Source organism: Neptunomonas antarctica (assembly GCF_001305295.1).
GTDB classification, from domain to species: Bacteria; Pseudomonadota; Gammaproteobacteria; order Pseudomonadales; family Balneatricaceae; genus Neptunomonas; species Neptunomonas antarctica.
Genome location: NZ_LJSI01000021.1, coordinates 1 through 57,671 on the forward strand (window position 1 = coordinate 1; position 57,671 = coordinate 57,671).

General features: G+C 45.3%; 57 protein-coding genes, 1 pseudogene and 1 riboswitch (1 of these 59 running past the window's edge). Of the genes and pseudogenes, 46 read left to right on the top strand and 12 right to left on the bottom strand.

The features are described from left to right. Positions 1-82: 82 nt before the first annotated feature. The 21 genes and pseudogenes from Nant_RS02470 (at position 83) to Nant_RS02565 (ending at position 17,152) form a co-directional block, all read left to right on the top strand. The gene (locus Nant_RS02470) at positions 83-418 is read left to right on the top strand and encodes a hypothetical protein (protein ID WP_054340069.1); all 336 of its coding nucleotides are present in this window, start codon (positions 83-85) and stop codon (positions 416-418) included. A gap of 125 nt (positions 419-543) precedes the next feature. Continuing rightward, the gene (locus Nant_RS20930; RefSeq protein ID WP_076496020.1) at positions 544-897 is read left to right on the top strand and encodes a MerR family transcriptional regulator; all 354 of its coding nucleotides are present in this window, start codon (positions 544-546) and stop codon (positions 895-897) included. 60 nt (positions 898-957) lie between these two features. After that, positions 958-1,764, top strand: coding sequence for an SDR family NAD(P)-dependent oxidoreductase (locus tag Nant_RS02480; RefSeq protein ID WP_054340070.1), 807 nt, complete (start codon positions 958-960; stop codon positions 1,762-1,764). A 129-nt stretch (positions 1,765-1,893) separates the two neighbouring features. Next, on the top strand, positions 1,894-2,367 hold the full coding sequence (locus Nant_RS02485; protein WP_054340071.1) for a GNAT family N-acetyltransferase: 474 nt from the start codon (positions 1,894-1,896) through the stop codon (positions 2,365-2,367). 121 nt (positions 2,368-2,488) lie between these two features. Continuing rightward, a complete protein-coding gene (locus Nant_RS02490) occupies positions 2,489-3,145 on the top strand; it encodes a DUF5625 family protein (RefSeq protein WP_054340072.1) in 657 nt (218 codons plus the stop codon). A 130-nt stretch (positions 3,146-3,275) separates the two neighbouring features. Next, positions 3,276-4,220, top strand: a complete 945-nt coding sequence (locus Nant_RS02495; protein ID WP_054340073.1) for a hypothetical protein — start codon at positions 3,276-3,278, stop codon at positions 4,218-4,220. Between the two features lie 96 nt (positions 4,221-4,316). Beyond that, a complete protein-coding gene (locus Nant_RS02500) occupies positions 4,317-4,775 on the top strand; it encodes a hypothetical protein (RefSeq protein WP_054340074.1) in 459 nt (152 codons plus the stop codon). Between the two features lie 82 nt (positions 4,776-4,857). Beyond that, complete coding sequence (locus tag Nant_RS02505) at positions 4,858-5,187, top strand: hypothetical protein (RefSeq protein ID WP_054340075.1); 330 nt, start codon at positions 4,858-4,860, stop codon at positions 5,185-5,187. Positions 5,188-5,230: 43 nt separating this feature from the next. Next, positions 5,231-5,641, top strand: a complete 411-nt coding sequence (locus tag Nant_RS02510; RefSeq protein WP_054340076.1) for a lysozyme inhibitor LprI family protein — start codon at positions 5,231-5,233, stop codon at positions 5,639-5,641. Positions 5,642-5,778: 137 nt separating this feature from the next. Continuing rightward, positions 5,779-6,246, top strand: a complete 468-nt coding sequence (locus Nant_RS02515) for an OsmC family protein (RefSeq protein WP_054340077.1) — start codon at positions 5,779-5,781, stop codon at positions 6,244-6,246. Between the two features lie 789 nt (positions 6,247-7,035). After that, on the top strand, positions 7,036-7,434 hold the full coding sequence (locus Nant_RS02520; RefSeq protein ID WP_054340078.1) for an ACT domain-containing protein: 399 nt from the start codon (positions 7,036-7,038) through the stop codon (positions 7,432-7,434). A 37-nt stretch (positions 7,435-7,471) separates the two neighbouring features. Further along, positions 7,472-7,597 (top strand): annotated as a pseudogene (locus tag Nant_RS21655) (cupin); the annotation flags it as partial. 189 nt (positions 7,598-7,786) lie between these two features. After that, a complete protein-coding gene (locus Nant_RS02525; RefSeq protein WP_054340079.1) occupies positions 7,787-9,052 on the top strand; it encodes an NAD(P)/FAD-dependent oxidoreductase in 1,266 nt (421 codons plus the stop codon). 34 nt (positions 9,053-9,086) lie between these two features. Further along, the gene (locus Nant_RS02530; RefSeq protein WP_054340080.1) at positions 9,087-9,602 is read left to right on the top strand and encodes a lipocalin family protein; all 516 of its coding nucleotides are present in this window, start codon (positions 9,087-9,089) and stop codon (positions 9,600-9,602) included. A gap of 90 nt (positions 9,603-9,692) precedes the next feature. Next, positions 9,693-10,190, top strand: coding sequence for a peptide-methionine (S)-S-oxide reductase MsrA (msrA, locus tag Nant_RS02535; RefSeq protein WP_054340081.1), 498 nt, complete (start codon positions 9,693-9,695; stop codon positions 10,188-10,190). Positions 10,191-10,293: 103 nt separating this feature from the next. Further along, complete coding sequence (locus Nant_RS02540) at positions 10,294-11,313, top strand: HlyD family secretion protein (RefSeq protein ID WP_082400033.1); 1,020 nt, start codon at positions 10,294-10,296, stop codon at positions 11,311-11,313. Continuing rightward, positions 11,310-12,233, top strand: coding sequence for an ABC transporter ATP-binding protein (locus Nant_RS02545; RefSeq protein ID WP_054340082.1), 924 nt, complete (start codon positions 11,310-11,312; stop codon positions 12,231-12,233). Before Nant_RS02540 ends, Nant_RS02545 begins: the two co-directional genes overlap by 4 nt. Beyond that, positions 12,223-13,344, top strand: a complete 1,122-nt coding sequence (locus tag Nant_RS02550) for an ABC transporter permease (protein WP_054340083.1) — start codon at positions 12,223-12,225, stop codon at positions 13,342-13,344. Before Nant_RS02545 ends, Nant_RS02550 begins: the two co-directional genes overlap by 11 nt. Before the next feature lie 121 nt (positions 13,345-13,465). Next, positions 13,466-14,449 carry an acrylyl-CoA reductase (NADPH) gene (gene acuI / locus Nant_RS02555; RefSeq protein WP_054340084.1) on the top strand — a complete coding sequence of 328 codons (984 nt, stop codon included), beginning with the start codon at positions 13,466-13,468 and terminating at the stop codon, positions 14,447-14,449. Between the two features lie 202 nt (positions 14,450-14,651). Further along, positions 14,652-15,518, top strand: a complete 867-nt coding sequence (locus tag Nant_RS02560) for a cobalamin-binding protein (RefSeq protein WP_162224918.1) — start codon at positions 14,652-14,654, stop codon at positions 15,516-15,518. Positions 15,519-15,637: 119 nt separating this feature from the next. After that, the gene (locus tag Nant_RS02565; RefSeq protein WP_054340086.1) at positions 15,638-17,152 is read left to right on the top strand and encodes an HDOD domain-containing protein; all 1,515 of its coding nucleotides are present in this window, start codon (positions 15,638-15,640) and stop codon (positions 17,150-17,152) included. 19 nt (positions 17,153-17,171) lie between these two features. Here Nant_RS02565 and Nant_RS02570 read toward each other — a convergent pair whose 3' ends face one another. From Nant_RS02570 to Nant_RS02590, 5 genes are all read right to left on the bottom strand, one after another. Next, positions 17,172-17,729, bottom strand: coding sequence for a cob(I)yrinic acid a,c-diamide adenosyltransferase (locus tag Nant_RS02570; RefSeq protein WP_054340087.1), 558 nt, complete (start codon positions 17,727-17,729; stop codon positions 17,172-17,174). Between the two features lie 54 nt (positions 17,730-17,783). After that, positions 17,784-19,703, bottom strand: coding sequence for a TonB-dependent receptor family protein (locus Nant_RS02575; protein WP_054340088.1), 1,920 nt, complete (start codon positions 19,701-19,703; stop codon positions 17,784-17,786). A 33-nt stretch (positions 19,704-19,736) separates the two neighbouring features. Continuing rightward, positions 19,737-19,900: riboswitch (cobalamin riboswitch) on the bottom strand. A gap of 90 nt (positions 19,901-19,990) precedes the next feature. Next, entirely contained in the window at positions 19,991-20,218 is a 228-nt protein-coding gene (locus Nant_RS02580) for a hypothetical protein (protein ID WP_054340089.1), read from the bottom strand. 20 nt (positions 20,219-20,238) lie between these two features. After that, positions 20,239-21,135 carry a polyphosphate kinase 2 gene (gene ppk2, locus Nant_RS02585; RefSeq protein WP_076496022.1) on the bottom strand — a complete coding sequence of 299 codons (897 nt, stop codon included), beginning with the start codon at positions 21,133-21,135 and terminating at the stop codon, positions 20,239-20,241. Positions 21,136-21,364: 229 nt separating this feature from the next. After that, positions 21,365-22,279 carry a ketopantoate reductase family protein gene (locus Nant_RS02590; protein ID WP_054340090.1) on the bottom strand — a complete coding sequence of 305 codons (915 nt, stop codon included), beginning with the start codon at positions 22,277-22,279 and terminating at the stop codon, positions 21,365-21,367. A gap of 137 nt (positions 22,280-22,416) precedes the next feature. On the opposite strand from Nant_RS02590, the gene Nant_RS02595 reads away from it, so the two are divergent. Beyond that, positions 22,417-22,899 carry a YajQ family cyclic di-GMP-binding protein gene (locus Nant_RS02595; RefSeq protein WP_054340091.1) on the top strand — a complete coding sequence of 161 codons (483 nt, stop codon included), beginning with the start codon at positions 22,417-22,419 and terminating at the stop codon, positions 22,897-22,899. Positions 22,900-23,390: 491 nt separating this feature from the next. Here the strand turns inward: Nant_RS02595 and Nant_RS02600 are convergent, their stop codons facing one another. The 3 genes from Nant_RS02600 to Nant_RS02610 form a co-directional block, all read right to left on the bottom strand. Further along, positions 23,391-23,612, bottom strand: coding sequence for a hypothetical protein (locus Nant_RS02600; RefSeq protein ID WP_054340092.1), 222 nt, complete (start codon positions 23,610-23,612; stop codon positions 23,391-23,393). A gap of 102 nt (positions 23,613-23,714) precedes the next feature. Next, positions 23,715-25,100, bottom strand: coding sequence for an AmpG family muropeptide MFS transporter (locus Nant_RS02605; RefSeq protein WP_054340093.1), 1,386 nt, complete (start codon positions 25,098-25,100; stop codon positions 23,715-23,717). Positions 25,101-25,210: 110 nt separating this feature from the next. Then, positions 25,211-25,972: an SDR family oxidoreductase gene (locus tag Nant_RS02610; RefSeq protein WP_054340094.1), complete on the bottom strand. Its 762-nt coding sequence runs from the start codon at positions 25,970-25,972 to the stop codon at positions 25,211-25,213. 344 nt (positions 25,973-26,316) lie between these two features. On the opposite strand from Nant_RS02610, the gene Nant_RS02615 reads away from it, so the two are divergent. From Nant_RS02615 to Nant_RS02710, 20 genes are all read left to right on the top strand, one after another. Next, a complete protein-coding gene (locus Nant_RS02615) occupies positions 26,317-26,811 on the top strand; it encodes an FxsA family protein (RefSeq protein ID WP_054340095.1) in 495 nt (164 codons plus the stop codon). Positions 26,812-26,961: 150 nt separating this feature from the next. Further along, the gene (locus Nant_RS02620; protein ID WP_054340096.1) at positions 26,962-27,255 is read left to right on the top strand and encodes a co-chaperone GroES; all 294 of its coding nucleotides are present in this window, start codon (positions 26,962-26,964) and stop codon (positions 27,253-27,255) included. A 66-nt stretch (positions 27,256-27,321) separates the two neighbouring features. Beyond that, positions 27,322-28,965, top strand: coding sequence for a chaperonin GroEL (gene groL, locus Nant_RS02625; protein WP_054340097.1), 1,644 nt, complete (start codon positions 27,322-27,324; stop codon positions 28,963-28,965). Positions 28,966-29,698: 733 nt separating this feature from the next. Then, positions 29,699-32,011, top strand: coding sequence for a PAS domain-containing sensor histidine kinase (locus Nant_RS02630; RefSeq protein ID WP_054340098.1), 2,313 nt, complete (start codon positions 29,699-29,701; stop codon positions 32,009-32,011). Between the two features lie 306 nt (positions 32,012-32,317). Continuing rightward, the gene (locus Nant_RS02635; protein ID WP_054340099.1) at positions 32,318-32,683 is read left to right on the top strand and encodes a response regulator; all 366 of its coding nucleotides are present in this window, start codon (positions 32,318-32,320) and stop codon (positions 32,681-32,683) included. Beyond that, the gene (locus Nant_RS02640; RefSeq protein WP_054340100.1) at positions 32,683-34,737 is read left to right on the top strand and encodes a putative bifunctional diguanylate cyclase/phosphodiesterase; all 2,055 of its coding nucleotides are present in this window, start codon (positions 32,683-32,685) and stop codon (positions 34,735-34,737) included. Before Nant_RS02635 ends, Nant_RS02640 begins: the two co-directional genes overlap by 1 nt. A gap of 129 nt (positions 34,738-34,866) precedes the next feature. After that, positions 34,867-36,420, top strand: coding sequence for an ABC transporter substrate-binding protein (locus Nant_RS02645; protein ID WP_054340101.1), 1,554 nt, complete (start codon positions 34,867-34,869; stop codon positions 36,418-36,420). A 156-nt stretch (positions 36,421-36,576) separates the two neighbouring features. Continuing rightward, the gene (locus Nant_RS02650; protein WP_054340102.1) at positions 36,577-37,554 is read left to right on the top strand and encodes an ABC transporter permease; all 978 of its coding nucleotides are present in this window, start codon (positions 36,577-36,579) and stop codon (positions 37,552-37,554) included. Further along, positions 37,554-38,504: an ABC transporter permease gene (locus Nant_RS02655; RefSeq protein WP_143773536.1), complete on the top strand. Its 951-nt coding sequence runs from the start codon at positions 37,554-37,556 to the stop codon at positions 38,502-38,504. The genes Nant_RS02650 and Nant_RS02655 overlap by 1 nt, the downstream gene beginning before the upstream one ends. 3 nt (positions 38,505-38,507) lie before the next feature. Further along, positions 38,508-39,500 (top strand): ABC transporter ATP-binding protein, encoded by a 993-nt coding sequence (locus Nant_RS02660; RefSeq protein ID WP_054340103.1) that lies wholly within the window; start codon positions 38,508-38,510, stop codon positions 39,498-39,500. 2 nt (positions 39,501-39,502) lie between these two features. Next, a complete protein-coding gene (locus Nant_RS02665) occupies positions 39,503-40,522 on the top strand; it encodes an ABC transporter ATP-binding protein (protein WP_054340332.1) in 1,020 nt (339 codons plus the stop codon). Positions 40,523-40,638: 116 nt separating this feature from the next. Next, positions 40,639-41,766 (top strand): M14 family metallopeptidase, encoded by a 1,128-nt coding sequence (locus tag Nant_RS02670; protein WP_054340104.1) that lies wholly within the window; start codon positions 40,639-40,641, stop codon positions 41,764-41,766. Positions 41,767-41,841: 75 nt separating this feature from the next. Beyond that, entirely contained in the window at positions 41,842-42,789 is a 948-nt protein-coding gene (locus Nant_RS02675) for a LysR family transcriptional regulator (RefSeq protein WP_054340105.1), read from the top strand. Positions 42,790-42,791: 2 nt separating this feature from the next. Further along, entirely contained in the window at positions 42,792-44,132 is a 1,341-nt protein-coding gene (gene pepQ, locus Nant_RS02680; protein WP_054340106.1) for a Xaa-Pro dipeptidase, read from the top strand. 83 nt (positions 44,133-44,215) lie between these two features. Next, the gene (locus Nant_RS02685) at positions 44,216-45,199 is read left to right on the top strand and encodes a GumC domain-containing protein (protein WP_054340107.1); all 984 of its coding nucleotides are present in this window, start codon (positions 44,216-44,218) and stop codon (positions 45,197-45,199) included. Between the two features lie 26 nt (positions 45,200-45,225). Further along, entirely contained in the window at positions 45,226-45,837 is a 612-nt protein-coding gene (locus Nant_RS02690; protein ID WP_054340108.1) for a glutathione S-transferase family protein, read from the top strand. Positions 45,838-45,920: 83 nt separating this feature from the next. Continuing rightward, positions 45,921-46,481, top strand: coding sequence for an RNA 2',3'-cyclic phosphodiesterase (gene thpR, locus Nant_RS02695; RefSeq protein ID WP_054340109.1), 561 nt, complete (start codon positions 45,921-45,923; stop codon positions 46,479-46,481). 54 nt (positions 46,482-46,535) lie between these two features. Beyond that, complete coding sequence (gene trhP / locus Nant_RS02700) at positions 46,536-47,903, top strand: prephenate-dependent tRNA uridine(34) hydroxylase TrhP (RefSeq protein ID WP_054340110.1); 1,368 nt, start codon at positions 46,536-46,538, stop codon at positions 47,901-47,903. A 45-nt stretch (positions 47,904-47,948) separates the two neighbouring features. Then, entirely contained in the window at positions 47,949-48,815 is an 867-nt protein-coding gene (locus Nant_RS02705) for a prenyltransferase (protein WP_054340111.1), read from the top strand. A 188-nt stretch (positions 48,816-49,003) separates the two neighbouring features. Continuing rightward, a complete protein-coding gene (locus tag Nant_RS02710; protein WP_054340112.1) occupies positions 49,004-49,915 on the top strand; it encodes a CHAD domain-containing protein in 912 nt (303 codons plus the stop codon). Positions 49,916-49,958: 43 nt separating this feature from the next. Here Nant_RS02710 and Nant_RS02715 read toward each other — a convergent pair whose 3' ends face one another. Continuing rightward, positions 49,959-50,564: a TetR/AcrR family transcriptional regulator gene (locus Nant_RS02715; RefSeq protein ID WP_054340113.1), complete on the bottom strand. Its 606-nt coding sequence runs from the start codon at positions 50,562-50,564 to the stop codon at positions 49,959-49,961. Between the two features lie 123 nt (positions 50,565-50,687). Here Nant_RS02715 and Nant_RS02720 point away from each other — a divergent pair, with 123 nt between their 5' ends. The 3 genes from Nant_RS02720 (at position 50,688) to Nant_RS02730 (ending at position 54,309) form a co-directional block, all read left to right on the top strand. Next, a complete protein-coding gene (locus tag Nant_RS02720; RefSeq protein ID WP_054340114.1) occupies positions 50,688-51,530 on the top strand; it encodes a crotonase/enoyl-CoA hydratase family protein in 843 nt (280 codons plus the stop codon). 58 nt (positions 51,531-51,588) lie between these two features. Then, entirely contained in the window at positions 51,589-53,613 is a 2,025-nt protein-coding gene (locus Nant_RS02725; RefSeq protein WP_054340115.1) for an NADPH-dependent 2,4-dienoyl-CoA reductase, read from the top strand. Between the two features lie 84 nt (positions 53,614-53,697). Further along, positions 53,698-54,309, top strand: a complete 612-nt coding sequence (locus tag Nant_RS02730; RefSeq protein ID WP_054340116.1) for a LysE family translocator — start codon at positions 53,698-53,700, stop codon at positions 54,307-54,309. A 129-nt stretch (positions 54,310-54,438) separates the two neighbouring features. Here the strand turns inward: Nant_RS02730 and Nant_RS02735 are convergent, their stop codons facing one another. The 3 genes from Nant_RS02735 to Nant_RS02745 form a co-directional block, all read right to left on the bottom strand. Next, positions 54,439-55,125, bottom strand: coding sequence for a pseudouridine synthase (locus tag Nant_RS02735; protein WP_054340117.1), 687 nt, complete (start codon positions 55,123-55,125; stop codon positions 54,439-54,441). 66 nt (positions 55,126-55,191) lie between these two features. After that, positions 55,192-56,931 carry an ABC transporter transmembrane domain-containing protein gene (locus tag Nant_RS02740; RefSeq protein ID WP_082400061.1) on the bottom strand — a complete coding sequence of 580 codons (1,740 nt, stop codon included), beginning with the start codon at positions 56,929-56,931 and terminating at the stop codon, positions 55,192-55,194. 37 nt (positions 56,932-56,968) lie between these two features. Beyond that, positions 56,969-57,451: an Lrp/AsnC family transcriptional regulator gene (locus Nant_RS02745; protein WP_143773537.1), complete on the bottom strand. Its 483-nt coding sequence runs from the start codon at positions 57,449-57,451 to the stop codon at positions 56,969-56,971. A gap of 201 nt (positions 57,452-57,652) precedes the next feature. Here Nant_RS02745 and megL point away from each other — a divergent pair, with 201 nt between their 5' ends. Continuing rightward, positions 57,653-57,671, top strand: the beginning of a protein-coding gene (gene megL / locus Nant_RS02750; RefSeq protein WP_238377054.1) for a methionine gamma-lyase. It continues 1,181 nt past the right edge of the window; 19 of the gene's 1,200 nt are visible here — the first part of the coding sequence; the start codon lies at positions 57,653-57,655; its stop codon lies off the right edge, out of view.

Sequence of the window (57,671 nt, forward strand, 5' to 3'; positions counted from 1 at the left end):
CCGGACGCCTAAACGCGCCGGCCAAAAATAGGCCGCCACATTTAGTCGCTACTGTTGGCGACGTTATGTGTAAAGAGGAAGCATGGAGTCAATAATCGTAATTCTATTCTTAGCGTCTTTGGTCGGTATGGGCTTTTTCCTGATCAAATATTTGCACGTACTCGCTGCAATAGTCGATTGCTCTAATGCGTCAGGTGTCGAAATATTTGGTGCCCATTATAAAAATGTATACCACCTCATGGCAGACGTTCGCTTTCTAAATACACTTTGGGTTAAAGGTTGTCATGAGCAGGTAGCTGATTCTCAGCTATCCACTTTAGTTGCCAAAGCACATCGCATGTTGAGGGCAGGAGTTCTTATAGGGCTACTCATCTTCTTTGTCCCATTAATAAATGCGGTGGTGAAAATTGGAGCGTAAAACACACAGCAAAGCGTTCAACTTCGGCCAGCAAGCTGGCCTGGACTTCCAAACCGCTGCGCGGTTTTCCAGCCCGTTAACGCGGCGTTAGGCGATCATCTATTCCATCACGCATGAGGGTTACTATGTTAATAGGTCGTGTTTCTGAACTGACGGGAGCAACTCGTAAAGCTATTAGGCACTATGAGTCAATTGGTTTGATAACGCCTCCAGACAGAAAAGGTAGCTATCGTATTTATAACGACCATGATGTAATCGTCATAAGTATGATTTGTCGTGCCAAAACTCTTGGGTTTAGTCTCTTTGAAATCAAAGATATAGTGTCTAAAAAAACGAAGGAAAAGAAACTTCCTATTGATTTGGTTTATCGACTAATAGATAAAAAAATATCAGATCTAAAACAAGAAGCTGAGGATCTTTTACTCAAAATGGAAAATTTGAAGGAATTTAAAGTGGATTTAGTTAAAGAATTCACTTGACCTTCCCCCAAAGGGGAAGGAATACAGTTAGTTTTTAATTAGCTGACTGGATGATTTATAATGAAAAAACTGAATTTTGAAAACACAACCATGTTAATAACAGGCGCATCTTCTGGTATTGGGAAAGAGTTTGCGAAACAACTTGCTAGTAAAGGGGCTAATTTAATCCTAACAGCTAGAACGCATAGCGACCTAATAAATTTAGCGGAAGAGCTAGAGTCTGAACATACGAATATTTGGGTTAAAACTATTCCTGCCGATCTAAGTGAATTAAATGGTTCTAGAAAATTATTTGAAAAAATAAATGATTTAGGCCTGTCGGTTGATTATTTGATCAATAATGCGGGTTTTGGAAAGTTTTGTGAGTTTTCTGGTGAGAGCTTTGAAACTTATCATGAAATGTTGATGTTAAATATTAATGCATTAGTAGAACTTACTCATTTATGTTTACCTACAATGATAAATAAAAATAGTGGTGGAGTTATTAACGTAGCTTCTATTGGTTCTTTTCAACCTCTACCATACCAAACTGTTTATGGTGCATCTAAAGCTTTTGTATTAAGCTTTTCAGAGGCTCTTACAGGGGAGTTATTAGATACAAATATTCGCGTCATGGCCTTGTGTCCTGGAACTACAGAGTCTCGTTTTATGGAAAATGCTAATGCTGATACAACCAATATGAACTTAGCTCCTGCAAGCAAGGTAGTCAGCTCCGCACTCACGGCTTACACAAAAAATAGAATGTATACAGTATCGGGAACAATTAATTACCTAGTCTCTTTAATACCCCGATTAGTTTCACGTAAAATGACAGTCAAAATAGTTGCGAACATGTTTAAGGATAATGTATTAGGAAAATCAGCTTAGTTTTAAGAATCGCCTAACAACAAGTTGCTCAAACGGACAAAAAACAGTTGGCTTTTACTCGCTCCACGCTTATTTTAGCCAATAATTTTTCGCCGCTTAGCAAGGCATTAGAAATAATCGAGAGGATGCATGGAAATCAAATTTAGGGAAGCTACCGTTCAGGATTCTGAAGTAATTGGATCTTTAGTTGTAGAGCTTACAACTGAAATCTGTGAACTAACAAACACAAAGCATTTCGATATTGATCTCAATGGCACTATTCAACGCTGTAATGAACTAATTAGTGATGGACACTATGCTGCAATTATTGGGGTCTATGAAGGCAACCCAGTTGCAGTCGTTACGATGACAGAAACATATGCATTATATGCTGGTGGTAAAATCGGTTTAATCCAAGAGTTTTATGTTTCGCCTGAATTCAGGGCTTCTGGTGTAGGTTCAATGTTAGTTGAGCAAGTCGAAGGCTATGGTAAAAAACATAATTGGTCGTGTATTGAATTATGTACTCCGCCATTACCTGAATTTGAGCGTACGTTAAATTTTTACCAAAAAAATGGTTTAAATCCTGTAGGTGGTCGAAAAATGAGACAAGCATTGTCGTAAATCATTGCTAACAAGCAAATCAACAAGGACTCGTAACAGTTGGCTACGTTTCGCTTCGCTACACAATTTTAGCCAACCATTACTTAGCCCGTTATTTGGGCGTTAAGTGCTAAGGAGAGTCATGAATAATCGGTCAGCTATAATCACTATAATATTGCTTTCAGTTCATGCATTTTTTACTCATTTATTTACTGAGCACTTTTCACAAGCACCGTTAAAAGAAACTATTAATTTGAGTCAACCTGTTAATTCGATGTTTGATGTGGATATACCTATGGAGCAAACTTATCAGATCAAACTGCTATTTGACCGCGAAGAACAAGACTTTGAATATTTGAAAGGCGTATTGGGTAATATGACCAACAGTGATGAAAATGGCATACCGTTAGACGTTGCTTGGTCATTACATAAAGAAGATACTTTGGTAAAATCTACTAGTTTAGTAGCCTTAAATTCTTGTGGTTGGTCTCAGGCTCAAGTCTATCGTTGCCTTGGAAAAATAAAAGTACCCCCAGGAAAATACCGATTCTCAATTAGCATAAATCATCCAAATATTGAGTTTGCTAAATTTAGAAGCTACATCTCTATAAATTACAATTTTAAAAGCGGGGATACGTGGCATACCGGATACATGTTCTGGGGCATGCTATTTAATCTATTTATAGCACCCTTCGTTGGCGGTACTATTCTTCTAGCTTTGATAATTCGGTATATTAGGCACTTAACAAGCGGATCAACGGGAAGCTGCGCAGCGTCGCTCCCGTTAGCCGAGCGTTAGATTTCAAGTGAGTATGTACATTCATTATAGTAAAAACTACCAATAGTGTTTCTTTGGAAACGTGATGTAGACGTAAACTAGTCAAACAATAATGTTCCTTCATTTTAATTATTTTATTAAAGGACAAAGTATGAAAAAATATTCACTCATCTTTGGTGCCGTTTTTTTAACAACATCGGCTATGGCAGAACAACCAACTTTCACCATGGGCCCTGCAACTCAAACACATGCTGGCTTGATTGATTGTGGTGGAAAATCTCGCCCTAGTGCTGTTGGAGAAATAAAATCAGAAGATGGAAAAGTGTGGATTGTACCTGCAGAAAATAACTATGAAACAACTCCTAAAGCAGAAGATCTGTTTAACCAATGTGGTGGCAAGGTGTTAAAATCACTCGCTGAATTGGACCTAAATGATGTGCCAGTTATTAATGCGGGAGGTACAGAGGAATTTACGGCTTATATATTTCCTGATAATTACTTTGAGCTATACATAAACGGAATCCTAATTGCTGTCGATCCCGTTGTTTTCACGCCATTTAATTCTAATGTTGTGCGTTTTAAAGCTGATCGTCCGTTAACTATCGCTATAAAGATGGTGGACTGGGAAGAAACGCTTGGGTTAGGAATGGAAGACAATCGTGGTACTAAATTTCATGCTGGCGATGGCGGCTTAGTTGCCCATTTTCAAGACGCAAAAGGCCAGACTGTAGCTATTACAGACAATAGTTGGAAAGCTCAAACTTTTTATACTTCTCCCATCGTTAATAGAGATTGTTTGGTAATAAATAACTCTGTGCGCGATAGCTCAGCTTGTAACAAACAGAAAGTAACTGATGCAGATAAAACGTCAGCAGCCCATTGGACAGTTGCTGGAGACTGGATGAAACCTGACTTTGATGACAGTGCATGGCCTGCCGCTGCAACTTTTACTAATGATACCGTTGGAGTGAGAAACAAAAAATCATTCATGAATTTCTTAGATGTATTTGACACAAAAGGTGCTGATGCTGAATTTATTTGGTCGTCTAATCTGGTATTGGATAATTTAGTTTTACTGCGAAAAACCATTAAATAAGTCTAACAAGGTGCTGCATCGGAAAAACTACTCGCTCGCGCTCGTTTTTTCCGCTGAGCAAAGCGTTAGCGATCTGCATGGAAGCAAAGTACTGATATGATATTCAAACTCGATAGACAATTTCTAAGGCGCACCAAACTGAAAATAGTCGCCATCGGCATAGCCTTTATTGCAGCTGGGGCAACTTTCGCATATGCCATGGCCCTTGAAGAAGATTGGAAGTTTTTGCTAGGTATTTTCTTCGTCTATTTAGGCTTTAAGAAGATCAAAGAACTCAAATGCTGGGATGCCAACAACAGTAAAATCTCCCTAGAAATCAACCCTGACATCATATCAGTATCAGACTTCAATGAAGCTCGTTCTTTGAAGGTCGAAAGCATTACAAAAGCTGTTCTTCAGCCTATCCACGGCAAGATCAAATCTATTATCATACATAGCTCTGGTGGCGGCGAAACTAAGCTGGAAGGCTTTGAAGCTATGGACAAAGTAGCCGGTCAGCTTAAGGCAATACTTGGTGAGTCTAATGTCAAAACCGCAAAGCTATTTCATCGCTAACAAAGCAATTAACTATCGCTCGTGCCTCGCTGGGAATTCCGTCTACTGCGCAGCCGTCATTGCGGCGTTAGGTATATGATAGATGTTTGAACGCACAACAATAAAGGCGCTTTTGGTAATCGCTGTAGCATATGCGGGGATTTGGCTTCCCTATGTCGTTTGGCGAAACAATTTGCCAGCCTATCTGACCGCACCGTATGCTGTTTTGGGGCTCGCCCAGGCCATACCAGTTTACATCTTGAACGGTATAGGAATTCCCGGATTGCTCCAGAATAATGGTCACTGTGGATGGGGGTGGTGTGGCCCAACGGTTTTTGGTTACGTTGTGCTTGTGATTTTTTGGGTAGTGGTCGCATGGCTGATTGCTTGGTTCATTTCAAACCTAACAAGTGCAGGCAAGGGACGCTCCTGACGTCGTGCCCCTGCTGCAAGCGTTATTTACTAATTGGATTCCAATGAATAAATTTATCTTCCTAATTATAAGTATCTACTCAACTTTCGCCATGAGTGATGACTTTGATTGTAATAAGGCAATAACGACTATTGATATTAATTACTGTGCTGGAGTTGACTTAAGAAACTCAGAGCTTGAAATGGCGACGTATTTAACTAAAAGTAAAGAACACAATAGTTATGATTCTGAATTGATTAAATCGATTGATATAGCCCAAAAATCATGGTCATTATATGCTGAGGCACATTGCGACTCAATTTATACTATGTGGCGAGAAGGGACAATTAGAGGTGTGATGCATTTAAGCTGTAAAACTAAAATCACAAAGCTGCGAACACACGAAATTTGGGAAAATTTTCTTACTTACATGGATAGTACGCCACCCGTTTTGCCCGAACCAGAGTTATATTAGTGGCTGAACAGCCATACAAGGCAATTAACCGGAAAATTTACAGTGGGCTGTTTTTTGTGCCTCAAACATTTTAGCCCGCTATATTTTTCCGCTTATGGCGGCGTTAGGCGATTTCGTCATAATTATGGAGTTATATAATGTCAGAGTATTTTGCAAAAATTAATTGGGCGAGATCCAGTGATGAAAATTATATTGATAATAAATACAGTAGAGGGCATGAATGGATTTTTGATGGTGGTGCAACGGTTCAAGCGTCATCTTCGCCACACGTTGTTCCTTTGCCTTATTCTGTTGAGGAAAATGTTGATCCAGAAGAGGCCTTTGTAGCGTCACTCTCTAGTTGTCACATGTTATTCTTTTTATCAGTTGCCGCGAAAAGAAGATACGTTGTAGATTCATATGTCGACGATGCTGTAGGTATCATGGAAAAAGATAGCGATGGCAATATTTCAATGACTAAAGTTACACTTAGGCCTCATGTTCAGTTTTCCGGTGATAAAAAACCGACGATGGAACAACTTGAAAAAATGCATCATCAATCACATGCGCAATGTTTTATTGCTAATTCAGTGAAAACTAAAATTGTCACGGAAATTATTGCCTAACAAACCATTCAAGCAGGGCTTTTAACCGTTGGCTAGGTTTCGCTTTGCTTCACATTTTAGCGAACAATTATAATCCTCTTAATAGCGCATTATGTGTAAATCGGCATTGGTGAAAAAATAAAATGAATGTTGAAGTAAAGAATAAATATGAGTCATACCCTGAGCCTGCAAGAGATAAGCTTGCCCATATCAAAAAAACTACCAATGAAATAGCTGAAGTCGTGTATTTCAATGTCGCTGCGTTATCATAAAATAAAGCACTTGCCGCTACTAGCTGCATAATAGTAGCAACAGGTATCAAAGTTATAAAAAATCGTTCCGGCCCAACAAACGGCCTCTACTGGACCCGCTACCGCACGCCTTTTATAGTGAATCCTAGGGGACACATATGGTCCGCCCCGTGTTGCCAGACAAATTTTCAGGTGATTAGAAAAAGGTTGCTTCCCTACATTCGGCCTTGGGGTGAAGTTATTAAAACCTCTGACCCTGATGGAATTCGCACAGATCTGTCTCATCAGGTCTTCGGCTTCTAATGAGCCCGAGACCCCAACAGGCTTGCTGATATGCAGTTTTTACCTTTTTTCCGTCACTTGAACGTTATCTACGAAAATCCTAGGGTCTTGCATTGTGCAGCTGTGGATATGTTGTGTTATTTTTGATCCGGTTTATATGTTTAAAGGCTATTAGCTTAGGGGTTAATTCCCATGGGACATTATAGGGGTTCTCGATAATAATAATTATGAGGAAGTTTTTCTCAGAAACAGACTGTTAGTTATTAAGGAGGTTATTGTGGCAGGTGAGATAGATTTAATTAAGTTGCTGGCTTCAATGGAGCCCATACTTCTAGATGAAGAATATGTTTTTTGTACAATTCGCGGTGCGCAATATGGTGATTATACTGAAATTTCACCCCTAGCTTCATATCTTGAATCTGAAGGTTTAACGCTTTTGGTAACAAAAGATAATGCAGAAAAAGCTAATCTGAAATATGAGGGCGTATTTAAAGGCATAACATTAACGGTTCATTCTAGTCTTGAGGCTGTTGGTTTAACGGCTGCCGTTGCAAATAAGCTAGCAGAAAAAGGTATCAGCGCTAACGTGATAGCGGCTTACTACCACGATCATATATTTGTACAAGCCGAAAAAGCCGACATGGCTATAGAGGCTTTAAATGAGTTTGATTGCTAAGCAGACTGTTATACGCTCTTCATAATGTGGAAGTGTCGTGGAAATAATTAGAAGTAAAGATTTCAAATCTGAACGCGCTTGGGGTGCCAAAAACGTCGCAAATATGAAAGGTATCACGACGCGTTTGCATTGGACAGATCAGTCTTATAAGTGGCACGGCAATCCCCTCAAGCATGAATAGGCACGCTATTTTTACTCGCACTTTCATCCAGCCAGTACATATTGGCTGTGAAATTTTCGTCGATATAAAACGGGTTATTGATCGTCCTTGATACTGGTTGTTTAAAAAAGTATTGTCGATCCTCAATCACTAACGTCTGTTGTGTAATACCGAGTGAGTTGGAGATAAATAATGAATCGCAATACTTCCGAAGTGGGGCAAGATTCTCACGATGTAGTGATTATCGGCGCGGGGTTTGTTGGCGTCGCTACCGCTCTCTGGCTACAGCGGCAAGGGCATAAGGTAACCTTGGTTGATCAGGATCCCTTTACGGAGGGCGCCTACTATGGCAATGCATGTACTATTGCAACGTATGCGAATATCCCAATAGGAACGCCTGGGATTATTAAACAGGTCCCGGGTCTGCTTTTCAACCCGCAGAGCCCATTGTCTATCCGTTGGTCGTATCTCCCCAGATTATCTCCTTGGTTATGCAAATTTTTACTCGCCAGCACGCCCAATAAAGTTGAGGATATTGCCAGGCAATTAGGGATACTGTTATCCGAGGTTAATGGCGCTTTCGAACCTATATTTAAGGAGTCTGATGCACATGAACTCTTAGATATTAACGGGGCTATGTATCTTTATGGTAGCCAGCAAAGCTTTACTAACGCCCGGACTGATATTGAACTGAGGCGGCGTAATGGGATTCCTGTTCAGGAACTGAGTCAGGGTGATATTTCTGATTTAGAGCCGAATCTTAATCCGATTTACCATCGAGGCCTGCTTTTTAATGATGCCTACCACGTTCGTAACCCTTTGCTATTACTTAAGAAAATGGGGGATGCCGTGAGAAAAAAAGGAGGGCGGATTGTAACGGGTAAGGTGCTTCACATTAAACGCGTAAGTGCTACTGAATTAAGTGTCGACACGGATAACGGAAATATTCAGGGCAACAAGGTAGTGGTCGCGGCGGGTGCCTGGTCAAAACAGTTTGCCTCGCAAATTGGCGATAGCGTACCTCTGGATACAGAGCAGGGTTATCACGTTATGTACAACGGTGCGCAGGAGCTACTGAGCCGGCCGGTTGGCTGGGATGATGTCGGTTTTTATATGACACCCATGGACACGGCGCTGCGGGCTGCAGGGACGGTGGAGCTGGGAGGGCTTAATAATCCATCTAATCCCAAAAGAGTTAAGCTTATCGCTGATACCGTTAAGACACTGTTACCTCAGTTAAATGACTATGATTCGCAGTGGACAGGCTACCGACCTTCGATGCCGGATTCAATGCCAGTGATAGGGCCGTCGGCAAAAGACAAGGATGTGTTTTATGCCTTTGGTCACGGTCATCTTGGTATGACCTTGTCGGGAATTACCGGAAAAATTATTGCGGATCTGATTAGTCAGAAAGACCCCGTCGTCGATATACATCCTTTCCGTGTCGATCGGTTTTGATTGTGGACCCGGGTATTAAATCTCTGGAGGTAATATGAAGAACATATTGATCATTATGACTTTGTTGCTCAGCGGTTGTTTGGGCATGCCGGAATCGGTTAAGCCGGTAAATGATTTTGAATTAAACAAGTATTTGGGTAAGTGGTACGAAATTGCCAGGTTAGATCATTCTTTTGAAAGAGGTTTGGTGCAAGTTTCTGCTGACTATAGTGTGCGTGAGGATGGGGGTGTGTCTGTTCTGAATCGCGGTTTTTCTGAAACGGATGGGGAGTGGCAAGAAGCGCAAGGTAAAGCCTATTTTGTCAATGCAGAGGATGAGGCATATTTGAAAGTATCATTTTTCGGCCCGTTTTATGGCTCCTACGTTGTGTTCGACTTGGATAAAGAAAACTATCAATATGCCTTCGTTTCAGGCCCGGACACGTCCTATTTATGGTTGTTATCGAGAACGCCCAGCGTAGCGCCTGAGTTGTTAGAAAAGTTTGTGGCAATGTCTAAGCAGCGCGGATTTGATACCAAACAGCTGATTTTTGTTGATCAAAAAAAGTGATCAAAAATAAAAGTGAGCAGAAATAAAATAGGCTAAAAACCTTTTGTTCATATTTAATCATATAGATTTTCAATCAACGGAGAAGCACTCATGGCACAGCAACGCGCAGTTTTGGCAGGTGGTTGTTTTTGGGGTATGCAGGATTTGATTCGCAAACTGCCGGGCATTGACGCGACGCGGGTCGGTTATACCGGCGGTGATGTGCCCAATGCCACCTATCGCAATCACGGGTCGCATGCAGAGGGTATCGAGATTATGTTTGATCCGGCTCAGGTCTCTTATCGCGATATTCTGGCACTATTTTTCCAGATTCATGATCCGACTACACCTAATCGACAGGGTAATGATCAGGGACAGGCATATCGTTCGGCGATCTATTATGTGAACGACGAACAGAAAACCATGGCTGAAGAGACCATTGCCGATGTAAACGCTTCAGGTTTATGGCCGGGTAAGGTGGTGACTGAGCTGGAACCGGTGGGTGATTTCTGGGAAGCCGAGCCTGAGCATCAGGATTATCTTGAGCATTTTCCCGGTGGTTATACCTGTCACTTTCCACGCCCCAACTGGGTGCTGCCAGCACGCTAGCATCGGGCTTTACGCTTATCTTTGAATCATTTAACGGCTGCCTTTACTGGCGGATTTTCATTAGACTGTTTATCAATAGATGAATATTCACTGAGGATCTGCCATGTCCCTACGTATTGGGTGCTGTAAAGGGAATGTAGATGTCCGGCCGTCAGGTTTTATAACCGCCGCTTTTAACTATTTGGTGATGTTGTCGATTTTGCTCCTGGTGTCATTGACGACGGGCTGCTCGGAAGACGCACCCAGGGTGTTTGGAACGGTTGATCGGGATCGTCTTACACTGACATCGCCTGTGGCTGAACGGGTCGCGACGGTTAATGTAAGCGAAGGCGAAATTGTTAAAGCGGGCGATGTTTTGCTAACCCTGGATAGCACTGCAGAGAATGCGCGTGTCGCTCAGTATAAGGCGGAGCTGGCTGAAGAGAATGCTAAGTTAGCCGAGTTAGTCAAAGGTGCGCGTATTGAGGATATTGGCCGTGCGCAAGCCGTCGTTGCTGGCGCTCAGGCTACGCTGAAAGAGGCTGAGCAGCGCTTTGAGCGCACGCAGCGATTGTATAAAACCAAAGTGCTGACTCAGGCCGATTTAGATGCCGCTATTGTTGCCCGCGATACGGCTATTGCTAAGCAGACGGAGGCGCAACAGAGCTTAAAAGCATTACAAAACGGCACGCGTAGCGAACAGCTGGATCAGGCGCGGGCGGCGGTCGATATCGTGCGGGCTAAGCTGGCAGGCGAGTACAAGGCCTTGTCAGATTTAAACATGAGTGTTGCTCAGGATGCCGTGGTCGATATTTTACCCTGGCATGTGGGCGATCGGGTGGCGGCAGGGACACAGCTGGTAAGTCTGTTGGCGATCAACAATCCTTATGTTCGTGTGTATTTGCCTGCCACCTGGTTGGATAGGGTTAAGCCGGGAAGTGTCGTTAATGTGTGGGTGGATGGTCGTAGTACTGCGATTAAAGGCGTTGTCCGTAACATCCGTAGCCAGCCTGCTTATACCCCCTTTTATGCGTTAAATGAGCGCGATCGCGCCCGTCTTATGTATCTGACCGATATTGATCTTCCTGAAGCAGATAAAGACTTACACACCGGTATGGCGCTGGAAGTAGGGCTGCCAGAATGACGGCTGAATTTGCGATAGAGACCCACGGCATGACACGTATGTTTGGTGATGTAGCGGCGGTTGATCATCTGGATTTAGCCATCCCCCAGGGGAGTATCTACGGTTTTTTGGGTCCTAATGGCTGCGGTAAGTCGACATCGATTCGTATGCTGACCGGATTACTGCGGCCGACATCTGGGGATATTCGGGTGTTAGGTGAAAGCTTGCCCGGCGCTGAAGAGAAGCTGCGGCGGCGAATAGGCTATATGACCCAGAAATTTTCCCTCTATGAGAATCTGACAGTGCAGGAGAACCTGGAGTTTGTTGCACAGATTTACGGTTTAAGGCGTAAGGAAGCGCGCCAGCGTATTGATGAGCTGTTGTCGCTTTATGATCTTCTGGGGCGCGAAAAACAGATGGCTGGTTCCATGAGTGGTGGGGAAAGGCAGCGCTTAGCACTGGCAGCGGCTACCGTGCACCGGCCTGAATTATTGTTTCTTGATGAGCCTACGTCAGCGGTCGATCCGCAAAACCGTCGTGAGTTCTGGGAGCGGTTGTTTGACTTATGTGCTGTCGGCACCACGATTCTGGTATCAACACATTACATGGATGAAGCGGAGCGCTGCCATCATCTGGCGATTCTTGAGCGGGGCACTAAACGAGCGGATGGCTCGCCGCAGGCATTAATGGACGCGATGGGTGCGCGGGTAATTGAAGTGACCGGTAATGATCTGCGCACACTTAAGCAGCAGCTGATCAGTGAATCTGCGGTGATGTCTGTTGCGCAGATCGGCAGCCGGTTACGCATCTTGATTCGCAGCGACGTTATCAATCCTCAGGAGTGGCTTGAATCTCGTGTTAGCGGTCGATCGTTGGCTGAAGTCAGGCCGAGTCTTGAGGATGTTTTTGTTACCTGCACCGGAGATCGACATGTGGCGTAGAATGTTGGCGATCGTCATTAAAGAGTTACGCCAGCTTTCCCGTGATCGCATGACGTTTGGCATGATAGTGATGATTCCTTTAGTGCAGCTGATGTTGTTTGGCTACGCCATTAATACGGATGCCCGTCACTTACCCGCAGGGTTGGTAGATTTAAGTGGCAGTAGCTACAGCAGCCCTCTGATTCAAGCCATTAAAGCCACGCAGGTAGTCGATTTTACGACCCGCTACGCCAGTCTTCCCGAGGCTGAAGCGGCCATTACGCGGGGCGAAGTAAAAGTTGTGCTGTATTTACCGCCAGATCTGGGTGAGCGGCTTATTCGCCATCCGGGTTTTAGTGGGGGGCAATACATGGCTGAGCCTGTGGGGCAGTGGCTGGTGGATGGTTCCGATACGGTCCTGGCCGCGGCGATTCGCTCCCTCAGACAGATGCCACTGGATGAGGTGGCTGGTCGAGCCGTGAAAACCTCAGTGCCGAGTTTTGAGGTGGTGCAGTATTTTAATCCGGAACAACGCTCTGTCGTTAATATTATCCCCGGGCTGCTTGGTGTGATTCTTACGATGACCATGGTGATGTTTACCTCTGCGGCTATCGTACGTGAGCGTGAGCAGGGCAATATGGAGTTTTTGATTACCACACCGGTCAAGCCGTTGGAGTTAATGTTAGGCAAGATTTTGCCCTATGTGCTGGTGGGCTTTATTCAGGTGCTGATTATTCTGACGATGGGTCATCTGATATTTGCGCTACCTATTCGTGGCGGGCTGGACTCTATCGCGTTGGCCTCAATGCTGTTTATCTGCGCCAGTTTAACGCTGGGACTGGTGATTTCCACTATCGCTAAAACGCAATTGCAAGCCATGCAAATGACGGTATTTGTACTCTTACCTTCGATTTTGCTTTCGGGGTTTATGTTCCCCTATGAAGCCATGCCGATAGCCGCGCAATGGATAGCAGAGGCGTTACCTGCGACTCACTTTATGCGGATGTCACGGGCGATTATACTCAGAGATGCGGAAGTGATGTCGCTGGGTGCGGATGCTATTTGGTTGCTGGGTTTTACATGTTTGGGTTTGTTGGTGGCCAGCTTACGTTTTTCAAAACACCTGGATTGAGTGTTTTTGGTAATCTTGCTTAAAAACAGCTTTCTGATACTTAAGCATAATGTTCTTTGATGGTACTGGTTAACAACCAATGTTAGTATTTGTTAAATTGTAAGACAAATAGGAGATTGTGATGTTTAAAGCTCTGGTTCTGGATCAAGTCGAAGGTAAAACGGTAGCCGCGATCAAAACGTTGGATGTTAGCGATCTGCCTGAAGAAGATGTTCTGGTGGATGTGAAATACTCATCTATCAACTTTAAAGATGGTTTGGCGATTACCGGAACCGGAAAAATTGTCAGCCAGTTTCCGATGGTGCCGGGTATTGATCTGGTCGGTACGGTAGCGGAAAGTAAAAGTGATGCTTATAAAGCCGGTGATCAGGTGGTGTTAACGGGCTGGAGTGTTGGTGAACGCTTCTGGGGTGGTTTGTCGCAGAAAGCCTGTCTCAAGTCTGAATGGCTGGTGCCTTTGCCAAGTGGTATGTCTCCTGAAGTGTCTATGTCTATTGGTACGGCGGGTCTTACGGCCATGTTATGTGTAATGGCGCTTGAAGAGGGTGGCGTAACGCCAGATAAAGGCCCGGTTGTTGTATCGGGTGCCGCCGGGGGTGTAGGCTCTGTTGCCGTAGCTATTTTGGCGAAACTGGGCTACGAAGTTGCGGCGATTACCGGCCGTGCAGAAACAGAACCCTATCTGCGTGGTTTGGGTGCAACGACTATCCTGACGCGTGAAGAGATGAGCGAGAAAGCGCGTCCATTAGAACGTCAGCGTTGGGCCGGTGGTATCGATACCGTCGGTGATATGATGCTGGCGCGGATCTTAGCCGAAGCGGATTACAATGCGACGGTAGCGGCGTGTGGTTTGGCGGGGGGCTTTAAATTGCCAACAACCGTGATGCCGTTTATTTTGCGCAATGTGCGTTTGCAGGGTGTTGATTCTGTTATGTGTCCGGTTGAGCGTAGAATTAAGGCGTGGAATCGTTTGCAAACAGATTTACCTGCCACCGCTTTGGGTGAGATTAGTCAGGTTATTGGTCTGGATGATGTACCGGAGTATGCCGCGAAAATTGTTAACGGTCAGATTCAGGGCCGGACTATCGTCGACGTGAATAAATAAAATCTCCTTTTACTAAAGGGCTGTTATGCAAGATTAACTATTAAGAACCTGTTATTCAGGGTCAACTAATAAGCATCAGTGATGTGCCAAAGCCGTCCTGTGATTAACGAAAGTTATGAGCAGGGCGGCTTTGTTGGTTATGATAGGAGCATTATTAACAGTCTATGTTTTATCAGCAATTTTAATCGGAAGCCCTGCTATCGTGTTTTATCCGCTTTGGTTCATTTTATTATTTTCTTTATCGTCTGTGACACAGGCGTTGTCGGTTGTTGATGATACGGGGCAAGAAGTTATCTTGGATCATTCGGCGCAGCGTATAGTGACGCTGGCACCACACCTGACTGAATTGTTGTTTTCGTTGCAGGCGGGAGAGCGGATTATCGCCACCGTGGAGCACAGTGATTATCCTGAAGCGGCGCGTTTAATTCCTCGTATTGGCGGTGCAGAAGAGATCAGTGCCGAAGTGATTTTAACGCTTGAACCCGATTTGGTGTTGGCCTGGGATAAGGGAAGCCCTGCAGAGGTTATTGCACTGTTACGATCGCTGGGTGTGGTGGTTTACCGTGCGTCCAGCCAGTCGCTTGAAGGGGTTAGTAAAACACTGGCTGATCTGGCGGTTCTGACGGGTCAGTCTGAGTTAGCCGTGCCTTTAATAGCGGATTTTAAGTCTGAGATAATGCACACGAAAGTGCGTTATCAGCATAATAAAACAGTGAATGTGTTTTATCAGTTATGGAATGATCCTTTGATGACGGCCAATAAACAGCAGATGATCAATGAAATGATTACCCTGTGTGGTGGCGTCAACCTGTTTGCTGAGCAGCTAGAAGTGGTTCCACAAACTAGTGTTGAAAGTATTCTGTTACTTAACCCTGATGTTATTGTGGCGCCACAGCAGGGTACACCAGTGGATTGGCGGCAACGCTGGCAGGCATGGCCGGAAATCACGGCGGTTAGTCAACAACATCTCTATACGTTGGATGCGGATCTCATTAGCCGGCCTACCCTACGCAGTGTGCAGGGGCTTAAGCAGCTTTGTATTCTTTTAGACAAGGTTCGCTCAGAATAGATTTGTTTAGACTAGACGCTCTTCTTCTTCCTGTTTCCTCATAGCTTATCGATTGTCTACACCCATAATTAAGGCATATAGTTAGGGTATAAAGTTATGGCATCAGTAGTAGGTATGTTGTGGTTAAGTATCAGCAGACATTAAAAAGTATTCATACTCAGTTGGGGCGCGGTGCTGATCTTCCCGTGTTTAGTGCGTCACTCAATCGTATCCAGGAGTTGAGCCGCTCGCCTGAAGGTGATGCTATGGTGTTAGCCATGGCTATTTTGAAAGATGCCAGTTTGTCGGCCAAGTTGCTTCGTATTGCAAATACACCTGAGTTTAATCGAGGGATTGGTAAGGTTGCCGTTATTTCGCGTGCCGTCATATTGCTGGGTTTTAACCGTATTAAAAACCTCTCTATCTCGTTAAAGCTGATTGAAAATTTCAATGACGCACATCCTGATTCAGGGCTTGAAAAATTGCTGTTACGGGCCTTTCTGAATGCCTCTATGGCCCGCGAATTAGCGGCTAAAGCGGGTATTCGTGATATTGAAGAAACATTCTTGTGTGGTTTACTGTTTAACTTAGGGGAGATTATTGTTTCCTCCACTATGCCTGACGTTTATAAGAAAATGTGTGCTGCCAAAGCTTTAGGTAAGCAATCATGGAGTAGTATTCAGTTGTCGGAATTGGGCGGACAATTCAGTGATATCGGCCAGGATCTGGCTCAAAGCTGGGGCTTTCCTCCCACGGTGGTCAAAACGATGGACGAGATGACGGCCGGAAAATCAGATAAGCTCGTTTATGATCAGCACCTGTTGATCTCATTTAGTCACACTCTGATCGAAAAAGTCTACGGCGAGCAAGTGCATGAAGATAATTTTGGCCTGCTGAGTGATGCGCTGGAAACACGTTTTTCGCTGCTGGATCAGGATGTTGAAGCGTGCTTTGACGATGCCTGCAAATTAGCTGCAAATATGGTTGAAGAATACGGTATTGACTTACAGGGGCTGGTTCCCGTGATGCAAGAAACAGGTGATCCTAAGTTAGATGACTGTATTCGGCGTACCGCTTATTTCTTTCATTCCCGAAAGCAACTTACTCAGCCAGAGGGTATCGGTGTTAAACAACCGAAGAAGAAAAATGACAGCCCAGAGAAACAATTAAATTATCTGAATCGGCTAGCTGAATTAACGGCAGAGAACGGAGCCGCGCATACGATTTTGTCGCAGGTTGTTGAAGGGATCAAAGCCTGCACCTCTTATGACCGAGTGATATTTTGTCTATACCGCAAAGCACCGCCCATGTTAAGTATGAAAATTGCAGAAGGTGAGTCGTTAGAAGGATTGGAGTGTTTTTTTACTGAAGGACGTCCTGAAGTGGATATGCGTTTGTTTTTTCATATCATTAAAAAAGAGATGACGCTGTTGGTATCAGATGTCAATGAGGCCGGTTGGAAAGAACGTTTGCCCCCTGCTTTTATTAAGGAAGTAAATCCTCGTGGAATGGTCATTGCGCCGTTGGTTATAAGGGGCAAGGTGATTGGTTTATTTTATGCAGACAGAACCGCGCAACCCTTGGATGATACTGATTTTACATGCTTTAACCAGTTTGCCATTCAGGCAAAAATTGCGCTTTCCCATCGGGCTTAACGGTTTACTCTTGTAATTGTTATTTATGCCTGGGTTGCCAGCAGATTTCTTGGTTACCGTTACGCCGTGCCAGTATCCGGGCACAGACAAACAGCAGATCCGACAGGCGGTTCAGGTAGACAGCGCCCATAGGATTCTGATCTTCAGCATCGCACAGCCGAATCATTTGGCGCTCTGCTCTGCGGCAGATACTTCTGGCCTGATGGCAATAAGCAGCGCTACGGCTACCCCCTGGCAGAATAAATTCTGTGAGCGGTGGTAATTGCTCATTCAGCGCATCCAGGTGGTTTTCCAGCTCGGTGACGATAGCCGGCGTGATCGCCTGATACTCTGGATTGGCCATCGCAATCTCTCCTCCTAAGTCGAAGAGGTCATTCTGAACCTGAAAAAAGACCGGCGCTAACGCATCATCGTTTGCTAATTCAGTCCGTAAAATACCCAGCACTGAGTTCAGCTCATCAATATCGCCCAGCGTTTCAATACGCTCAGAGGTTTTTGACACTCTGCTGCCGTCGGCAAGACCGGTCGTGCCTTTATCGCCGGTGCGGGTATAGATGCGTGTCAGCCTGTTGGTCATTGTCTATTCCTGATATTAAGCAGGGCTGGCAGTACCAGCCCTGTGTGCAACTATTTAAAAAGCATAGCCTACAGTTAAGAGCATATTTCGCTCGGGCGCAGGATAATGGTTCGTTGATCCATAACGGTTGCCGATATATGCGTCATATTCTTCATTGAACATATTGTTGATGGTTAACTGGGTTGTCCAGTGGTTACGTTGCCACTTTAACGAAGCGTTCATAACAACATAACCATCAATTTTACTGAGCGCGTTGGCATCATCGCCCGCTAAATAACGTTCACCGGTATATTGTCCGTCAACATAGAGGTTCCATTGCTGATCAAAGCGGTAGTTGGCAAAAAGATTAAACGTATGGCGTGCAACAAAGGGGACTTCATTGCCTTTAAATGAACCTGCTAATAATTCTGAATCAGTATAGGTGTATGTACCACCAATTTTCAGGTTGTTCAACAATGCATGTTCTGCGCCGAGAATGATGCCTTTACGCAGGGAGCGGTCCATATTGAGATTGGCACCCCAGCCAGCATTGGCTTCAGCGTCATACAAAATTTCGTTATCAAGTTCAAGCCTGTAGAGATTCAGCATTAATTTAGTTTTCTGATAGTCACCTTGCCAGCCGAGTTCCCATGAGGTGCCTTCTTGTGGCTGAAGAAAGTCAATACCAGAAGGGGTGTAACCATTCTCTTCTACTGCTGCGAAACGTACGTTTTCATCGCGTCTTAAAAAGATTTTATGGTTAGGTCGTAGTTGCCAGTTAATACCAAATTCTTTAACAAAAGCAGAGTCTGAGTGTTCGGTGCTCTCCTTAATATTATTATCTTTAACGCGTGTGTTACGCGCACCTACTGTTGCGGATAGCGTTTCACTGACCGGATAGATAACCTGAGTATAAAAGGCGTGGGCGGTTTGTTCGCTATTGTAGTAGCCGTTCCATGCCTGGAAATCACTATTGCGGTAGTCATATCCGGCTGTCAGGATAATATCGCCGTGAATCGCAGGGAGGTGACCAGTAATACGAGGTGTAAAAGAATTCACTCGGGTATCTTGACTGTAACTGGAACCAAGAACACCTTTACCGTTACTGTCTCGTTGGCTGGCTTCTGCATGTAATGTAAATTGATCAGACAACGACTGAGCGAGTGTTATTTCGCTGACGGTTACGTCGTTATTAAAGAAATCATTGGGCGTGCCTGCAGCGCGTGCATCCGCTTGCACTTGTGCATCGCTTAGTGACCCCGGTAAACGCTGATTATCATTGATGACCTGATGTGAAAAGCCAATTTCACCGCTGTGATAGCGATAAGATAACCCAGCTTCTAAACGCTCAAATTCTTTCTCGCTGTTATCACGATAGCCGTTGCTGGTGTTGTTATTCATATTTAAGCGAACACCCAGGCCGTTTTCATAGCGATGCTCAAAACCTGCAGCAAGCTTAGCCGTGTCATATGATCCTGCTGAAACCTGAATCTGTCCGCTTGAACCCTCAATAGAGCGAGTGATGATATTGATCACACCGCCTACCGCATTTTGGCCATACAGCACACCTGCGCTACCTTGTAGCACTTCAATTCTCTCTACATTGTTAAGAGAAATAATGCTCAGATCGGGTGCTTCCAGAGTGGGGTTGTTCAGTGGTCTGCCATTCACTAAAATCAGTACGTTCTGGCTGCTGTTTTCACCAAAACCGCGCATGGAGACAACGCCGTCATTACTATTGCCGGTGTAGTTTTGTGTGATCTGTACGGTACCGCTACTGCGCAGTGCTTCAAATACATTGGAAGCTCCGCTGGCACTGATTTGTTGACGAGTAATGACGCTGACAGTTTTACCCGCCATCTCTTCCGATAATAATGAACGCGTGCCTGTAACTGTTATATTCAGAGGCTGATTGATTATTGAAGAGGCGAAAGTCATAGAGGAGATACTAGCAAGCGTAGTCGCTGCTAAAAGCGAAGGGGTTAATTTAAACATGTAAAACCTCAAACTATGCGCCCACCGCGCATCAGGTTAGAAATAAAACAGGCCGGTATCCGGACTCTCGATCTTTGTTATGAAGATCGATTACCGTTGCGGGGGCAGCGTCGGCGTTGTATTAGCTGTGTAGCTAAAGTAATACGCACCGTTCTTCCCGTTTAACCTTTACAGGCACCTGAATAACTGGAGGCGAAGTTTACAGGGCGGTTTTAGGTGATGCAATCAGCGGAGGAGGGATAAGGTTGCTCACTGGTAAATAATGATCAACCTTATTAATGACTTAACTACGCATCATAATGTTCGGCAAATTTACGTATTTCGTGAGCGAGTCGCTCGACACGATCCGCTGCTTTTTCGAGCTCTTCTAAGACGGCGGTGCTAATGGACGATTCGACAATTAACTCTAAAGCAACAAAATTTGACTCTCCAATCTGAAGGCGGAGTTCAGGTGTTAATTTTCCTTTAAAGGATTCAACAACATTGTGAGAGTGTTGCGTTTGTTTCTGTGACATGGAAAATCCCTTCGTTTGAATTATTTGTTATTAGACAAAAAGATGTGTTCATCTTGTTCATGAATATCACGTGCATTACCCACGATGAGTGAGTCAGGTGTTAATAAAATATCAAGATTCTTATTAGGGTATGGAAGTGAATTCAGAATAAAGCGCATGGCATTAATACGGGCGCGTTTCTTATCATCTGATTTAATAACTGTCCAGGGGGCGTCTGCTGTATCAGTATAAAAAAACATAGCCTCTTTTGCTTCAGTGTATGCGTCCCATTTATCCAGAGATGCCAGATCAATAGGAGATAATTTCCACTGTTTTAGCGGGGCGACTTTACGTGCTTGAAAACGCTCAAATTGTTTATCACGGCTCACGGAAAACCAGAATTTAAATAAACGAATGTTGCTACGAACTAACATTCGTTCGAAGTCCGGTGTCTGGCGCATAAATTCAAGGTATTCAGCAGGAGAGCAAAAATTCATGACTCGTTCAACGCCCGCACGGTTATACCAGGAGCGGTCAAAAAGTAAGATGTCACCTTTAGTCGGAAAGTGCTTCACGTATCGTTGGTAATACCACTGGCCTTTCTCTTCCTCGGTGGGTTTTTCCAGTGCGATTACTTTTGCACCACGAGGATTCAGGTGTTCCATAAAGCGCTTTATGGTGCCCCCTTTACCGGCGGCATCTCGTCCTTCAAATAGGATGATAATACGTTCGCCGGTTTCACGTGCCCAGCTCTGCATTTTTAGCAGCTCAATCTGCAGATCTTTTTTGAGGCTTTCGTATTCATTTCGGGAAAGTTTTTCTTGAGTCTTAGTTATCTCTGTACTGTTTTCAGCCATGCCAGGCGAATCATTCAGTTCAGATGTAGACTCAAGTGCTTCAATAGTTTCTTGCGGTTCTGTTTTTACAAGATGATCCATTAATGTCTCCTTTGAAAGGTTGCCTATAATTAATAATTATCCTCTCTCTCGTGGCAATTCCTTTGATCGAAGTCACTTAATTAATGAGATCTGAAGTGACAGTAGTGTAAGAATCGAAATATTTTATATTCCAGAGTGTGCTATTTGAACTTTTATGGGGGGGGAGAATTGCTTTTTAGTTTATGGAGGAGGTTAGATATCAGTGATTGTGACTGATATGAGATTTAAATTAGTGAGGTAGCGATAGTTGTCGAACCTGTTGTAACAAGGAACGATTTTCTGGCGTATGGCACTTGAGATTGTCTGCTTTCTTGCATAAAAAACCAGTAATTTGTTCGATCTCTGTTGGCCTTTTTTGCTGAATATCTTGTAGCATTGATGAGTAGTTTTCAGCGGTAGCTCTGGCTATCAACAGGGCCATTTCATAGAGAGGTTTTTCAAACAGCGGTTGCCCGCAGGCAGCTGCAATCATTTCTACTTCACTGCACACTTGTAGCATCTTTCCTGAAAGCTCTGGGTCTGACGCTAACATGCCATTTTTACAGTTATTTAAGGCAGTAAGCGGGTTAATAGCCGCATTAATAGCGACTTTACACCACAGCTTATGTTCAATGTCGTTGGTTAAAGTGATAGTCAGATCGCCTGACGGTGAAAGGCATAGTGTATTGCCAGACTGCTGCGCTTTGCTGGATAAAGCGCCAATTAATGTTTCTCCATAACCGGCCCTCACCACACGAAAGGGCGCCGATAGATATGCTCCGTCGGTTGTTGTCGCCGCCCAGATGGATAATGTGGGAAATAGCTCAACGACATCCTGTTGAGGTCCTAACCCATTTTGTAGCAAGACAACATTAGCATCGCAGCTGAGCCTATCGGTTACCGACTGTAAGGCGCTGATGGTGGAGTAAGCTTTGGTGCAAATGAGCAGGTTTCGGATAGGCGTGTCATTTTCTGCCAATTCAGCTCTAATGTTATACGCTTTGGCTTCATCATCTTTTGATTCGTAGACGATGCCGTTATTTTCACATAATTGTTGCAGGCGTTCTTTACTGCTTAAAATTAAAGTAACATCGTGTTTGGATTTGAAAAGCTGTACTGCCCAAGTGCAGCCGATGGCGCCAGCGCCAAGAATATGCCAATGCATTGGAAGAGATATCCATCAAATAAAGCATCATAATAACGATAATCGCTTTCTACGTTAATGCATAAGGTGAAAAGCGTCTGCCGCTTGGTTAAAATAGCGCAATTAACATTGCCATAAAAGTATTGAGGAAAACGAGTATGCCATCATTTGATATTGTTTCTGAGCTGGATAAGCATGAAGTCACCAATGCGGTAGACCAGGCTAACCGTGAAATCCAGACGCGTTTTGATTTTAAAGGTGTCGCCGCCAGATTCGAGGTGAATGGTGACGATGTATCGATGGAAGCTGATGTCGATTTTCAGCTTCAGCAGATGCTTGATGTGTTGCGCTCAAAACTGATCGCCCGTGGCCTTGACCCTAAATGTCTGGAAGAGCAAAAAGCAGATACTTCAGGCGTAAAAGCGCGTCAGGAATTGACGATTAAGCAAGGGCTTGATCAGCCTGTCGCGAAGAAGGTGATTAAAGTGCTAAAAGATGCAAAGTTGAAGGTGCAGACGCAAATTCAGGGAGAAAAAGTGCGTGTTACGGGTAAAAAACGTGATGATCTTCAGCAAGCAATGGCAGTGTTGAAAGATTCAGATATTGATATGCCACTACAGTTTAATAATTTTCGGGACTAGTTTTTCGGAATTAAGGTTCAGGGTTAATTTTTCGGGATTAGTGACAAACACAAGGGGCTGAAATTTACTGCAGGTTATCCGCCCCTTGGATATTAGGTAGTTAAACTACTTGCTTTTTTTCAGTTGTTTTTTTAGTTTTTTCAGTTTGTCTTCTTGCTTTTCAATTTTAGCTTTACGTGCTTTAATTTCGCTTTTTACTTCTTTAGCTTTTACTTTAGACATGTCGATTTTCTCCAATAATATATCGATTGATAATGTGTTGCCGACAGGTAACCTTTAGTCTTTGGTTCTTGCCCATGCTCCACAATAAAACCACGTATAAACCGGCGTATCTCTCGGGCTGCTTTCGTATCTGGTTCATCGCACAATGATACAAACTGATTGCGCTCATCTTCGTTAATACGAATCAAAAGAACATCTTATGTATATACGTTTAAATTATGATGAAGGGTGTGACTATTGAAGTCAACGCTTGAATAAAAGGTCCATAATCAAATATTTTCTTCCATGCATGAGAGAATAAAGAGTTCTTTTATGAGTTCTTGTTCATTGATTCGCAGATCAGAAAAGTCAGCAGGGCATAAGCTACCTAAGGATATCATCTCTTTAATTTGATCTGCGTTCCATTGAATCACTGGTATTTTACGTACCTTATGAGTGACTTCTATATAGGGGTCGGGGCGCTCCAGCCAAGCGTTGATTTGATAGGTCATCGTTCATCCTCCGTATTAAGTCGATGAAGAGTAAACGAAGCATAAATAAATGTAAATGATAATCATTACTATTTATAAGTGAAGCGACAATCTAGCCCAATATTATTTTGCTTTTATAGGCGTTATTTTGGCGGCCATCCATACCAGGATTAACACCGGAATACCCAGTACAGCAGTGCCGGTAAAGAACCAGGCATAATTCAGGCTATCAACAATACCGCCTGAGAACCCCCCCAGAAACTTAGGGAAAAGCAGCATAACAGAGCTGAATAATGCATATTGTGTGGCGGAGTATTGGATGTTGGTCAGGCTGGAAAGATAGGCAATAAAGGCGGCGGTAGCAATGCCTCCACTCAGATTATCAAGCGATATTACCAGCGTTAGTACCCTAGTGTCATGCCCGAGCGTAGCAAGCCATGCAAACAGTAGATTGGTGCCGGCGGCCAGTAAAGCGCCAGTGAAAAGGATTTTCATGACCCCGTAGCGATTCACCAGAATACCACCTAAACCTGCGCCAAGAATGGTCATAATGACACCATAAACTTTGATGATTGTGGCAACTTCTTGTTTGCTGAAACCCATGTCAACATAGAAGATATTGGCAATAATCCCCAGAATCACATCTGAAATACGGTACGTACCAATAAGCGCCAGAATAATCAGGGCCTGCTTTCCATAGCGCCTGATAAAGTCAGCAAAAGGGCAGATGACAGCGATATATCCCCAGCCGAGTAGACTCGATAACTTTTGCGGTAAATGTGCCAGTTGTTCGGCTTTGGCCGTGATTTTATGTTGTTGCTCTAATGTCTCCTGATCCATTTCAATAGCAGCCGGTTCTGCAATCATCATCGTTGTAATCAGGCCCGTACCCATCAGCGCGGCCATACACAGGTAGGCTACTTGCCATGAGTGCTGAGAGTAGATGGACGGATCAATATCAACCCAGGCGGCCAGTGCCAGAACACCTGCACCTGCAACAATCATTGCCAGACGATAACCGGCCATATAGGTTGCTGCCATGGCTGCTTGTAATCTCTCTCCGGCAGATTCAATACGGTAGGCATCAATCACAATATCCTGAGTGGCTGAGCTAAACGCAACAGCAATTGCTAATAACGCCATGTAATTGAGATGCAGGAGGGGATCCGAAAAGGCCAGGCCGGCCAGACTGGCAATCAGTAAACATTGAGAGAGAAACATCCAGCTTCTGCGTCGGCCAAGCCAGGTTGAGAGTATAGGGAGAGGGAGTCGGTCAATCAGCGGTGCCCATAACCATTTAAGGCCGTAGGCCAGGCCAACCCAGGAAAAATAGGTGATAACGCTGCGCTCGACTCCCGCTTCTCTTAACCAGAAAGAAAGTGTGCCGAACACCAGTAATAGTGGTAGGCCGGAAGAAAAACCGAGAAACAGCATGGCAACAGAGCGAGGGTGAAGGTAAATTTTAAGTGAGCTAAGCCAGTTGTTGGATAGCGAATCTTCTGATGACATGGAGACAACCTTTCGGGACCGATGCGCGCTATTGTGTCCGGCTTGAATGGAGATGTAAATGCCATCAAAAAAGCCGACATGAAGTCGGCTTTTTTGAACGAGGCATTTGGTTAGAGACGCAACGCGCCGTCTACTTCGATGCAACGACCGCTTACATAATCATTCTCAAGAATGAAAGCAACCGTATGTGCGATCTCTTCTGGTGTACCCAGACGCTTAGCAGGGATACCTGCCTCAACTTTTGCCAGCGCTTCTGGTTTCATGCTCAGTACCATTTCTGTACCGATGAAACCAGGAGCAATAGATGCCGCACGGATGCCGTAGCGAGCTAATTCTTTAGCCCACGTAACAGCCATAGCCTGTACGCCTGCTTTAGTAGCCGTGTAATTGGTCTGGCCCATGTTGCCTGAACGAGAAATAGAAGAGATGTTAATAATGCATCCCTGAGAGCCTGTCTCGATCATCTTAATAGCCGCTTCACGACCACACAGGAAAGTACCTGTCAGGTTAACGTCCATAACCAGATTCCACTGATCCATAGACATTTTGCTAACTACTTTACCGTCTTTCACTTTAATAAACAGGCCATCACGCGTGATGCCTGCATTGTTTACTAGTCCGTGCAATGTGCCGAAGTCTGCTACGACGTCATTGAAAAGCTTCTCAACGCTTGCTTCATCAGCAACGTTAGCGATGTATCCGCGAGCTTCTGCGCCTTTTTCTGCGCATAAACCAATAGTGACATCCAAGTCTTCTGCGTTGAGGTCGGCTAATGCCAGTTTGGCACCACGTCCCGCTAGTTCCAAAGCCATTGAACGACCTAACCCGCGGCCGCCACCGGTGATAACGATAACTTTATCTTTCAATTCCATCGTAGAGTACCTTGTTCTGATTGCTGCTTAATCTTAGTTACCTTATTGTGCACCGCGAGATTGTGCAGTGCAACAAAATTATTGCACTGCACAATATTGCAGCGCAACAAACATAGAGTGCGCGTGGAAAAATGTCTATTAATCATTTCAATTATAAGGGTTTTTACTTATTGGCATGGTGTGTGTATTCTTTATTTTACGGAATTAACTTATTGATTTTTAACTATTTAAAATAAAAATAGTCAATTAGGATATGTACAAAAGTCTAGTATTAGACCATAGTCTTACTCTTGAATTACGTTCAATCATCTGATTTGATGAGCAAAATAATATAGGTTTTGACTATGCCGTTTCTTTTTTTACTTTTTATCCTTATACCTATAATAGAAATCACTGTGCTCATTAATGTCGGGCAGGCTATTGGAACCTGGTATACCGTTGGATTGGTGCTGTTATCGGCATTTGTCGGCGTGAATATGCTGAGGTATCAGGGTTTGTCCACATTGGCCCGGGCGCAGCAACGCATGAAGGCCGGAGAGATGCCCGGACAAGAAATGGTTGAAGGTCTGGTACTGGCTGTCGGCGGCGCTTTATTGATTACACCGGGTTTCGTTACGGACGTTATTGGTTTCTGTTGTCTGGTTCCTTTCACTCGTCGCGCGCTGGTAACGAGTCTGATGAAGCGATTTACTGTTGTGGCGATGAAAAAGAGTCAGTCATTTGAGCAGACAGATACATTTCAGAACCCTCCGGCAGGTGGCCGCTCTTCTTTTAAAGATCATGAAAAACCGCCCAGACAGGGCGATATCATCGATGGCGAATTTCGTCGCGATGATTAATCTGTAAATATCGATAAAAATATTCTTAACGGGTGTTGAAATGCACCCGTGTGCCCCCACTTATGTATCAACCGGTAACCAGATGGTTACGGTCTTCGACTTATCAATAGCTTTATCGCATTTTGATTAAACCATCAGGAGAGAAATTAGATGAAAATTCGTCCGCTTCACGATCGTGTAGTAGTTCGTCGCAGTGAAGAAGAAAAAACAACCGCTGGCGGAATCTTGCTGCCAGGTTCTGCTGCTGAAAAGCCGAATGAAGGTGAAGTTGTTGCTGTTGGTCAGGGACGTGTACTTAAAAGTGGTGAAGTACAGCCTTTATCAGTAAAAGTAGGTGACAAAATCCTATTTGGGCAGTATGCAGGTTCTAACATTGTCAAACTTGACGGTGAAGAATTGTTGATTATGAACGAAAGCGAAATTTACGGTGTGCTGGAAAATTAATTCAGCCTCTTTTACTGTTTTCGCTTCATTTTTATTAAGAATTATTTGTAACAGGATTTAGAAACAATGGCTGCTAAAGACGTACGTTTTGGTAATGATGCTCGCCAGCGCATGCTGCAAGGTGTCAACATTCTGGCTGACGCTGTAAAAACAACATTGGGCCCAAAAGGTCGCAACGTTATTTTAGATAAAGCGTTTGGCGCACCTACCGTCACTAAAGACGGTGTATCTGTAGCGAAAGAGATCGAACTGGAAGATAAGTTCGAAAACATGGGCGCACAGATGGTTAAAGAAGTTGCTTCACAGGCTAACGATGTAGCGGGTGATGGTACAACTACAGCAACGGTTCTTGCTCAGGCAATCGTTTGTGAAGGCTTAAAATCAGTTGCAGCGGGTATGAACCCGATGGATCTGAAACGCGGTATCGATAAAGCATCTGCTGCTGTTGTTGCAGAGATTAAAAAGATGGCTGTTCCGTGTGCAGATTCAAAAGCAATTGCACAGGTAGGTACTATCTCTGCTAACTCTGACGAAGTCGTCGGTCAGTTGATTGCTGAAGCAATGGAAAAAGTCGGTAAAGAAGGCGTTATTACCGTTGAAGAAGGTACTGGACTGGAAAACGAACTGACTGTTGTTGAAGGTATGCAGTTCGACCGTGGTTACCTGTCTCCATACTTTATCAACAATCAGGAAAACATGACTGTTGAACTGGAACAGCCTTATATCCTTTTGGTTGATAAAAAAATCTCCAGCATCCGTGATTTGCTTCCAACACTGGAACAGGTTGCTAAATCTTCACGTCCTTTATTGATCGTTTCTGAAGACGTTGAAGGCGAAGCGTTGGCAACACTGGTTGTTAACAACATGCGCGGTATCGTTAAAGTGGCTGCTGTTAAAGCACCTGGTTTTGGTGATCGTCGTAAAGCAATGCTGGAAGATATCGCTGTACTGACTGGCGGTACTGTTATTTCTGAAGAAGTGGGTCTGAGCCTGGAAACAGCGACTCTGGAACATTTGGGCCAGGCTAAGCGTGTTACCGTGACTAAAGAAGCGACTGTTGTTATTGATGGCGCAGGTAATGCTGATGCAATCGAAGCACGTGTTGGTCAAATCCGTGTTCAGATTGAAGACACTACTTCTGACTACGACCGTGAAAAATTGCAGGAACGTGTTGCTAAACTAGCAGGCGGTGTAGCTGTTATTAAAGTAGGCGCTGCAACTGAAGTTGAAATGAAAGAGAAAAAAGCACGCGTAGAAGATGCATTGAATGCTACTCGCGCTGCTGTAGAAGAAGGTGTGGTTCCTGGCGGTGGTGTTGCGCTGATTCGTGCATTGCAGGCTGTTGAAGGTATGCAAGGTGATAATCACGACCAGACAATCGGTATTCAGTTGGCTTGCCGTGCAATGGAAGCTCCTCTGCGTCAGATCGTAGACAATGCTGGCGGCGAAGGTTCTGTTGTCGTAGCAAAAGTACGTGAAGGTAAAGGTTCTTTTGGTTACAACGCTGGTAACGATACTTACGGCGATATGCTGGAAATGGGTATCCTTGACCCAGCTAAAGTAACACGTTCTGCTTTGCAGGCAGCCTCTTCTGTTGCTGGTCTGATGATCACAACTGAAGCTATGATTGCTGACAAGCCATCTAAAGATGGTGGCGCTCCAGATATGGGCGGCATGGGCGGTATGGGTGGTATGGGCGGCATGATGTAATACGACGAGAGTCGTGTTGTGTTGACGTTGCCCTCTACGTAGGGTGATGTGACCCGGTGGAAAGAGCCTCTCAGGAGGTTCGGACTACCAACCCTAAAGCAGTTTCCAGGTATGAAATTAACTGCTACGAGAAATCGTTTACCGATTTATACAAAAGAGAACAGTCACTTTAGCGGCTAGCTCGTTGAAGTGACTCTATCTTCCTCCTGTTCCCTTGGCAGAGTTATTTATCTGTTGAGTTGAACGCTTACCTCCGGCTCATTTCGGGTCACACTCCATACCGCCTGATCAGCCATGATTAGTCGTACTTCCTCTATCTTGTAAAGTTGACTGAGATGCTTTTGCGCAACGGTGTAAAAACAATGACGTCCTGACTTTCTCGATCCTCTTTCAACACAGTAAGTAACAGCTGTTTTGATGATTGTCCGATTTTACCTAGCTAGTCATTAGCGCATCTAAGGAGGACTTGTTGTTCAGCCAATAATAGCCTCGGGATAGTGCGGCTCTAGTAGTCATGTGGCCTAAAGCTTTCTGGCAATGTGATCCCGGATTTTGGGTGTTCACATCCCATAAAGTGTGTAGCGAGTTGTTTTGTTTTTCATCTGCTGATAGCGCTTGCTAGGTTAGATTAGATCAGCATAAAAAATTGGTGGTGATTAAGTGTGATTATAGAAAGGTCATCTACACTTATGATATTCGACTAAAAAAACAAAAAATAGTATCGGAGTTTCTGGTGGGTAGTAACGAAATTCAACGTATGATCTCGGCGGCAGGTTTTATTCAAGGCATTATTGAGTTTGATATGCAGGGAAATATCCTCCATGCCAATGACCGCTTCTTAAAAATTGTGGGCTACCGAGATGAAGAGCTTCATGGCCAGCATTACAGCATGCTCTGTGGGCAGTCATTTATTGAATCTCCAGACTATCGCGAATTCTGGGCGCGGCTCAGTCGAGGTGAAATTTGCGAAGGTGTCTATAAACGACTTGGCAAAAATGATAAAGAAATATGGCTGAAAGCCTCACATTTAGCGATATTCGATGACAATGGCGACCCTTTTAAAATAGTGAAGTTTGCTGCTGACCTCTCCGAAGAAAAATATAATGCAGCGGTACTGAATAACTCATATGAATTGGTCAGGTCGATTGTTGATACAGTCGTTGATGGCATCATCAACATTACTAAGCAAGGTATTGTTGAGTCGTTTAATCCCGCATCCGAGCAAATTTTCGGTTATTCCGCAGATGAAGTGATTGGCCATAATATCAGCATGCTGATGCCGGAGCCTTATCGCAGCGGACATGACGGCTATCTTTTGCATTACATGACGACCGGTGAGAAAAAAGTAATTGGCAAAGGGCGTGAACTCGTTGCTCAGCGTAAGGATGGCAGCACCTTTCCAATTGAGCTTGCTGTCAGTGAGCTGATGGTGGGAGATGTTCGGTATTTTACCGGTATTATCCGCGACATCTCCGAACGCAAGGTGTTCGAGCAAAGTATTACCGACGAAAAAGCCCGGTTGTCGGCGGTGATAGACAATGTTGTCGATGGTATTATTACTATTGATGAGCTAGGTAAAGTGGAGTCATTTAATCCTGCTTCAGAAAATATATTCGGTTACCGTGCGGGTGAGGTAGTTGGGCAGAATATTAAGATGTTAATGCCCGAACCGTATCACAGTGAGCATGACGGTTATCTGTTTCATCATATCTCCACCGGAGAGAAAAAGGTGATCGGTATCGGCCGGGAGGTGGTTGGACTGCGCAAGGATGGATCAACATTTCCGATGGATCTTGCTGTCAGCACTGTGATGATTGGTCAAGAGCGGCATTTTGTTGGCATTATCAGAGATCAAACCGAACGAATGCAATCTGAGCATGCATTGACCACTGCAGAGATAAAGCTGCAAGGGGTATTTAATAGTGTGATCGATGGGCTTGTTATTATTGATGCTAAAGGCAAGATCAATGCTTTCAATCCAGCGGCTGAGAGTGTGTTTGGTTATGCTGAACATGAGGTTAAAGGCGAAAATATCAAAATTCTCATGCCTGAACCTTACCACAGCGAGCACGATGGTTATCTCAATAACCATGCTGCTACGGGTGAAAAAAAGATTATCGGTATTGGCCGGGAGGTCAGTGGTCGCCGCAAGGATGGATCAACATTTCCGATGGATCTTGCCGTTTCACCGATGCAGGTGAATGGGGAGTCTATGTTTGTAGGGCTGGTTCGTGATATCTCAGCGCGCAAGCAGGAAGAAAAGGAGCTGAAGCTTGCCAAACTGGCCGCTGAATCGGCCAATCGCATGAAATCCGAGTTTCTCGCTAATATGAGCCATGAGTTACGAACACCGCTTAATGCCATTATCGGCTATAGCGAGTTACTCAAGGAAGAGGCGGAAGATGATGGAAATACAGTCATTATCAAGGATCTGAACAGAATTAATGCAGCAGGCAATCAGCTTCTGAAATTGATCAATGATGTGTTAGATCTGGCCAAGATTGAAGCTGGACGTTTTGAGCTGGTACATGAAAGGGTTTCCATACCCGGCTTGTTGCAGGATCTTGACTTGGTGATTAAGTATCAAATGGATAAAAACACCAATCGTTTCGAAGTGGTCTGTGCTGAGGAGGTCAACAAGATCACCACCGATAGCATCAGGCTACGTCAAATTCTGATTAACTTACTCTCTAATGCTGCCAAATTCACCAACGCGGGGCTAGTGACACTTACTGTGAAATTAGAGCAATCTTCAGGTGTAGAGCTGTTGGCTTTTATTATCTCAGATAACGGTATTGGTATGTCGCTAGAAGAGGTGGGTCAGGTCTTTACCCCGTTTGTTCAGGCTGACGTGAGCACTACGCGTCGGTTTGGTGGTACGGGTCTTGGCCTGGCGATCTGTAAGGACCTCTGTCAACTTATGGGAGGTAGTATTGATGTCCGTAGTGAAGTAGGAAAAGGTAGTACGTTTACGGTACGCATTCCTGTTGACTCATCATTACTAGTGTCAGCAAGAGCTGAGGATGGAAAGTTTGGTAGTGCCTAAACAGGAACGGAGCCATCCAGTTACATCCCGGGAAACTAAAGGCAAAAGGGTAATAAGTGCTGTAGCTCGATGCTGCCCGTCGCGTAACGTGATAGCCCGCATTCTTGAGAGAGAGCTGCCTGGTCGCGGCTTCCAATGGCCGGTAAAGCATAGCACTGGCGGTCAAACTGAAACTCTGTCTATTATTTTACATTTCTGTCTACATCGGTGCCGTTAGTGATTAGTAAGGGCGATCTGAAAAATATCACGAACTATTTCCATAGTGCGTCGCTTTATGCGTAAACATGGATCAGTTAAGGAGCTGGAATGACGAAAATACTGCTTGTCGAAGATAATGAACTGAACCGCGACATGCTGAGCCGACGTCTTGAGCGCAAGGGTTTTGAGATGATGACTGCAGAGGATGGGCTGCAGGGCGTGAAGTTAGCCTGCAGTGAAGCGCCCGATCTGATCCTGATGGATATGAATCTGCCGGGGATCGATGGCTGGGAAGCAACCCGTCAGATCAGAGCGTGGGAAGAATATACGCACGTACCGATCATTGCCGTGACTGCCCATACTATGTCAGTAGATTATGAGAGGGCAATTAGTGCTGGTTGTGACCAATATGAGCCTAAGCCAATCAATCTGCCCCGTCTGCTTGAAAAGATGCACGACCTGCTCGGACAATAATGAATAATAGACAAGATCGCATCCTTATTGTTGATGATATTGAGGCTAACCGTGATTTACTGAGTCGAGTCCTTGCCCGCGCAGGTTATCTGGTAGATAAGGCTGAAGGCGGAGCCACCGCACTGCAGGTGTTGAATACAGGTGCCTATAGTCTTGTCCTGCTGGATATTCTCATGCCGGAGGTAAATGGCTTCATGGTTCTGGAATCTATGCGTCAGCAATCCGGGATTGCGAATGTTCCGGTTATTATGATTAGCGCCTTGGGTGAGAGGGAGGATGTCGTCAAGTCCCTAAAGCTAGGTGCCAATGACTACATCACCAAACCCTTTGATAAAGAAATCCTGCTTTCGCGTGTGCATAGGCAGCTTGAGACGAGTTATCTCTACCGGCAGCTTTACTTGAGTGAGGAGCGTTACAAACTGGCGTTTGCTGCATCCAATGATGGCTTATTGGATTGGGACATAGAGCAAGATAAAATATTCTTCTCGGGGCGTTGGCTGGAAATGATGGGCATTGCTGAAGAGACGCAGATGCATTCGATCGAGCAGTGGTTCGAGCGAGTGTATCCGGATGATGTAGCTGCTCTGCGCCAGGCAATCTACCATCAATTATCAGATCAAAGTGCCAGCATCAATCATGAATATCGGGCGCAGATTAGCGATGGCCATTATAGCTGGATGCTATGTCGGGCTAAAGTGCTGTTTACCGAAAGTGGTAAGGCGATTCGAATCACAGTATCACAATCTGATATTTCTGGTTCGAAGGTGTTTGACCCGATCACCGGGCTGCCAAATAGTCTGGTTTTCATGGATAGATTAACGCGGGTACATGCCAATGCTAAACGCGCGGGTAAGGTTGATTTTGCCCTGTTTTCGATGAGTCTCGTCAATAAGAAAAAAATCACTTCCGCGATAGGACCCGCGGGTTATGAGAGCCTGAGTACCGATATTGCCCAGCGGTTGAACGCTATGCTACTAGTTGATGATTATCTCACTAAGGGTTCCAGGCAGGCCATGCTCAGCTGTATATCAGACCAGCGTTATATGCTGCTGATCGAAGGAATTGATGAAAAGCATGCTATGGATCTTTTTAAAATTGGCGAGCACTTATGTGCGGCTGTTGAGCCACCCTTTATTGTTTTCGGTGAAACCATTCACTGTAGTCTGAGTGTAGGTATCTGTATACCGGTAGAAGTTGATCAGAGTGTTGATGATATTATCAAACACAGTGTGACAGCTGAAGCCATGGGGCATAAGGATAATTGTAGGGTAAGCTTTTATGATGCCACTATTCACGGCATCGCGATTGACTACTTGCGTTTTGAAAACGAATTGCGCACTGCCATCAGCCGTAATGAGTTGCGTACTTTTTATCAGCCCATTATTGAACTTGGCAATGAAAGGCAGGTGGGCAGTGAAAGCCTGGTGCGCTGGGAGCATCCTGACAGAGGGCTATTGTCACCGTCTCATTTTATCTCTTTGGCAGAAGAGATGGGGATTATTGGCTTCATTGACGAGTGGGTGCTCCGTGATAGCTGCGCCGAGTATATGCGCACTGCAAACAGAGAGGGTCGTTCATCAGGGTTTATTTCCGTGAACGTTTCGGTCACGAAGCTTAACCTGGCCTGGGTGGAACGGGTTCGTTCTATCGTCGAAGAATTTTCGATTCCGCCGGAATGTCTTCATCTTGAAATCACTGAATCAATTTTTATGGGAGATATGGAGGCAACCATCAGTCTGCTAAATGAACTGGTCGATATTGGCGTCAGCTTTGCCATTGATGACTTTGGCACCGGCTACTCTTGTTTTTCCTACCTTAGGCGCCTGCCAGCCAGTTACCTGAAAATCGATAAGAGCTTTATCGATGATATGGTTGATGACGTAAAGGCTAGGCTGTTGGTACAGAATATCATCCAGATAGGTCATGGGCTGGGTATGAAAATGATTGCCGAGGGAGTTGAAAAAAAAGAACAGGCAGATATGTTGTTAGGCATGGGCTGCAATTATGGTCAGGGTTATTACTTCGGTAGACCTGAGCCGGCAAAAGCAGTTTAAATGAGTCATTTAGATTCTCTATAGGCTCACTCGTAATCTCGATTGGTAAATGAGCAGGTATCCGGTAGTCTGTTTTTAGTCCTCATGACTAAAAACACCCTAACATAATAATCAAAAAGGGATACCGAGATGAAAAAGACCGCTTTGCTATTTGCAGGCGCAGCGCTTGCGTTAAGTATTGCCAGCGCTCAAGCTGCCACGTTAAGAATGGCTTATGATGCTGACCCTGTTTCTCTTGATCCATACGAACAACTTTCCGGCGGTACACTACAATTATCTCATATGACCTACGACCCGTTGGTTCGCTGGGATAGAAGCTTAGGCTTTGAACCACGTTTAGCTGAAAAGTGGGAACGTATTGACGACAACACCATGCGTTTTCATCTTCGCAAGGGTGTGAAATTCCATAGTGGTAATGATTTATCCACCAAAGATATTGCTTTCACTTTTAAGCGATTGCAGGAATCACCTGATTTTAAAGGCGTGTTTGCGCCCTTTAAAGCACTCAATATTATTGATGATTTCACCTTTGATATGGTGACCAATGAGCCATTCCCATTGATCCTCAATAACATGACCTACCTCTTCCCAATGGACAGTGCTTTTTTCACTGGAAATGACGCTGATGGTAAACCCAAAGACCAATTAGTAAAGCACGGCGACTCGTTCGCATCACGTAATATTTCCGGCACAGGTCCGTATACGGTATCTTACCGTGAGCAGGGCGTTAAAGTTGAATTTGATCGCAATGCCAACTACTGGGATACAAAATCACCAGGCAATGTCGATAAAATAATTCTGACACCCATTAAAGAAGCGCCTACACGTGTAGCGGCTCTGTTAGCAGGCGATGTTGATTTTATTGCGCCTGTGCCTCCAACTGATCATGACCGAATAAAAAGTAACGATAATGTTGATCTGGTGACGATGAGTGGCACCCGGATTATCACTTTTCAGATGAATCAGGATCGTGTTGAGGCGTTTAAAGATGTACGGGTTCGTCAGGCAGTTAACTATGCCATCAACCAGGAAGGCATCGTTGCAAAGATCATGAAAGGCTTCGCGACACCTGCTGCTCAGTTCTCTCCAAAAGGTTATTTAGGTTATAACGAAAACCTTAAACCCCGTTTTGACGTGAAAAAAGCACAAGCGTTGATGAAAGAAGCCGGTTATGAAAAAGGCTTTAATGTCACGATGATGTCGCCGAATAATCGTTATGTAAACGATGAAAAAATTGCCCAGGCCGTAGTTTCAATGCTATCCAAAATCAACATCAAAGTTGATTTGAAAACGATGCCTAAAGCGCAGTACTGGCCTGCATTTGATGAACGTGCGGCGGATATGATGCTGATCGGTTGGCATTCGGATACAGAAGATACTAACAATTTCTTCGAGTTCTTATCGGCTTGTCCTAACAAGGATACCGGCGCTGGCCAGTACAATAGCGGTAACTACTGTAATCCAAAAGTAGACGCTATGATGGTTAAAGCAAATACTATTACCGATCCGGCTAAACGTGCTGAAATTATGCAGACAATGGAGCAGGTGGTATTTGATGATGCTGGATTCGTTCCTTTGCATTGGCAGAATCTGAGCTGGGGTGCGCGTAAAGGCGTAGATATTGAGCCGATCGTTAACGGCATGGATTTTCCTTACCTCGGCGATCTTGTTATTAAGCAGTAAGCGTTCTCTTTTGCAATGCCTGAGTGGCTAATGAATCAGTGATTCAGGTGTTGCATATTATCTTTCGGGGAATATTTCTCCCACTTAATATAAAAAGAAAAAGCAGATTCAACTAAGCTTTGTGACTCACCACGTCAAATTCTAAGGCCGATAATCATGATTGCGTTTTTTGTAAAACGGTTTTTTCAAGCGGTTGTTGTGATGTTTGTCATCAGCCTTATCAGTTTCTCTATCCAGGATAATCTGGGCGATCCGTTAAGAGAGTTGGTAGGGCAGGCCGTGTCAGAAGAGGAGCGCCAGGCGCTTCGTGATGAAATGGGCTTGAATGACCCGTTTCTTGTGCAATATGTGCGTTTCGCTTCGAAAGCGCTGCAGGGCGACCTTGGAGATTCTTATTTTTTCAAGCAACCGGCCTTTGACGTGATTATGAAAAAACTACCGGCAACCCTGGAACTGGTATTCGGTGCAACCGTTATTATTGTTTTGTTTTCCGTTCCTATTGGCGTCTATTCTGCGATTAACCCGCAAAGCTGGTTTTCTAAAACGGTCATGGGGCTGAGTATTATCGGCATCTCTGTACCCGTATTTTTGACGGCCATCGGATTGATCTATCTGTTTGCAATCGAGCTGAATTGGTTACCGTCTTATGGACGGGGAGAAACTACTCAGGTGTGGGGCGTCTGGGAGACGGGATTATTTTCAGCCGATGGCTTGAAGCATCTGATCTTACCGAGTTTTACGTTAGCTTCCATCATGCTGCCGCTATTCATTCGCTTGATCCGATCAGAAATGATGGAAGTGTTGCAGTCTGAATATGTGAAGTTTGCATGGGCAAAAGGGATCTCGCCAAGGCGTATCTACTTTTTGCATGCGCTTAAAAATACCATGCTGCCGGTCATCACCGTCGGAGGTGTGCAGATAGGTACGATGGTGGCATATACCATTCTAACTGAAACGGTTTTTCAGTGGCCGGGTATGGGCTTTCTGTTTCTGGAAGCGGTTAACCGCGTAGATACGCCGCTGATTGTCGCTTATCTGATTATTGTTGGTGCGATATTTGTGGTCACTAACACCTTCGTGGATCTTATTTATGGTCTGGTTAACCCAACCGTTAAGCTGGCAGGTAGAAAGTAATGACTGATTCTATTCAAACAATGGAGCCGCAGCTCTCTACCTGGCAGCGTTTTCTGAAATCACATTTCTGGCATAGCTTTAAAATTGACCGGGTCGCGCAGCTGAGTTTTATGATCTTTTTGATTTATGCTTTTCTGGCTGTTTTCGCGTCATTTATTGCACCGTTCGATCCTTACGATGCGTCGCAGATCGATATTATGAACTCTGAAATTCCGCCTAGCTGGGAAGAGGGCGGTGATGAACTTTTCCTGTTGGGTACGGATGCTCAGGGGCGGGATATGCTCTCAACGATACTGCATGGTACGCGAGTATCTCTGACGATTGGCCTTTGTGCCGTCGCTCTACAGGCGCTGTTGGGTATTGTTATCGGGCTGACGGCGGGTTATATCGGGGGGCGGGTCGATAGTTTTCTGATGCGTGTTGCTGATATTCAGTTGTCATTTTCAACCCTGATGGTCGCCATCATAGTATTGGCAGTTTTTCAGGCCACCTTTGGTACCGAGTTGTATCAGCAGTTGGCAATGATTATGTTGATTCTGGTAATCGGGATTGCTGAATGGCCGCAATATGCGCGTACGATTAGGGCATCGGTGTTGGCCGAGAAAAAGAAAGAATATGTAGATGCCGCGCGAGTGATGGGCTTTGGTCGGTTACGAATTATGTTTCGCCATATTTTGCCGAATACCTTGTCGCCTATTCTGGTTATTTCAACGGTACAGATAGCCAATGCCATTATTTCGGAAGCGTCTCTGTCGTTCCTTGGGTTAGGTATGCCTGTGTCTCAGCCATCGCTGGGATCGCTTATCTCCAGTGGCTTTGAATATATATTTTCCGGCGCCTGGTGGATTACTGTGATCCCCGGTGTTGTTCTTATCGTACTGGTGCTGGTGATGAATTTGCTGGGTGACTGGATGCGCGATGTTCTTAATCCAAAACTGTATAAGGGGTAACGCATGCCTTTGTTAGAAGTTAGCAATCTGGAAGTGTGTTTTGGCCTTCGCAGTGGAGCGGTTAAAGCACTTCGTGATGTCAGTTTCACGCTGGAGCGGGGCGAGCGCTTAGGAGTGGTGGGCGAATCCGGAGCGGGTAAGTCTGTACTCGGCTTCTCTATTCTGAATTTACTTTCTAGGCCGGGTCATATCTCGGCAGGTAGCGTTCGCTTTGAAGGGAAAGATCTGGCAACGCTGGCACCTGAGGAACTGAGATCGATTCGTGGCAATCGTATATCAATGATCTTTCAGGACCCGATGATGACATTAAATCCGGTGTTGACCATTGGCGTGCAGATGGTGGAATGCCTGAAAGCTCATCGGAAAATATCAACCAAGGATGCCACCTATATAGCGTTACAAAAACTCAAACAGGTGCAGATGCCATCGCCGGAAACACGTCTGGAGCAGTACCCGCATGAGCTTTCTGGCGGGATGCGCCAGCGTATTGTTATTGCCATAGGTTTATTGCTTGATCCCGATATTATTATTGCAGATGAACCAACGACGGCGCTGGATGTAACTATTCAAGCGGAGATTATGGATCTGATGTTAAATCTTTGTGAGCAAAATAATGTCGCATTGATTCTGATTACTCATGACCTGGGGGTTGTTTCGCAAGTGTCCCAGCGAATGCTGGTGATGTATGCCGGACGGATTATTGAGCAAGGCCCCACCAAAGAAATCATTAATGATGCACAGCATCCTTATACGCAGGGGTTGATGAATGCGTTACCGCAGATGGCAATCCCCGGGCAAAAACTGAACCAAATCAAAGGTACTATGCCGCCATTACAGCGGATTCCTAAGGGCTGTTCGTTTAATCCGCGTTGTGAGTATGTGCTGGAAGTCTGCAAGCACAATCTACCGGCTTTTACGCAGTCAGGAAACTGTCAGGTTGCTTGTCATCTGGTGGCTGAGTTGAACCAAGAAAAATTGCTGGTTAAAGAGGTGTGATGATGGAAGCGCAAAGTAATTCACTGGTACAGATCAACGATCTGTATAAACGCTTTTCTATCTCTGGCGATTTTTTAGATCAGTTGCAGTTTAAAGGTGGCAAGCTGGTTCGCCATCAGGAACATGTGCATGCGATAAACGGCGTTTCTCTGGAGGTGATGCCCGGCGAGGCATTATGTGTGGTAGGCGAATCCGGTTGCGGAAAATCAACGGTAGCCAGAACCGTGATGGGACTGTTAACGCCCACTGCAGGGCAGGTTTCCTATCGCGGTGAGCGGATTGATAATCTGAGTGATAAGCAGATGTTGCCGTATCGTAAAAAGATGCAGATGATCTTTCAGAACCCTTATGCCTCGCTGAATCCGCGTATGACGATTATGGAAACGCTGCGTGAGCCGATCCGCTTTCATAACCCGGCGCTGACAGCGAGTGAGATTCGCGACAAAATACATGAAGTAATGTTTTCCGTGGGGGTTGATCCAAGCTGGGGAGAGCGTTATTCACACGAGTTTTCGGGAGGGCAGCGGCAGCGCATTAGTATTGCGAGGGCGTTGGCGGTTGATCCTGAATTTATTGTTGCGGATGAGCCTATTTCTGCCCTGGATGTATCGATTCAGGCGCAAGTGCTTAACTTGATGATGGAAGCGCAGGAGCAGCGCAATTTAACCTATCTGTTCATCACGCATGATCTTGCCGTGGTAGAGCACTTTGGTACCCGTGTTGCTGTCATGTATTTAGGCACGGTGTGTGAGCTGGCGCCGACTAAACAGCTGTTTTCTAGTCCGCGCCATCCTTATACGCAGGCGTTGATGTCGGCTATTCCGCGTCTGGAAGATAATCGCCCTGATTACATTAAGCTGACGGGTGAAGTCCCCACGCCGGTTAATTTACCCTCGGGGTGTGTTTTCCATGGTCGCTGTCCGCATGCCAATGAGCGTTGCAAGCAAGAGATTCCGATGCTGACTCTGTTGTCGGATGGCACTCGGGTGGCTTGTCACGGCGTTGAAGAAAACCGCTTATAGTTGTGTTAGTAAAGATAGCCACGTTTTATTAAAGATAGCTGCGCGTTATTAAATTTAGCGATGTTTTATTAAAGACAGCAGCGTGTTATTAAATTCAGAATCTGTAGAGGTGTTACATGCTTAAGGTCAGCAGTCAGTTTGATGCCGGTAATATAGAGGTTGTTTCGGCATCCTCTGTTGAGGATATTCAGCTAAAGATTCGTAAAGATCATCAGTCCGATTTTTTTCAGTGGTTTTATTTTCGGGTACAGGGCGGTACAGGCCAGTCATTACGCATGCGTTTACTGAACGCCGGTGAAGCGGCGTACCTTGATGGCTGGGATGATTATCAGGCGGTAGCGTCATATGATCGTCAGGAGTGGTTCAGAGTAGCGACTCGCTATACTAATGGTGAGTTAGTGATTGAGCATACACCCGAACAAGGCAGTGTTTACTATGCCTACTTTGCGCCTTACAGCTTTGAACAGCACCTTGATCTGGTGGCCGCCGCTCAGCAATCAGAGCGTTGTGAGGTGTTTGATATAGGCAGTACACTGGATGGACGTGATATCAATCTATTGCGCATTGGTCCTGATAACAAGGCCCGAATTAATATCTGGGTAACGGCACGTCAGCATCCGGGTGAAACCATGGCAGAGTGGTTTGTCGAAGGATTGTTAGAGCGCTTACTGGATGAAGATGATGCATTAAGCGGTGCTTTATTGGAGCAATGTACGTTTTGGGTCGTACCTAATATGAACCCGGACGGTTCGGTGCGCGGCCACTTACGCACCAATGCGGCGGGTGCTAATCTGAATCGTGAATGGTGCACGCCATCGCTGCAAAGAAGCCCGGAAGTTTTTTATGTCAGAGAGCAAATGTTAGCTAAAGGGGTTGATCTGTTCCTTGATATTCATGGGGATGAAGCGTTGCCGTGCAACTTTATTGCCGGGCAAGCCGGAGCACCGTCTGTTACGGATAAAATTCTGACAGAAGAAGAGCAGTTCAAGCGTGATCTGCGTCGGGTGAACCCTGATTTTCAGTTAGAAAGAGGCTATGAACCAGGAAAATTCGGGCCTGAAACGCTAACGGTCGGTTCCTTCTGGGTTGGCGATTATTTCAAATGTCCAGCGATGACATTAGAGATGCCGTTCAAGGATCATGATGAGCGTCCTGATTTAGTCTATGGCTGGTCTGCCGAGCGTTCTAAAAAACTGGGGGCCTCTATACTGAACCCCATTAAAGATTGGTTATCGAATCGATAATGCGCTGTACCATCGTGGCGCAGGTCGTGAATAGTATTATGGATAGTATTATGAATTATAGGGAGTTGATGATCGATGGAGCTTAGGTGGCTGGATGATTTTATCGCCTTGGCACGTACGCGGCATTTTTCCAGAGCTGCAGAGGAATGTAATGTCACTCAGCCAACCCTGAGTCGGCGTATCAAGTTACTTGAAGATGAAATGGGTGTCACGCTGATAGACAGAAACACTCTGCCTTTAAGCCTTACGCCTGCCGGTGAGATTTTTCTGGCTGGTGCGGAAAGTATGTCGCGGATAGCGCGTGATACCAAATCTCAGTGCCGTGAAATTCGTAAGCAGGTAGACAGTCGCTTGCGTTTTGCGACGACGCAGACCCTTTATCTGTTGTTTTATCGTAACTGGTTAATGCCTGCCTCAGAACGGCATGAGATTCCTATTGATCTGAACCTTAACTCAACCTCCTGGGCGGCCAGTGACTTCGTTGCTGCGTTAACACAGGGGCAATGTGATCTGGTGTTGTGTTACTGGCATCCACAGATCAACTTTATTCAGGGGTTTGACGACCCCGAATTTGAATATCTGGTGGTCTGTGAAGAGGAACTCGTTCCAGTTACGGCATTATCCGAAGATAACAAACCTCTTTTCCAGCTACCAGGGACGTCACGTCAGCCCTTACCTTATATCAGCTATCACGCCAGTTCATTTCTGCGTCCGCTGATTGATCATGCTTTACAGAAGGCACCCGAAGCGCCGAACCTCCTTACGATTAATGAAAATATGCTGTCGGTGAGCGTTAAAGCCATGATCAAAGAGGGTTTCGGTGTTGGTTGGTTACCTAAACGTCTGGTCAATGAAAACTTTGCGTATAACAGTCTCGCCCCTGCGGGTGATGCCCGATGGAATATTCCACTCCAAATCCGTTTGTATCGATTGAAAGACAGCCATCGCGCCACGCTTGATCCGTTCTGGGAAGGGATGCGTGAAGAATTAAATACAGTTGGCCTTATAGAGACGCATAATTAATTATGAAATCATTATTTACTGATCATATTGAGATACTTCAGCAACGCAGTTCGACGCTGCTGGAGCAGGAAAAATTTGATGCATTAATCATTCATTCAGGGAGTTCTAAAAACTATTTTCTGGATGATTACGCCGCTCCTTTCAAGCCCAACCCGCATTTTGTCCAGTGGATGCCTTTTTTGACAGAGCATCCTGAATGCTGGTTGGTGATTAAAGCGGGTTTCAAACCCTGCTTGTATCTTTACTCACCCGATGATTTTTGGCACATGACTCCTCAGGAACCGACTGATTTTTGGTGTAACCTGTTTGACGTGCAGTTATATACCGATCGGGATACCTTACTGAAAAAACTTCCGGGGCTGTGCGCTAGGTCGGGAGCCAGTACAAGCGTCGCTTTGATAGCCGAAGACAGTATGGATCTTCCGCAGGTAACCCTTCAGCATAATCCTCAAGTGCTGATGCACGGGCTGCATTATCTGCGGGCCAGTAAGACGCCCTGGGAACAGCATTGTTTGCGTGAAGCGAATCGAATTGCTGTTAGCGGACATCGTTTCACCCAGCATGGTTTTGATGAGGGACTGAGTGAATATGAGTTACACCAGGGATATATCAGCGCTATTACGCATCTGGAAAAAGACCTTCCTTACAATAATATTATCGGTTTGAATGAACACGCTGCTGTTTTGCATTACCAATATAAAGATCGCATAGCGCCTAATCAGCATCGCACGTTACTGGTCGATGCCGGTGCTGTTTATCATGGATATGTCGCAGATATAACCCGTACCGTATGCAAAGGCAGTGCTGATTTTCACGCCTTACTAGAGGCGATGGATAAAGCGCAACAAAGTTTGGTCGACAAGATTAAGCCGGGTGTTTCCTTTATCAGTCTTCATGAGATGATGCATCAGCAGCTTTTTCGGATTCTTTGTGACGCAGGCATTATCAAACGTGGTGATCTATTGGATGAAGCGGCGGCTTTATCGATTACTCGTACGTTTTATCCACATGGGTTAGGCCATTTGCTGGGGATTCAGGTGCATGATATTGGTGGCTGGCAGCAGGATAGTGTGGGGGGGATAAGCAAGCCACCTGAACAACACCCTTTTCTGCGACTGACGCGGACGTTGCAAGAAAACTTTGTTGTTACGGTTGAACCTGGATTGTATTTCATCCCGTTATTGTTGAATAAGTTAAAATTGACGCCTTTGGCTGCCCATATAGACTGGCCGTTGGTTGATGCCTTAAGCCCGTGGGGAGGTATTCGCATCGAAGATAATGTCTGTGTAACGGCTACCGGCGTTGATAATTACACGCGTGCTGCTTTTAATAATCTGAAATAGCGTTATCTGATAAGCAGGACTGTTGTTGCCTGATCAAAGCTGGTAATTTGTGATCAGTATTTCTGATAAGGCATAGTGTTCTGATGAGTCATGATAATAACCCTCTGCAGGTGCCTGACTTCGGGCCTGCGGATCGTAGCCCCACACCTGCAGTGCTTAAAGTTGACGTATCTGAAAAAAATAGTCATTCCGAAGCGCCACTTGCCCCTGCTGAAAATAGAGGTGGGGGGTTAATGACTTTTATTCTGGTCTTGCTCACCGCGGTTTCTGGTGGTTTGGGTTATCTTGGGTTTGGCATGCAGCAAACCATCGTGGCGCAACAGCAGACTCTGGAATCTGCCTCCGAGCGTATTAATGCACTGGAAAAGTTACTCAATGTTGCCAGCGATAGTGCCGATAAAACGGACCAAACGTTGGCGCAGTTTTTCACCCAGATTACTGATGATGCTGCTGTAAAATATACACTCTACGATTCTGAGATTGCTAAATTGTGGGATGTTGCCAATAAACGCAATAAGAACAGCATTGATCTGCTCAGTACTGAGGTGAAAAGCCTGGCTGATCGCGTTAACCAGACCGATAAAGTCACTACTAAGCTAAATACTGATCAACAAGCACAGTCTGTACGGATAACTAACGCAGAGAAAAGCGCCGCAGCATTAGATCAGTTAAGTTTACAGTTGTCCGTTTTTGATAAAAAACAGACGGCGTTGATTGCAACGAATAGTCAATTCTCTAAAGATCAGGCGGCTCTGAAAAAATCTGCTTCAGAAAACACTCAGTCATTAAAGCAAAATATAGCGACATTACAGACGCAAATTGCCATTCTGGATGAAACTCTGGGAGAGGAACAATTGACTCAGCAGGCTGTGCTTAAAAAATTGGCCAGGCGCTTAAGCATTGTGGAGCAATCACAGAAAAGCGGCGGCGGAAATGTTGAATCCCGGGTTAAAACAAATGAACAAGCGATACGTGCAATTGACGGGTCACGCAGACAGATGAATAGTGATTTGATGACACTGAATAAAAAATTAAATGCATTACAGTTGCGTATCGATAAGCGCTAGTTAACGACGTTGTCAGGAAGGTGTTTATGTTGAAAGTGTATGGCAGTGTGTTATCGCGGGCCGCGATTGTGATGGTAACACTTGAAACACTAGGGCTAGAATATGAGCTGGTGGACATGGGCACTCGAAGTGAAGCTTCTCAGTCAGATAGCTATCGTCAAATGAATCCGAGCGGTAAAGTGCCAACCTTGCAGGATGGAGATTTTGTGCTCTTCGAAACGCAAGCGATACTGTATTACCTTGTCAGAAAGTATGGCAAGGGTCATTTATGGGCGGAGACTCCTGAAGGTGAAGCTAATATTCTGCGCTGGTCGCTATTTGTCAGTAATCAGCTTGAAGTGCCGGCGTTAGATCTGTTACTGCAGTATAAGTATTCAGGTGGTAAGCCGGATCAAAGGATACAGGATAAAGCCGCGATAGAATTGAATCGTTTTTTACCTGCACTGGAAAGCGAATTGGAAGGGCAGGAATACCTTGCCGGCGGTAAAACCATAGCTGATATTCATGGTGCCATGATACTCAGTTGGGCAAAATTGGGAGGTTTTGATTATACGCGCTATCCAAATATCGATGCCTGGATACGCCGGATTCTGACTTCACCTGAGAATAAAAAAATTGCAGCGATGGCTCGGCCATAATTAGGTGTTAAAAAAATTGCGCAATAGTTGATGGCAAGGCAAAATACGCTTTCCTAATATACAAAGGTTTTAAACACGAACCCATGAGGATTCGAACATTTTTCGCTTTACGGCTAAATAACTCAGTCGTAAGGCAGTTGGCTGATCATGCTGACAGTTTGTGTGAATATGATCGCAAGTTGGAAGTAAATTGGGTCGATTCTGACCATTATCATTTAACATTGTGCTTTCTGGGTGACACTGCATTAGAGCAGGTCGAGCAGCTGGAAATATTAACGAAAAAACAGTTAAAGGATGAGCGGTCATTTCAGGTGTGTCTTGCCAAAGTAAGTTATTACGAAATCAGCCAACGGCTGTCATTAATAGCGGCATTGCCTGCTGAAAATGAAGCGTTAAAGTCGTTACAAAAAAGTGTGGCGAACATGGTTAAAACGGCAGGGATAAAGAGCGATCTTGCTGATTTTAAACCGCATATCACCTTAGGAAAGCTACCTAACACAAACAAGCTTAAGCACCCGAAAAAGTGGCCTGAACTGAATTTGCATAGTTTGGCAGATTCTGTGGTTCTACTACAGAGTAAGCAAGGCGAACATGGCTCCGTTTATACGCCATTGTTCGAAGTCGATCTACAGGATCTCGCCTGACGTTTTATTTAAATTCCAAGCAACAGCCAGACAAGTGTCGAGTAGGTATGCCGTATGCGAACCCCTGAATTATTGTCTCCGGCAGGGACATTAAAAAATATGAAATATGCATTTGCCTATGGGGCGGATGCTGTTTATGCCGGCCAGCCTCGTTACAGCTTGCGAGTGCGTAATAACGACTTCAATATGGAAAACCTGGCTGAGGGAATTGATTACGCACACCGGTTAAATAAAAAGTTTTTTCTGGCCAGTAATATTCTGCCGCACAATAGTAAGCTGACGACCTATATTGATGATTTACGTCCGATAATTGCTATGGGGCCGGATGCGATTATTATGTCGGATCCTGGTTTAATTATGCTGGTAAAAGAGCAATTCCCGGATATTCCGATTCATCTGTCTGTGCAAGCTAATACGATGAACTGGGCGGCAGTTAAGTTTTGGCATCAGGCGGGTATCGAACGTGTGATTCTGTCGCGAGAGCTGTCGCTGGATGAAGTCGCTGAGATTCGCCAGCGTTGTCCTGAGATGGAGATTGAAGTTTTTGTACATGGTGCGTTATGTATCGCTTATTCAGGCCGTTGTTTGTTATCCGGTTATATTAATAAACGTGATCCGAATCAGGGTGCTTGTACTAATACTTGTCGTTGGAAGTATGATGCACATGAAGCGAAACAGGATGATTCGGGAGATATTATACCGGTTCAGTCTTTTGATCCGGCAACGAATCAGGTCCAGCCAGCGTTAGGGCTAGGCGCGCCTTCCGATAAAATATTCCTGTTACAGGAAGAAACACGCCCGGGTGAATTCATGCCAGCGTTCGAGGATGAGCATGGTACCTATATCATGAACTCTAAAGACCTGCGTGCTATCCAGCATGTACACAAGCTGGCGGCAATGGGTGTGGACTCACTGAAAATTGAAGGCCGTACCAAGTCTCACTATTATGCTGCGCGTACGGCTCAGGCTTACCGTAAAGCGATTGATGATGCGGTGGCAGGCAAGCCTTTTGATATGGGGTTGATGGACGAGTTGGAGAATCTGGCGAGCCGTGGCTTTACCGAAGGCTTCTATCGCCGTCATGTCCATGATGAGTATCAGAATTATGAAAATGGTCACTCTATTGGAGTGCATCAACAGTTTGTCGGTGAAGTGACGAACCACAACCCAGACAGTGGGATGATGACAATCGAAGTGAAAAACCATTTCAAAAAGGGCGATACACTTGAATTGATGACTCCGTCTGGTAATCGGAAATTCACATTGGATGCTATGATCAATAAACGCGGTGAGTCGGTCGATGTGGCGCCGGGCTCTGGTCATGTGATGCAGATTCCTATCGATATTGATGTCGATATGACCTACGCATTGTTGATGCGTGATCTGCCTAATGCTCCTGGCGCTGGCTCAGCCGGCAAATAATATTATCGATATAAAAGTGCCGTTGAGCACCTTTTTTAGCGGCTTATGACGAATATCAGAAAAGATAAATATAAATTTAGCCAGGCACTCCGGCCTTTTTCTTTTGCGGTTGCACTCGTTGCGTGCGGCGCAGGGTTATCACTGGCGTGGGTTGATGGCAGCCATGATCCGGTCAAAACTCTGCTGGTGCTACTCGGTGGGGTTTTGCTGCAGGCGGGTGTTAATCTGATTAATGATTATTCTGACCTCAGTGAAAATGTCGCTTTAAATTCGATTCAGGCACTCGCCATTAAGCGAAACTTTCGGATTGGGCTTATCTGCTTTGTGATGGCCACCTGTATTGGTGTGTGGTTTGTTTATCAGGTGGGTGCTGCCTTTCTTGTTTTATGCTTTGCTGGGTTGATCGGAGCGTTGGGGTACACCTTAAAGCCGCTGAACTATAAAAGCCGTGGTTTGGGTGTAATACTGGTTTTCTGGTTGATGGGTGTCTTGATGGTGGTTGGAAGCTATCTGGCGCTAGCAGGGCAGTGGAATAGTGATGTTGTTTTGTTCAGCATCCCCATCAGTTTGTTAGTTTCTCTGCTGTTATTAAGTAATGAATTAAGAGATTTTGAAGCTGATAGAAAAGCACATATACACACTCTGGTTGTGCGTATGGGTTACGCTAAAGGCCGTTTACTTTATAAGCTGATTATATCTGCTGTGGCACTCAATGTGATCTTACTGGCTTGGTGGTTTAATCAGTTCTGGTTGCTTTCAGCCTTGCTTGCGTTTGTTTTGGTGCCTGGATTATTTACTCTGTTACAGGTGGATGCCGCTAAAAGAGGGCCGTTAACATCAGGAAGCGGCCGCTTGTTGCTGGTTTTCGGAGTGTTATTTAATCTCTCGTTACTCTTCGGGGTTGTTGTCTGATCTCTTCTCTGTTTCTCCGCACGACTGCGAGGATGCAGAAGGTAGAGCAACGCAGGAGCCGTTGCCGTGTAGAGTAGCGTTAAGTCCGACCGGCTGCTAGTGTGTAGATGACAGGCCAGAAAGTGGCTAACTGTATTGAAATATCGAGTCAATACAATGTCATGACGCGGTAATCACAGGAGGTGGCGATGCAATTCACTCTACGAGCAAATAAGCCTTTAGCTGAAGAGATTCGGCGTATTGCTTTTGAACAACTCGACGGAATAGATAAGCAGCTCACGCTACTGACACATGATCGCCAGGATGCGATTCATGAAATGCGCAAGCATATTAAAAGAATACGCGCCTTGTTGCGGTTACTGGGAAATACTTTTGGCAAGCGCCGTCTGAAAAAAGAGAATCGCCGCTTTCGGGATATGGCAAGACTCTTTGCTTTGCATCGCGATGAAGATGCCCAGCTTGAAACATTTGAACGTTTAACGCCGCGATTAATAGATACCTTTCCTGAAGTTGATTTTCAACAGTGCCGTGCGGTTCTGATCTCTCGTCAGCACAAAGCAGTAGAACAGAGCGTCAAGCAGCAGACCAAAAGTGCACAGAAAATGCTAGTAAAAGCACGCAAAGCGATTGCTGCGGCGCCGCTTAACGTGACGCATCAACAGTTACGTAAACATTTTATACAGACGTCTAAGCAAGCGCGGCATGCCTTTACGCTAGCAGTGAATGATCCTGTAGAGGATCATTTTCACGAGTGGCGGAAATGCATAAAGGATCTACTTTATCAAAGTGAATTATTGAAAAAGATTTGCTTATCGAAGAAGAGTGGCTTGCTAAAAAAGGGTATCTCGTTAAAAAACAGTAGCTCGGATATATCAAAAAAATATCGTATTCGTTTGGATCAGCTGGCTGAAATGCTAGGTGATTATAATGATATCTGCGAAATGCTCGTGCGGAGCAAAATGGAACCACAGTGGTTGGGTGACGGAATGAGTGAGGGCGCGCTGGAAGTTTTTTTAGAGGACTACCTTAAAGAGTTGGAACATCAGACCACGCAGTTAGGATTATCTATTTTCAGGCCGGATCGACATCTGCACGATTGATTTGGCAATAGAACCTGAAATCAGGCCTGGCTATTAAAATTAATTATTTTTTTGGTTGGATTAACATCTTCACGGTTGTTTTAGCAATCGCTTCTAAATCGTCACGATTCACATAGATACCATCATTAAATAACCGGCATAGGCCGTGTAAGGCAGCCCAACTGGCTTGTGCTATACGCAGAGCCGGTTCGTTGCGGTCAAATAAATCTTGTTGCTGTAATTGTGCGATCCATTCCACCCATCTCCTGAAACTGCTTTTCGAGATTGTTTTTAACGATTCGGTCGGCTTACCTGTTTTCCATATTTCACGGCCAAACATTAAGTCATACGTTTCTGGATGCTCATTCGCAAAGCGGATATAGGTCAGCACATAGTGCTCAAACAGCGCCGCCGCTGAGAAGTCAGGATAGTCTGCCGGCATCTGTTTTACGGTAAGGTCCTGCAATAAAAAACCTTGTTCAGCAATCGCGCAAAGTAATGCGTTCTTATCTTTAAAGTGGTGGTAGGGCGCGGTTCTCGACACGCTGACCTGGTCGGCCAGTTTTCTCATAGACAGGGACTCGACACCGCCACCGCGAATAATATCTGTCGCTGTATCTACTAATGTTTTACGCAGATCACCATGGTGGTAGGACTTTTTATCTTTCATATTATCTTTGATCTTCTTTAATAATAGGGCGGAATTTACCAAGCTATCTTGACAGTGTCAAAATAGAATATTATCTTGACGCTGTCCAGATAATAAAAACGGTAATACAATAAGGGAATTCTGATGCGCTACCAGACCTTCGAACTGACGCTGACAGGCAAAATTGCACACCTGCGATTGAACCGTCCGGATGCCTACAACTCGATGAATCGCGATTTTTGGCATGAATTTCCTACCGCTATTCGTGAGCTTGATGATACGGCGGATGCGCGTGTGCTATTGATTTCCTCCAGCGGCAAGCATTTTAGTGCAGGTATGGATCTGGAAATTTTTTCTAAGCCAGATCCACAGATGTTTAACGGCGAGGCAGGGCGAAGGGCGGAAGCAATGCGTCGTTTGGTTCAACAGTTGCAAGCCTGTTTCTCGGTTCTGGAAGACATAAGAATACCGGTGATCACCGCTATACAAGGAGGCTGTATTGGCGGCGCGCTGGATTTGGTATGCGCTAGCGATATGCGTTATTGCAGCGCCGACGCATTTTTTACCGTAAAAGAGACGGAGCTGGGCATGACCGCTGATTTAGGCACACTACAGCGTTTGCCGCAGTTAATAGCACCGGGTCTGGCGCGTGAACTGGCCTATACCGGACGTAAGATGCTGGCAACAGAAGCCGTGACGAGTGGTTTTGTTAATCAGGTTTATACGGATCAGGAGCAAATGCTGGAAGGCGTTATGGCGATAGCCGCTCTCATCGCGGAGCGATCCCCTTTAGCCGTGACAGGGTGTAAGCAAATGATTAATTACGCGCGTGATCACAGCACCGCTGATAGCCTGAGTTATATGGCGACATGGCAAGCAGGTATGTTTCAGCCTGCCGATATGATGCAAACCTTTGCTGCGAAAATGTCGGGTAAAAAGCCTGACTTTGAAAGTTTACGACCGATAGTCGCTGCGTTTCAGAAATAACTATTATAACGACTGCTTTACATAATCGAGCCCGACTAAAAAATAAGAGAGAATCGACATGAGTCATGCACATTACCCGAATTTGTTAGCACCGCTGGATCTTGGATTTACTACGTTAAAAAACCGTGTGCTGATGGGCTCGATGCACTTAGGGTTGGAGGAAGCACCCAACGGCTTTGAACGTATGGCTGCCTTCTATGCTGAGCGTGCCCGTGGCGGTGTTGCGCTGATAGTGACAGGCGGTATCGGGCCTAACTCAGAAGGTGCGGTGCATTCTGCCGCTGCACTGATGGCCAGTCCGGCCGATGTGACTCATCACCGCACCGTGACGGATGCTGTGCATGCTGAAGATGGAAAAATCTGTATGCAGATATTGCATACCGGTCGTTATGCATACAATCCTAAGCTAGTGGCCCCGTCTGCGGTGCAGGCGCCCATTAACCCGTTTCCGCCAAAAGAATTGACTCAGGAAGATATAGAGCAGCAGCTGCAGGATTTTGTACGTTGCGCATCATTGGCAAAAGAGGCCGGCTATGATGGTGTCGAGATTATGGGGTCAGAAGGCTACCTGCTCAACCAGTTCATTGTTACACGCACCAACCAGCGGGATGATGAGTGGGGTGGCGACTATGAGCAGCGTATTCGTTTTCCGGTAGAAGTGGTACGTCGTGTACGTGAAGCGGTAGGAACAGACTTTATTATTATCTATCGTTTGTCGATGCTTGATCTGGTCGAAGGGGGAAGTTCACACGACGAAATAATACAGCTTGGTAAAGCAGTAGAAACGGCCGGTGCCACGATTATTAATACCGGTATCGGCTGGCACGAAGCGCGTATTCCAACCATCGCCACGAAGGTGCCACGTGCTGCGTTTACCTGGGTAACAGCCAAAATACGTAAGGCGCTGTCGGTACCGGTGATTACCTCTAACCGTATTAATATGCCGGATATAGCAGAAGCGGTATTGGCGCGTGGTGATGCGGATATGGTCTCGATGGCGCGGCCATTTCTGGCTGATCCTGAATTTGTTACTAAAGCAATGCAAAACCGCGCTGACGAAATCAACACCTGCATTGGTTGTAATCAGGCGTGTTTGGATCATATTTTTGTTGGCAAGCTCACCAGCTGTCTGGTTAATCCGCGTGCTTGCCACGAAACAGAACTGGTTATCGAACGCACAGCGAATACTAAAAAATTAGCGGTTGTCGGTGCCGGCCCTGCAGGGCTGGCGTTTGCGACAACGGCGGCGAAAAGAGGCCATCAGGTCACATTGTTTGATGCAGCCAGCGAAGTGGGTGGGCAATTTAATATTGCAAAGCGCATTCCGGGTAAAGAAGAATTCTTCGAAACCATCCGCTATTTTGCCAAACAGGTAGAGCTGAGCGGCGTTAAACTGCAGCTGAACACGCGAGTCACGGCAGCTATGTTGGAGCAAGGAAGTTTTGACGAAGTGGTGATAGCCACCGGTATTACGCCGCGCTTGCCTGAGATTGACGGGATTAATCATCCTAAGGTGCTGACGTACCTGGATGTTATGAGTGGTGCGGAGGTTGGCCACAGTGTCGCGGTGATTGGTGCGGGTGGCATTGGTTTTGATATCAGCGAAGTACTGGTGCATCAGGGCGCGGCTACCAGCCAGGATATCCCCGCGTTTATGAAGCAGTGGGGCGTTGATATGACAATGACAGCACGCGGCGGTGTTGAGCACATAGAAGAGAACTTTGCACCCGCGGCCCGAGAGGTATTTTTGTTGCAACGTAAAAAATCTAAAGTGGGAAGTGGCTTAGGTAAAACCACTGGCTGGATTCACCGTGCTGATCTGGTGAAAAAAGGCGTAAAAATGTTAAATAACTGTGAATACCAAAAAATTGACGACCAAGGGCTGCACCTGCTGATAAAAGGCGAACCGCAGCTGTTAGCGGTAGATAATGTCATTATTTGCGCCGGACAGGATCCTTGCCGTGAATTAGCGGACCAGATCACCGGTAAAACCGTGCATTTGATAGGCGGGGCGGATGTTGCAGCAGAGCTGGATGCCAAGCGTGCCATCGATCAGGGAACGCGCCTGGCGGCTAGCATCTAGCGGCTATGGATCAACAGACTGGCTACTGCTACCATGTCACGCATTGGTTATATACGATCAGGCGGCTATGCCGAAGGAAATTACATGGACGAGTATCTGCTCTATATAACTATTGCGGCTGTTACAATCGCAAGCCCTGGCCCTGGGATTATATTGACGATTGCTAATTCATTAAGATATGGCTTTGTCGGTGCCATTGTAGGTATTTTGGGTGTCGCTTTGGGAGGGCTCTGCGTTGCCATTGTTTCAGCAACGAGCTTGGCGGCCCTCCTATCAACATCAGCACTAGCGTTCATCATTCTTAAGTATGCGGGCGCTGCTTATCTTATTTATCTTGGAATTAAACTTTGGCGGTCAGCCCCAACATTCACCACTGATAGTATGCATAAAGATAAAACCAGTTTTCAACGGTTCATTGAAGGTCTATCAATAACCTTGCTGAATCCAAAACCAATTTTCTTTTTTATGTCACTGTTTCCTCAGTTTATAAACCCGCAACAAGGTTATGTCAGTCAATTTATTTTGCTCTCCTTAACATTCAGTTGTCTAATCGTAGTGATTCACTGCGTATATGGAATTTCCGCAAGCTTTGCAAGGTCAAAGCTGAGTTCGCCTGGAGCCGGTAGCGCCATAAATAAGTCGATTGGCGGAGTTTTTGTGTGCTTCGGAATTGGATTGGCGACATCGGGCAAATAGGTGTGAAAAAGCAGACCTAAACTATGGCTCTGATGACTAAATATCATGAAGCGAGTATCAGTAATCAGGATCTGCTGTTAAACGCTTAAGCTCTCATTTTAGTTGAAATGAAAAGTGACACGAGCCGAGTTATTGAAAGCACTGTATTTCGTCAGTGCTTAAATAGCGCCATGTGCCTGGGGCAATATTTAAACTGACATCACCGATTTTTTCCCGGTGCAGGCTAACAACCCGGTTGCCCACGGCCGCAAACATACGTTTTACTTGATGGTGTTTGCCTTCAGTGATGGTGAGCAGCACCTCTTTATCGCTTATTATTTCTAACGTGGCAGGCAAGGTGAGTGCTTTTTCTCCCTGTAATTGGACTCCTTGTTCAAACCTGGAGGCAATATCAGCAGCAATGGCGTTACGTAAACCCACGCGGTAGACTTTTTTACATTGCTGTTTCGGCGTAATAATATTGTATGACCAGCGGCCGTCATCTGTTATTAACACTAAGCCGGTGGTATCTGCATCTAAACGCCCGGCTATGTGCAGATCAAAGGCTTTATCGACATCAACCAGATGTAACAACGATGGATAAACCTGATCGGCATTGGAGCAAATCGTATTGAGCGGTTTATGCATCATGATATAGCGCGAGGCGCGTGCGGTAAGTAATTTGCCATTAAGAGTAATGTGGTTGTTTTCATGTACCTGAGTGGCGGCATCTGTTACCACTTCAGCATTGACGCTCACGTTTCCTTCACTAAGCCATTTGATAGCGTCGGCTCGGCTTAATTCGGTGCTTTTACAAATGAATTTATCAAGGCGCATGCGTTACTACAGTTAATGGTTAAGGCAATTAATGGATGCTGTATTTAATAATTAACGATCAGTATTTTAATGCTCTTGAAACTGCAAGGTTGCCAGTCTGGCATAAAGAGCAGAGGTTTTTAATAGCTCTGCGTGCTTGCCAAGTGCCACGACTTTACCCTGATCCAATACCGCAATTTGATCGGCATGCAAAATGGTTGATAAGCGATGCGCAATAATCACCGTAGTGCGGTCTTGCATCAGGTTATCCAGTGCCATCTTAATAGCATGCTCACTTTCTGTATCCAGTGCGCTGGTTGCTTCATCGAGCAATAAAATACGCGGGTTGTTGAGGATAGCGCGTGCGATGGTAATACGTTGTTTTTGCCCGCCTGACAAACGCACACCCTGTTCGCCCAGATCGCTTTGATATTGATCGGGCAGTTGTAGGATGAAGTCGTGGGCATGCGCCGCTTTAGCCGCCGCGATCACCTCGGCTTCGCTGGCGTCTGGTTTACCGTAGCGAATATTGTCCATCACATTGGCGGTAAATAACGCGGGCTGCTGTGCAACCAGCGCCATCTGCTGGCGTAGTTGTTGCGGGTCCAGTTGACGCAGATCGGCGCTATCAAAACAGACCTGTCCCTTGGACGGGTCATAGAATCTCAGTAGTAGCTCAAAAACGGTTGTTTTTCCTGCACCTGATGGCCCGACCAATGCAGTGATTTTTCCTTCCGGAATATCTAGCGTGAAGTCGGATAGTGCTGACTGATCAGGGCGTGAGGGATAGTTAAAGGTAACATTCTCCAGGCTCAGACGGGCTTTTAGTGGCGTAATGTCCTGAACAGTTTGTGGCGGGAGTATTTCATTTTCAGCATGCAGTAGCTCCATTAGGCGTTCTGTAGCCCCTACTGCCCGCTGTAGTTCTCCATAAACCTCAGACAGCGTACCAGCTCCCATAGCGACAATCAGTGCATAGAAAACAAAGGCTCCCAGATCACCCCCTGTCATTACGCCGTTAATCACATCATGGCCGCCGACCCAGAGCATGCTGGATAGTGCGCCAAATACCAACAGAATCACCACCGCCATCAATAACGCACGCTGGGAAATACGCTGGCGTGCGATAGTGAATGCGTTATCTACTTGTGCCGCAAATGAGCGGCTTTCATACGTCTGTTGATGGTAACTCTGCACTGTTTTTATATGCTGAATCGCCTCGCCGGCATAACTGCCCACATCGGCAATAGAGTCCTGACTCTTACGGGCCAGCACTCTGACACGGCGTCCAAACAGCAATACCGGTAGTAATATAAGGGGGACGCCCGCCATAATAATTAAACTGAGTTTTACATTGGTAATAAACAGCATTATCAATGCGCCGCTGGTGGTCACTGTGCTGCGTAAAGCCAGAGAAAATGAGCTGCCGATAATCGATTGAAGCAGGGTGGTATCAGTCGTTAGTCGTGACATGATCTCGCCACTGCGATTGGTTTCAAAGTAACTGATATGTAGATTTATGATGTTATCAAATACTGCCTGGCGAATGTCAGCGGTAATCCGTTCGCCAAGCCAGGAGACAAGATAAAAGCGGATAAAAGTGCCTGCCGCCATCAAAATAGACATGGCTATTAATAGCAAAATTGATTGATTCAGCTGCTCTGTTGAGCCTGCAATAAAACCGTTATCAATCACTCCCTTTACACCTTGTCCGATGGACAGCGTGATGGCAGCGGTCAATAAAAGCGCCACCATAGCACCTAGCCAGTAGCGGCGATATGGCCGCATAAATTGGATGAGCTGGAACAGCGTAGAGAGTTTTTTCACAGGACGTTTACCCAATATGTCATCATGGCATGTTTGTTTATTTGATATGTGAAAGCGGCAAGGCCGTGCGGTTTAGCACATGGCGCATCACAAAGCTGGTACGGATACTGGACACACCCTCAATCTGATTCAATTCCTTGAGCAGAAACTTCTCATAATGTGACATATCCGGCATGACTACTTTTAACAGATAGTCGGCATCGCTTCCGGTAATTAAGGCGCATTCGATGACTTCTGTATAGGTACAGATACTTCTTTCAAAGTTATCGAGTGTTTTTGGCAGCTGCTTTTCCAGGCAGACATGAATGAAAATGGTTAGCGGTAGTCCTAAAGAATTTTGGTTAAGGAGTGTTACCCGTCGGTCAATAATGCCTGCTTCTTCGAGCTGACGAACACGTCGCGAGCAAGGTGAAGGCGAGAGACCAACCTTGTCAGCCAGTTCAAGGTTGCTGATATCGCCATCACGCTGAATCTCTTCCATAATTTTACGGTCAATTCGGTCTAATTTTTTTATTGGCATAATTTACTACGTTGTTGTTATTTTTTGAATTTGTGTGCCAATTTTAATTTGCTGGCGATGAAATAAGACCATATTGGCTACGCTAGGGTAGCTATTCTAACCACTTAGTTTTTTTGGAATCAACAGTCATTTCAGAATTGTTAACTCAGGCAGTTATACCTGTTGAATCGATTAATCTTTCTAGCGTGAAAAATGGAGTCTATGATGAACAACAATAAAG

Excerpts from the sequence above, each read along its gene's own strand:
- msrA (WP_054340081.1), top strand. The coding sequence starts at position 9,693 with ATGGCACAGCAACGCGCAGTTTTGGCAGGTGGTTGTTTTTGGGGTATG.
- groL (WP_054340097.1), top strand. The coding sequence starts at position 27,322 with ATGGCTGCTAAAGACGTACGTTTTGGTAATGATGCTCGCCAGCGCATG.
- Nant_RS02525 (WP_054340079.1), top strand. The coding sequence starts at position 7,787 with ATGAATCGCAATACTTCCGAAGTGGGGCAAGATTCTCACGATGTAGTG.
- Nant_RS02540 (WP_082400033.1), top strand. The coding sequence starts at position 10,294 with ATGTCCCTACGTATTGGGTGCTGTAAAGGGAATGTAGATGTCCGGCCG.
- Nant_RS02610 (WP_054340094.1), bottom strand. The coding sequence starts at position 25,972 with ATGGAATTGAAAGATAAAGTTATCGTTATCACCGGTGGCGGCCGCGGG.
- Nant_RS02590 (WP_054340090.1), bottom strand. The coding sequence starts at position 22,279 with ATGCATTGGCATATTCTTGGCGCTGGCGCCATCGGCTGCACTTGGGCA.
- Nant_RS02550 (WP_054340083.1), top strand. The coding sequence starts at position 12,223 with ATGTGGCGTAGAATGTTGGCGATCGTCATTAAAGAGTTACGCCAGCTT.
- Nant_RS02485 (WP_054340071.1), top strand. The coding sequence starts at position 1,894 with ATGGAAATCAAATTTAGGGAAGCTACCGTTCAGGATTCTGAAGTAATT.
- Nant_RS02510 (WP_054340076.1), top strand. The coding sequence starts at position 5,231 with ATGAATAAATTTATCTTCCTAATTATAAGTATCTACTCAACTTTCGCC.
- Nant_RS02545 (WP_054340082.1), top strand. The coding sequence starts at position 11,310 with ATGACGGCTGAATTTGCGATAGAGACCCACGGCATGACACGTATGTTT.
- Nant_RS02655 (WP_143773536.1), top strand. The coding sequence starts at position 37,554 with ATGACTGATTCTATTCAAACAATGGAGCCGCAGCTCTCTACCTGGCAG.
- Nant_RS02600 (WP_054340092.1), bottom strand. The coding sequence starts at position 23,612 with ATGACCTATCAAATCAACGCTTGGCTGGAGCGCCCCGACCCCTATATA.
- Nant_RS02705 (WP_054340111.1), top strand. The coding sequence starts at position 47,949 with ATGACGAATATCAGAAAAGATAAATATAAATTTAGCCAGGCACTCCGG.
- Nant_RS02735 (WP_054340117.1), bottom strand. The coding sequence starts at position 55,125 with ATGCGCCTTGATAAATTCATTTGTAAAAGCACCGAATTAAGCCGAGCC.
- acuI (WP_054340084.1), top strand. The coding sequence starts at position 13,466 with ATGTTTAAAGCTCTGGTTCTGGATCAAGTCGAAGGTAAAACGGTAGCC.
- Nant_RS02660 (WP_054340103.1), top strand. The coding sequence starts at position 38,508 with ATGCCTTTGTTAGAAGTTAGCAATCTGGAAGTGTGTTTTGGCCTTCGC.
- Nant_RS02620 (WP_054340096.1), top strand. The coding sequence starts at position 26,962 with ATGAAAATTCGTCCGCTTCACGATCGTGTAGTAGTTCGTCGCAGTGAA.
- Nant_RS02645 (WP_054340101.1), top strand. The coding sequence starts at position 34,867 with ATGAAAAAGACCGCTTTGCTATTTGCAGGCGCAGCGCTTGCGTTAAGT.
- Nant_RS02720 (WP_054340114.1), top strand. The coding sequence starts at position 50,688 with ATGCGCTACCAGACCTTCGAACTGACGCTGACAGGCAAAATTGCACAC.
- Nant_RS02480 (WP_054340070.1), top strand. The coding sequence starts at position 958 with ATGAAAAAACTGAATTTTGAAAACACAACCATGTTAATAACAGGCGCA.
- Nant_RS02665 (WP_054340332.1), top strand. The coding sequence starts at position 39,503 with ATGGAAGCGCAAAGTAATTCACTGGTACAGATCAACGATCTGTATAAA.
- Nant_RS02725 (WP_054340115.1), top strand. The coding sequence starts at position 51,589 with ATGAGTCATGCACATTACCCGAATTTGTTAGCACCGCTGGATCTTGGA.
- pepQ (WP_054340106.1), top strand. The coding sequence starts at position 42,792 with ATGAAATCATTATTTACTGATCATATTGAGATACTTCAGCAACGCAGT.
- Nant_RS02675 (WP_054340105.1), top strand. The coding sequence starts at position 41,842 with ATGGAGCTTAGGTGGCTGGATGATTTTATCGCCTTGGCACGTACGCGG.
- Nant_RS02640 (WP_054340100.1), top strand. The coding sequence starts at position 32,683 with ATGAATAATAGACAAGATCGCATCCTTATTGTTGATGATATTGAGGCT.
- Nant_RS02730 (WP_054340116.1), top strand. The coding sequence starts at position 53,698 with ATGGACGAGTATCTGCTCTATATAACTATTGCGGCTGTTACAATCGCA.
- Nant_RS20930 (WP_076496020.1), top strand. The coding sequence starts at position 544 with ATGTTAATAGGTCGTGTTTCTGAACTGACGGGAGCAACTCGTAAAGCT.
- Nant_RS02745 (WP_143773537.1), bottom strand. The coding sequence starts at position 57,451 with ATGCCAATAAAAAAATTAGACCGAATTGACCGTAAAATTATGGAAGAG.
- Nant_RS02500 (WP_054340074.1), top strand. The coding sequence starts at position 4,317 with ATGATATTCAAACTCGATAGACAATTTCTAAGGCGCACCAAACTGAAA.
- Nant_RS02650 (WP_054340102.1), top strand. The coding sequence starts at position 36,577 with ATGATTGCGTTTTTTGTAAAACGGTTTTTTCAAGCGGTTGTTGTGATG.
- Nant_RS02595 (WP_054340091.1), top strand. The coding sequence starts at position 22,417 with ATGCCATCATTTGATATTGTTTCTGAGCTGGATAAGCATGAAGTCACC.
- Nant_RS02615 (WP_054340095.1), top strand. The coding sequence starts at position 26,317 with ATGCCGTTTCTTTTTTTACTTTTTATCCTTATACCTATAATAGAAATC.
- Nant_RS02470 (WP_054340069.1), top strand. The coding sequence starts at position 83 with ATGGAGTCAATAATCGTAATTCTATTCTTAGCGTCTTTGGTCGGTATG.
- thpR (WP_054340109.1), top strand. The coding sequence starts at position 45,921 with ATGAGGATTCGAACATTTTTCGCTTTACGGCTAAATAACTCAGTCGTA.
- Nant_RS02530 (WP_054340080.1), top strand. The coding sequence starts at position 9,087 with ATGAAGAACATATTGATCATTATGACTTTGTTGCTCAGCGGTTGTTTG.
- Nant_RS02515 (WP_054340077.1), top strand. The coding sequence starts at position 5,779 with ATGTCAGAGTATTTTGCAAAAATTAATTGGGCGAGATCCAGTGATGAA.
- Nant_RS02605 (WP_054340093.1), bottom strand. The coding sequence starts at position 25,100 with ATGTCATCAGAAGATTCGCTATCCAACAACTGGCTTAGCTCACTTAAA.
- Nant_RS02580 (WP_054340089.1), bottom strand. The coding sequence starts at position 20,218 with ATGTCACAGAAACAAACGCAACACTCTCACAATGTTGTTGAATCCTTT.
- Nant_RS02685 (WP_054340107.1), top strand. The coding sequence starts at position 44,216 with ATGAGTCATGATAATAACCCTCTGCAGGTGCCTGACTTCGGGCCTGCG.
- Nant_RS02715 (WP_054340113.1), bottom strand. The coding sequence starts at position 50,564 with ATGAAAGATAAAAAGTCCTACCACCATGGTGATCTGCGTAAAACATTA.
- Nant_RS02495 (WP_054340073.1), top strand. The coding sequence starts at position 3,276 with ATGAAAAAATATTCACTCATCTTTGGTGCCGTTTTTTTAACAACATCG.
- ppk2 (WP_076496022.1), bottom strand. The coding sequence starts at position 21,135 with ATGGATCATCTTGTAAAAACAGAACCGCAAGAAACTATTGAAGCACTT.
- Nant_RS02690 (WP_054340108.1), top strand. The coding sequence starts at position 45,226 with ATGTTGAAAGTGTATGGCAGTGTGTTATCGCGGGCCGCGATTGTGATG.
- Nant_RS02490 (WP_054340072.1), top strand. The coding sequence starts at position 2,489 with ATGAATAATCGGTCAGCTATAATCACTATAATATTGCTTTCAGTTCAT.
- Nant_RS02670 (WP_054340104.1), top strand. The coding sequence starts at position 40,639 with ATGCTTAAGGTCAGCAGTCAGTTTGATGCCGGTAATATAGAGGTTGTT.
- Nant_RS02570 (WP_054340087.1), bottom strand. The coding sequence starts at position 17,729 with ATGACCAACAGGCTGACACGCATCTATACCCGCACCGGCGATAAAGGC.
- Nant_RS02710 (WP_054340112.1), top strand. The coding sequence starts at position 49,004 with ATGCAATTCACTCTACGAGCAAATAAGCCTTTAGCTGAAGAGATTCGG.
- Nant_RS02575 (WP_054340088.1), bottom strand. The coding sequence starts at position 19,703 with ATGTTTAAATTAACCCCTTCGCTTTTAGCAGCGACTACGCTTGCTAGT.
- trhP (WP_054340110.1), top strand. The coding sequence starts at position 46,536 with ATGCGAACCCCTGAATTATTGTCTCCGGCAGGGACATTAAAAAATATG.
- Nant_RS02505 (WP_054340075.1), top strand. The coding sequence starts at position 4,858 with ATGTTTGAACGCACAACAATAAAGGCGCTTTTGGTAATCGCTGTAGCA.
- Nant_RS02635 (WP_054340099.1), top strand. The coding sequence starts at position 32,318 with ATGACGAAAATACTGCTTGTCGAAGATAATGAACTGAACCGCGACATG.